This window comes from Nonomuraea sp. NPDC049158, assembly GCF_040648335.1.
Taxonomy (GTDB): domain Bacteria; phylum Actinomycetota; class Actinomycetes; order Streptosporangiales; family Streptosporangiaceae; genus Nonomuraea.
Window position 1 is genome coordinate 1 of record NZ_JBEZDM010000053.1, and the last position, 55,486, is coordinate 55,486.

The window sequence follows — 55,486 nt, forward strand, 5'->3', positions numbered from 1 at the left end:
TCCCCTCCACCCACCCTCCCCCCGCCGCGCCGCGGGTTTTTCCCCCCGGGTCCGGCGTGCGCCCCCCGGCGCAACCCCAGGCCCCCCGACTCCCCTCGAACATGGCGCCGTAAGTCAGAAGAGCTCGTTCTATCTCGCGCGAAAGGCGGAGGGTTTCATCAGTGGCGGAGCATGACAATGAGACCTGCGAATCGGCGCCGAACAAGCTCCTTCGCTACCTGGATTCGCGGCTGGACAAGGGAGACCTGCCCGACGTGGCGGTGCTCGGTCTACGCGACGCGACTCACCCGCGCCTACCGGAAGCGGAAAAAAGTCGAGGCCTCGTTCCGATCTCTTTCACCGCGGGGTCGGCCATCCTCGGACCGGTGGTCGCCGAACAGAGCCGCTCGGCCCCGTGCGTGCGATGTCTGTCCCTGCGGTGGCAACGCCTGCGCGCCGCACCGGAACGTGATGCGATCGAACGTGGACGGCAGCTACGGTCGACGGCTTCCTCGCCGTACTTGACGCCATTCGCACTTGACGCGATCTGGCGATTGTGGAACCTGCTGCGGACCCACGCCATGGAAGGCCGAAGTCATCGCCCGGGGATCGCCCCTGTTTACGAACTGAATCTGCGGACCCTGCGGGTGTCCCGGTTCGACTTGCTGATGGACGCCGCATGTCCGTTATGTATGCCGCGTGAACCGGATACCGCGGCCGGCGCCGTACTCAACCTGCGTTCGATATCGAAACCGGCTCCGAACCGCTACCGGCAGTTTCACCTGGGTGACTACGACCTGCCGGTCTCGGCACTGACAAATCCGATCTGCGGCGTGGTCGGCCGCTACGCGCACCGCGACGACCTATCTCCTACCACGTCGCCGAGTTACGGCATGTTTCAATTTCACGACGGTATCCGTCTGCAGGAGATCCAATGGAGCGGCCAGACCAATTCATTCGAAACCAGCGAGATCAGCGGGCTGTTCGAAGCGCTTGAACGTTATGCCGGACTTGAGCAACGGCGGTGGACCACAGTCACGGTGGACAGCTTTCACGAATTGTCCGCGGCGGCGCTCGACCCCCGAGAATGCGGGGTCTACGCGGACAAGGTTTACGAATCGGGTGCGTACTCGAGATTCGACCCTGATCAGCCGATTCCCTGGGTCTGGGGTTACTCACTACGTGACCGGCGCGCAGTTCTGGTGCCGCAGCGCACCGTCTACTACGGCGGGGCGGAGCGCGACCACAACTTCGTCATGGAGTGCTCCAGCGGCTGTGCGAGCGGTGCAAGCCTCGAAGAGGCGACTCTGCATGGAATGCTCGAACTGATCGAGCGTGATTCTTTCATGCTCGCGTGGTACGGCAAAGTATCGCTGCCCGAGATCGATCCGGCCACGTGTCGCGACGAGTCCCTCTTCATGATCGACCGGCTGCGGCTCTGCGGCTACGACGTGCGCCTGTTCGACATGAGAATCGACCTGTCGGTGCCCGCTGTGCTCGCGGTGGCGGTCCGCCGAGATGGCGGTCCCGGTACGCTGACCTTCGCGTCCGGCGCGTCTCTGGACCCGGAGGAGGCTGTCGCATCCGCGCTGTCAGAGGTCGCCTCCTTCGCACCGACCATGCCCGATCAGTTCACCAGACGTGCTGATGAGGTCCAGGCGATGACCGAGGACTTCGGCAAGGTCCGCACGCTGATCGACCATCCGGCACTGTTCGCGTCGCCGAGAATGAAGCACCATGCCGACTTCCTTTTGTCGAACAGACATCTGACCCCCATGGCCGAGCTGTACAAGGAGTGGCAACAGACTCGGCCCAGGAGCACAGACCTGCTGACGGACTTGTCGTACTGCCGCGATCTGTTGACCGATGCCGGTCTGGACGTACTTGTCGTCGACCAGACGGCTCCGGAACAGGAGCTGTTGGGCTTGCGCACAGTGCGCGTGATCGCACCGGGACTACTTCCCATGGATTTCGGCTGGTCGCGGCAGCGCGCCCTGCACATGCCCCGAACCCGTAACGCGTTCCGGCGCGCCGGATGGCGAACCACCGACCTGGATGATTCAGAACTGCATCAGGTGCCGCACCCATTCGCCTAGTAGTCGGCCGCCCGCCTTCCTCTTGTCGTAAGATCAGGCGATTTCATGAGGGTGGTAGCGCTGTGGACATCCGTGTGCTGGGCTCGCTGGAGGTCGTCGGTGACGACGGGCGGTCGTGTCAGATCACCTCGCTGAAATTGCGGGCGCTGGTGAGCGTGCTGGTGCTGGCGGAGGGCCGGCCGGTGGCCCCGGCCGCGCTGATCGACCGGTTGTGGGGCGAGGAGGCGCCGGCCGAGGCGATGGCGTCGCTGCACTCGTACGTGTCCAATCTGCGCCGCTTACTGGAGCCCGGACGCCGGGCCAGGGCGCAGAGCCGGTTGCTGATGTTCGGGCCGGTGGGCTACACGCTGGCGATCGAGCCGGAGCAGGTGGATTCGACGCGGTTCCTGCGTCTGGTCGGGCAGGCCGAGCAGGCGGCCGAGCCGGCCGAGGCGGAGCGGTTGGCGGACGAGGCGCTGGCGCTGTGGCGCGGTGAGCCGTACCAGGACCTGGACGGTCAGGCGTATGTGACCGCGGTCAGAGCGCGGCTCACCGAGGCCCGGGAGCGGGCCCGCGAGCTGCGGGTGAGCGCGGCCATCCAGCAGGACCGCCACGGCGAGTTGCTGGGTGAGCTGGAGGCCCTGACCTGCGAGCACCCCCTGCGCGAACGGCTGTGGGCGTTGCGCGCGCTGGCGCTCTACCGGAGCGGCCGCCAGGGCGAGGCTCTGGAGACGCTGCGCACGGCCCGCCGGATCCTGGCCGAGGAACTCGGCATCGACCCGGGCGAGGAGTTGCGCGCGTTGGAACGCGACATCCTCGACCAATCCCCCGCGCTGTTCCCCCATCGGCCGTCGCGGCCGCCCGAGCCGCGGGTGGCCGAGCGGGGGATCACGGGCCGGGAGGAGGAGCTGGCCGCGCTGGACGGGCTGCTGGAAGCGGTGGCGGCGGGCCGCACCGCGTTCTCGCTGATCACCGGGGAGCCGGGGGTCGGCAAGACGCGGCTGGCCGAGGCGTTGGTGAGCCGGGCCCGGGCCCGGGGTTTCACGGTCGCGGTGGGGCGGTGCGCGGCGACGGAGGGCGCGCCGGCGTTCTGGCCGTGGGTGACGGTGCTGGAGCGGTTGGCCGACACGCTGCCGCCGCTGCCCGCCGACGTGCGCGCGAACCTGCCCGGAGTCGGCTCCGCGACCGGGACCGACCCCGAGGGCGCGAGGTTTCGCACCTATGAGGCGGCGGCACGGGCGCTGACCGCGGGCCCGCGGCCGGTGCTGGTGGTGCTGGACGACCTGCACTGGGCGGACCGGTCCTCGCTGCGGCTGCTGAGCTACCTGGCCGGGTATGTGCTGGACGGCAGGCTGGCCGTGGTCGGCACGGCACGCGACTGGCCGCCGCCGGAGGGCGCGCTGGCCGAGGCGTTCGAGGCGCTTTCGCGCCGCCAGGCGGTGCGGCTGCCGCTGTCCGGCCTTTCGGCCTCCGAACTGGCCGAACTGACCCCGGCGGGCACGGACGTCCGGGCGCTCAGGGACCGCACGAACGGCAATCCCTTCTTCGTCACGGAGCTGCTGCGTTACCTGGAAGCCGGCTCGCCGGGCCGCGGCACGCTGCCGTTGGGCGTGCGGGACGTCGTGCTCGGCCGGGTGAACCGGCTGCCCGAGTCGTCCGCCGAGTTGTTGCGGGTGGCGGCGGTGGCCGGGCGGGAGTTCGACGTGACGATCGTGGCCGAGGCCGCCGGGCTCGACCTGGACAGCGCGCTGGACCGGCTGGAGCCGGCCATGGCCGCCGCCCTGGTCGCGGAGGGGCGGCCCGGCCGGTTCCGGTTCGTGCACGCGCTGGTGCAGGAGGCGCTCACCGAGGTGGTGCCGGTGCTGCGACGGGCCCGGCTGCACGCCGCCGTGGCCGCCGCGATCGAGTCACGTACCGGCGGCTCGGCCTCCGACCGGTTGGCTGCCGCCGCGCACCACTGGTTCCAGGCGATTCCGGCCGGCCACACCGCGCGGGCCTGGCGGGCGGCGTGGCGGGCGGCCGAGGAGGCCAAACGGCTGCGCGCGTACGACGTGGCCGTCGAGCTGCTGGAGCGGGCCGACCGCGTGGCCGAGGACGACCCCGAGCTGGGCCCGGCCGAGCGGATGGACCTGCTGTTCGCGCTGGCCGAGGCGAGGTTCGGGGCGGGCGACTCGGCGGGGCAGGAGGCCGAGCTGACGCGGCTGCGCCGCCTGGCCAAGCAGGCGGGCGATCGGCGCCGCTGGATCGAGGCCGCGACCGGGTACGGCGGCCGCATCCTGCAGCCCTGGAAGGTCTACGGCGATTACGACGCCGATCTGCTGGCGGATCTGACGGAGCTGGCCGCCGACGAAGGGCTGGAGCCGCCGGCCCGGGCCCGGGTGCTGGCCTGCCTGGCGCTCCAGGCGTACTACCAGCCGGGGCGGGACCCCGCGGAGCGGGACCAGTGGAGCGCGGAGGCGGTGCGGCTGGCCCGCCAGGAGAACGACGCGACGCTGCTCGGCCGGGTGCTGTTCGCCCGCTACTACGCGCTGCTCGACCCGGACTCGGTGCGCCAGCGGCTGGCGGCGGGCGAGGAGATGGCCCGCGCCGGGCTGGAGGCGGGCGACGACGAGCTGCGCACGATCGGGCTCACCTGCCAGGGCGGCACGCTGCTGGAGCTGTGTCGGGTGCGGGCGGCTCTGGACGTGCTGGCCGAGGCGGAGCGGCTGATCGGCCGTACGCACATGCCGTACCTGCGCATCATCCTGGACTGGCTGCGGCTCGGCGTCATCATCCAACGCGGCGACCTGGAGGCGGCCGAGTCGCTGCTCGCGGCCACCGACGCCGAGCAGCGAGCGACCTCGATGTGGGGTGCGGAGTCGACCACGGCCGGCGCCACGTACCAGATCGCGCTCATGCGCCTGCGCCGTGGGACAGCGGATACTCCGCAGCCGCCGCTGGAGATCTCGCACGAGCAGCTCGACCAGTTCAACCTGGACGGGTACGCCCACTACCTGGTGGTCAGCGGCCGGTTGGAGGAGGCGCGCAAGGCGCTTGGGCCGTGGGAGCGGCAATCGCCGATCCCACGCACCTTCGTCTACCTGTTCTGGCTGGTCGTCCGCTGCGAGATCTGGGCGGCGCTGGGCGACCGGCAGGCCTGCGCCGATCTGTACGAGGAGGCGTCCCCGTACGCCGACCGCATGGGGATCTCCGGGCTGAGCATGCTGATGTGGCCGGTCAGCCGGTCGCTGGCGCAGCTGGCCGAGGCCCTGGGTGACGCCGAGGCGGCGCGGCGGCATGCCGAGCACGCCGAAAGCGTGGAGCGGGAGCTGGCTCACCCCCACAGGTAGGACATGCGCCGCCGGTATCGGCCTCCGGCAAGGGTGCTGAGCAGCAGTAACGGCCTGGGCGAGGTCTTGCGCAGGTGGGCCTCGACGTCGGCCGGCAGCTCGGAGGTGATCCAGCCGAGCAGCATGATCAGTTTGTGGAGCCCGTACTGCTTCGTGAGCGTCTTGTGCATTTCCGCGTCCTCCTCCGGCGTGATGTGGGCCATCATCAGCGGGATCCCATCGGTCTCCTCGTGCGCCAAGTGCGCGCCGAGGGTTTCGCCCAGCGCGCGCAGGGCGACCATGAGCCGTTCGCGCCCCTGCTCCGACGGGCCGGCGTCGAACGCCTGGAAGGCCTCCGTGCTCTCGCGGAGCCAGTGGTCGCAGGCCTCGTGCTCGGCCTCCAGCGCGTCGATCGTGCCGATCGCCTCCGGCGCCCGCTCCCGCAGCCGCGGCCAGACCGTCTCGTCCTCGGCGGTGTGATGGTGGTGCAGCACGAACAGCACCCACGCGTGGTGCTCGCGCAGGGCGGTGACGCGCGGGCGGTCGCCGAGGCGGACCCGGCCGATCGCGGTGATCAGGTGGCCGAGGTCGCGGCGGAAGCCGTAGTGCGCCAGGTACATGTTGCTCATGTCGAGCGGCCCCGGCGCGGCGGCGGCCTGGCCGGGCAGGGTGATCTGCGGCAGGTTCGGGTGTGCGGCGGTGCGCATGGTCGTACTCCTTCGCATTCTGGAGGGATGCCGACATCGTGGCTTTTCGCTCTTGAGGGAGCCTGGAAGATCGGCTTCAAGTGGGGCCCAAGACCTCCTCATTAGCGTGTGCGGCCATGACCATCACGCTTCCCGCCACGACGTTCCGGAGTTCTGTGGTGTGCGCCTACACCTCGCTCACCCGCGACGAACGGCCCATCACCTGGCCCGTCACTCCGTACACCGGGCCCGGCGGCACGATCGACGTCAGCACCGGCCTGACCTATCCCGACAAAGCCGAGCGGGCGCGCCGCGATCCGCGCGTCGCCCTGCTGTTCGAGGGCGATCCGGTGGTGCTGGTGCAGGGCCGCGCCACGGTCCGCGACGCTGACCTGCAGGCCAACACCGACCGGTACCTCCGCGACTCCCAGGTCAAGATCCCGGACGCCTTCGCGGGGCTGCCGCGGTTCCTCCTCAAGCGCTTGACCTGGTATTTCGCGCGGATCTACATCGAGGTGACCCCCGAGCGGATCACCTGGTGGCCCGGCGGCGACCTGACCCACGACCCGCTGACCTGGACCTGCCCGCCCGGCACCACGGCCCCCGCCTCTGATCCGGCCCCCTCGGGTCCCCGCCTGCCCGGCCGCTCCGCGCCGCCCGCCGACTGGCGCCCGTACGCCCGCCGGGCCCGCGACCTGGGCCGGCCGATCGTGTCGGCGGTGGCGGACGGCCGGCCCGTGTCCGTGCCCGCGCGTGCCTTCTCGCCCACCTCGATCGGGTACGAGCTGGACCTGCCGGCTGGTGTGGCCGCCGTACCGGGGCCGGTCTGCCTGACCTTCCACCGGCACGATCCCGGCATGCGGTGGCAGGAGAACGTCGTACTGCTCGGCACCGCCACCGCCCAAGGCGACGATCGGCTCAGCGTCGCGATCGAGCGCGCGCTGCCCGACTGGAGCCTGCCCGAGGACCGCCGCCTGCGGACCCGTTCCTTTCTCCGCCACGGCAAACAGCTGAGGCGCCGGCTCCGGGCCGAGGCCGCCCGCCGCGCCCAGCCGGTGCCGAAGGTCCGCTGACGCGCGGGGTCAGTCCACCGGTTCGTAGCGGGCCCGGCGGGCGATCACCTCGAATCCGAGGCCGCGGAAGAGAGCGGCCGAGGCCGGGTTGTTGACGTTGACGTCCAGGAAGACCTCCGTCGCGCCGCGTGTACGCATGCGGCCGAGCGCGGCGACCGCCAGTGCCCGCGCGAGCCCGCGCCGCCGCCACCCGGGCACGGCGCCGATCTGGATCAAGAACCCTTCCGCGCACGCCACGAAGCCGGCGGTCCCGCCCGCTCCGCGTGCCACCAGCGAGCACTCGGGCAGGAACTCGTCGTCGACCAGCCAGTCCACCCACTCCTCCCGCGACCAGCCGGGGAAACCGGGACGGTCGGCGAAGGACGCGGAGTAGGCCTCGTAGAAGACCCCTTCGGTGTCCCGCGACCATTCCAGGACCTCCAGCTCCAGCTCCAGCTCCAGTTCCGGCTCTGGCTCTGGCTCTGGCGGCAGCGGTCGGCTCAGGTCACGCCGGTAGATGTCCTCGGCGAACGTCTGCCGGAGCCCGCGCGAGAGAAACAGCGCGTGGGCCTCCGGGGTCACCGACTCCGTCTCCAGCCGGACCGGCCGCGCCTCCCCGATCAGCCGGACCGGCCGCGCCTCCCCGATCAGCCGGACCGGCCGCGCCTCCCCGATCAGCCGGTCCAGCAGGCCCGACCCCAGCCCTTTTCCCCGATGCCCCGGGTCGACCAGACCGGTCGCCGTCGACGCGTCGCCCACGGGGCGCACGGCCCCGCAGGCCACCAGGCGGCCGTCGGCGAACGCGCCCACGGCCATCCCCGCTGCATACCTGCGTTCCAGGAAGGACGGGGACGCGGTCGCCTGGAGCCCGCCGTCGTGCGCCACGCACCGCCGTGCGAGATCGGCGATCGCCGGCATGTCAGCGGGGGACAGCGCGGTCCACTCAAGGGCCACCGTCGGCTCCTCTCAGGTGCAGGTGACGGAGTATGTCATCTTGTCGGAGGACATGACGTGGGGCACTAGCTGACTCTGGCGAGCGGCATCAGGTGCCAGCGGCGCTCGATGATCGCGGGTACGGCCATCGTGGCGACGCACTCCCACCGCAGGCGCATCGGCGGCCCCGGCCGGTACGAGGCGCGGAAACAATCCTGGCTTTCTGCCAACCTTTTTCCGGCACCTCCGCGTTGAGGCCATGTGAGTGATCCAACGGAAGACGCCGCGTACGCCGCCTTCGCCGAGGCGGCCTGGAACAGGCACATGGCCGTCGCCATCCTGCTCACCGGCGACCGCCACCGGGCCGAGGAGTTGCTCCAGGACTGCCTGGTGCGGCTGTACGTGCGGTGGCGACGCGTAGGTCCCACCGACCCGCATGCCTATCTGCGCCGCATGTTGGTCAATGGGAACGTCAGCTGGTGGCGGCGAGGTCAACGGGAACTGCCCACTGCCGACCCGCCTGATCACGCCGATCCTCGGTCCGGGCCGTACGAGCCGCACGAGGATTTACGCCGCGCGCTGCTCTCCCTGCCGCGCAGGCAGCGCGCCATCGTCGTGCTCCGGCACTACGAGGACTTGACGGAGAAAGCGGTCGCGGCGGCCCTGGGCTGCACGGTCGGCACAGTCAAGAGTCAGCACTCCAGAGCGATGGCGCGGCTGCGCACGGCTCTGCGGGACAACCAGGAGGCGACGCGATGAACGACGATCATGAAGAGTTCGCACAGGCCTTGCGGACTCTCGCTCAGCGTGAACCGGTCACGCCCGCGCCGGTGTCGGCTCTGGTACGCCGGGGACGCCGGGCCAGGCGGACCCGTGCCGTGGTGGGGGCCATCGCCGGAACGGCCCTTGCCTCGGCGGCCGTCGTCGTGGTTCTGGGCAGCGGCGGAGTCGTCCCGGCCGGCCCGCCATCGATTGCCAGTGCGCCGCCCTCCAGGGACGGTTCACGGTCCTCGCATTCCCCCCGTACACAATCCCTGGACGCCCGGTCCGTCCTGCTGGCCGCAGCCGAGACCGCCGCCCGCGAGCCGGCCACGTCAGGCCCCTACTGGTACACGCGTCAACGCACCTCCCAGCCGGCGCATTACTTCGGGAAGAAACGCAAAAAGCCGCAACGGCAGAAGATCCCCTTCTCGGCGACCGTGGCGAGTACCCAGGACAGCTGGTACGCGAGCGAAAAGGGCGCGCCCAGCCGAACCGTGACGGGTCAGGACCCGAAGATCGCCTTCGCTTCCTCGGCGGACGAGGCGAAGTGGAAGCAACTGGGCTCGCCCGCCCTGGCCGAGGAGAAGCCGTCGACCAACGACTACGACATGGAACTCCACTTTCAGATCGGCAACCACAACTTCACAGTCCGGCACCTGCTCAAGCTGCCGACCAGCAAGGACAGGCTGGAGAGCCAGTTGCGGCGGCTGTTCGACGAGGAGTCCGCAAGCGACTGGTGGCCCGCCAAGCCGGAGTTCACCGAATACGTGTGGTCGGCGGCGCAGGACTTGCTGGCTGGTCCGATCAGCCCTGGGACTCGCTCCGCCCTCTACCGGCTGCTTGCCGAACAGCCCGCGATCAAGTCGCTGGGCGAGGTCACCGATTCGCTGGGGCGCACCGGGGTCGCCCTGGCGCGGCCCACGGCAGGGAATGGGGACGCTGCGGGCGAGGCTCGACTGATCGTGGACGACGAGACGGCGGAGTTGCTCTCCTACGAGTTCCGCGAACAAGGGCAATCGACGCCGACGCTGCAGGTCACCTATGAGGACATGGGCTGGGCCGAGGCCTTGGGCGCGCGCCCGCAAGGCTGACTTCCGGCTGAGGCCAGGCCGAGCGAGGACTTTGCCACGGCGGGACCTTGGGGCGGCGGGAGCTTGCCGTCACGACGGCGGGGCCTTGGGGCGGCGGGGCCTTGTCGTCACGACGGCGGGGCCTTGGGGCTTGTTGTCACGATGGTGGGGCCTTCGGCGCCCCATCTGGTGAGTGCCGGCTGGTGCCCGATCTGGGCACCCGTGCGGGGATCCACCTTGAAGGCGCCGAACATGGTGGTTGTCTCCAGTGCCACGGCGGTATCCCACAGCGCCTCACGTGTGGTGCCGGCCGCCTGCCGGGCGCAGTGTGTCGCGATCGCGGCAGCGGCCGCGGCCTGGGCTGCTGGATAGTCGGGGAGTGACCCGGAGCGTTTCCGGTAGGCGCTCAGGAAGTCGTCCTCGCTCATGGACAACTCGACATGACCGCCGCTCCCTGGGAACCACTGCCCGACACCGTAGATGCCCAGGGGTTCCTCGACGGCCTGGCCGAACTCGCGAACGCCCGCGGCCACGGCGCAGACGTTCTGTGGAGGCGTCGGCAGTGATCTGGCCGACGTGACCGTTTCCACGTCTTCCTCGAACGAGCCGGCGCAGAAGAGATCCCAGCCCTCCTCGCAGGAGTCGGCGCGGAAGAGGTCCCAGTCCTCTTCGAGTGAGCCGGTGTAGCCCTCCGGTGTGCTCGGGCGGCGGCGGATGGTGTGTATCCCGAGGGCGCGCGCCAGGCGCTCGGCGCCGTCGGCGACCTGACGGCCGAAACGGCCCTTGCCGGCGACGATCAGGAGCGGGTGGGGATCTTCGCGGGCGGCGAGGTGCCGGACGAAGGGCTCCGCGTAGCGGCTCGCCGGTGTCAGCACGGACACGACATGGCCGGGGTGGGCGGTCTCCACGTCGTCGCCTGATCCGCCGTGGTTCCAGATCAGGCGATCCAGGGCCGCGGCGATGGCTCCCGCTCTTCGCATGAGGAGGGTGGAGTAGGGGCCCAGCAGGAGGTCGCACTCCGCCGACAACCTGGGGAGGAGGGCGGCCAGCCGTTCGGGATCGCTGCCGTCGTCCTCGATGAGGAGGTCTGCCGCGCCGGTCGTGGACCGCCAGATGTCCAGGGCGAGTCCGGCCTGCCTGCCGAATCTGGCGTACTCGCCCGACAGGGACAGGCAGGCGCCGAGCCGAAGGCGGCTGCCGGACATCGTCCCTCCTACTCGTCGTAGGCCCAGCCGCTCCACCGCGCGACGGTGATCGCGACCACCGGGCCGGCGGGGCGTCGCTCCACGTATTGGTCGTAGCGTGCGGCCAGCCGGTCGAGCCACTGGCCGCGTGTGGTGTCGTCGTCGACGAGCGCGGCCGTGCCGTCGGCTCGTGCCCACCACAGTTGCCGCCAGTCGTCGGCGTAGTGGTCGACCAGGACACACACCTGGTTGTTGCTCGCGATGTTCCGAAGCCTGCGGAGGTCTGTCGTCCGCTTCGGTTTGTCGTCCACGGCGAAGGCGATCATGTCGTCCACCACGGCGAAGACGATGGGCACCAGGTGCGGCGCCCCTTGCTCGTCCACGGTGGCCAGCCTGGCGCTGCGTGCTGCCAGGAACTTCGCTCGCGCCACGGCCTCGTCCATCGCACCAACTCTCCGCCGACCTCTGAGCCGGACGGCCCCTCAGATGACCCTCTGAGACGACCCCCTCAGACGACGTCGAACTCGTTGCCCTCCGGGTCCGCCATCGCCACCGCGTAGTGGTCCACCCCGGGCTCGGCGAGCACGCGTACGACGGAGGCGCCCGCGCGGACCAGCCGCGTCACCTCGGCGTCCACGCGCTCTCTGCGGATCGCCAGCGGGACCTCCTCCCGCTTGCCGCCCACCTTGATGTCGAGGTGGAAGCGGTTTTTCACCACCTTGCCCTCAGGCACCTGCTGGAACCAGATCCGCGGGCCCCCACCCTCCGGATCGACGATGCTGTCGGAGCAGTCTCCGTCGTCGAGCTCCTCTTCCGGCACGCCGATGCTCTGCCAGTAGGCTCGCCAGGTGTCGAAGTGGCCTGGCGGCTCCTCCAGCTCATAACGCAAGCCGTCAGCCCAGAAGCGCGCCATCCGTCCGGGGGCGGCGCAGTCGATCACCAGTTGAAAAGAGACCATGGAGGCATCCTGCCGGAGGGGTCCGACAATTCTTTTTCAGCGGGGCACCATCTCCAGGACCCGGGCGTGCAGGATCGAGCGCTGGTGCAGGGCCGCCCGGAGCGCCCGGTGCAACCCGTCCTCCAGGTAGAGCTCGCCCTCCCACTGCACCACATGCGGGAAGAGGTCGCCGTAGAACGTGGAGTCGGCGGCGAGCAGGGAATGCAGGTCCAGCATGGCCTTCGTGGTGATCAACGAGTCGAGCCGGACCTGCCGTGGGGGGATCTGCGCCCACTCTCTGGGCGTCAGACCATGGTCGGGATAAGGACGTCCGTCACCGACAAGCTTAAAGATCACCCCAACGATTTTAGGAGAGAATCCGATTACTCGTGTTCTACGCCGCCCTTATACAAGATCGGCCTGCGCGCATTTGGCCGGGTCGCCGATCTTGTAACCGCGATTCAGGGCGTTGACGCGTTGCTCGGAGCTGCCGTGCGTGAACGACTCCGGGTCGATCCTGCCCTGCGTACGCTGCTGGATCCGGTCGTCGCCGACGGCCGCCGCCGCGTCGAGCGCCTCGGCCATCTCCGCGGTGGTGAACGGCTTTTCGTAGAAGCCGGTCTCGACGGCGTGCTTGGCCCACACACCCGCGTAGCAGTCGGCCTGCAACTCCGTGGCCACCGAGTTGCCCTGGGAGAGCTCGCCTAGGAGGTCCTGGGCGTGATGGCCGTACTCGTGGGCGATTACATAGGCCTGTGCGAATGGGCCGCCTTTTGCGCCAAATTGGCTTTGCAACTGGTCGAAGAAGCTCAGGTCCAGGTACACGCGCTGGTCGCCGGGGCAGTAGAAGGGGCCGACCGCCGAACTGGCCGCGCCGCAGGCGGTGCGCAGGCTGCCGGAGTACAGGACGGTCTTCGCCGGGCGATAGTCGGAAATCTGGGTCTTCCAGTAGTTCTGGATGCTGTTGACCACGCCGACAACCCGGCATTTCTCCGACTGGTCGGCGTCCTTGCCGGTCCGGCACTGCTGCGACAGGTTCGAGGAGGGCTGCCGCTGCTGTGCCGGCTGTTCGGTTCCACCGCCCAGGTTGTTCAGGACGAAGACTATGACGAGCACGATCAGGCTGACGATGCCGCCGCCGCCGATGACCATGCCGCCCGGGAACCCACCGCCGCCGCCCCCACCCCCTCCACTACCGCCAACGTCCTCCACCTGTGAGGAATCGAGGTTGGCATCGTCCCTGAAATCCATCGCTGAGGTCCCTTCTCGGGTGCTGCTCGGATGACAGCTTCCCGAAAGGGGCGTATAGATGCCACCGGTGAACCTCTCATACCCGTGCGCTTACGCAGAGTATTCACAGGTGGCCGGGCGCAATGTCCGCTAATCTGCCCATATGACGGGTGGGCTGCTGGGAATCGCGTTGGTGTCGCTGGGCATGGTGCTCACCCCCGGGCCGAACATGATCTATCTGGTGTCGCGCTCCATCACCCAGGGCCGCCGGGCCGGCCTGATCTCCCTCATCGGGGTGGCGCTCGGGTTCACCGTCTATCTGACGGCCACCTGCCTGGGCCTGACGGCGATCTTCGCGTACGTACCCGCCGCATACACCGTGCTCAAGCTGGCCGGCGCCGCCTACCTGCTCTGGCTGGCCTGGAACGCCGTCAAGCCCGGCGGCACCTCCGCCTTCGAGCCGCGCGAGCTGGCGATCGAGCCGCCGCGCAAGCTGTTCGCCATGGGCCTGCTCACCTGCCTGCTGAACCCGAAGATCGCGATCCTGTACCTCTCGCTGCTGCCGCAGTTCATCGACCCGGCCATGGGGCACGTGCTGCTGCAGAGCCTCGCGCTCGGCTCGGTCCAGATCCTCATCGGCACCCTGGTCAACGCCCTGATCGCGGTGTCGGCAGGCACGCTGGCCGCCTTCCTGGCCGGCCGCCCGCTCTGGCTGCGGATCCAGCGGTACCTCATGGGCACCGTGCTCGCCGGCATCGCCGTCCACCTCATCGCCGACCGCTCCAAGGCCCTGGCACCGGCATAGGCGTACGCCGACGGTCAGACGCCCTCATCAGGTGAGCGCGACGCGGACGGCCGACGGGTCGGCTCCGGCAAGGGGGATGGAGAAGACGGCCGTCCGCTCGCGCGCCCCGTACACCACGAACCGCAGGCCGTCCTCGTCCCACACGTCCTGGACGTCCGAGGTGAGCTGCGCGGACGCCGAGCAGTACGCCGGGCTGAGGTAGAGCAGGTGCAGCGAGACCTCCAGCGGGATCTCCGCCGGCGAGCGCACGGCCAGCGGCTGACGGAGACGTACGAGGAGCTGGCGCAGTGGGCTCAGCCAGAAGCGGTCCAGCTCGGCCGAGAGGCCCAGCAGGGCGACGACCTCCACCAGGCCCAGCGTGACGAGCGGGGGATCCAGCGGGTACGGCCCTGCCCAGACCGCCGCGACGCCCGCGGCGCACAGCAGTCCGGCGCGGGCGAAGGCACGCACGTCCACGGGATGGGAGTGCGCGCCCAGGCAGCCGCACGACGACGTGGGCGCGGCCGCGTACGCGTAGGCGAGATAGGCGAGGAACCCCGCCGAGAGCACGGCGGCGGCCGCGCCCTCCTCAGGGGTGGCGGGCGGCAGCAGCAGTGCGGCCGCCACCGCTAGCTCCACCACCCCGACGAGGCGGAGCGTGGGGATCGCGCGCGCCGAGCCGACCAGCCGGGCCAGTGCGGTCCGTCCGGCTTGCGCCCGCATTCGACGGCTGAACAATTTCATCAGGGCCGCCCAGACGAGGAAGAGGGCGATCACGTACGGCTGAAGCGCGGCGATCCCTTGCATGTGTCGCTCCTAGTGGGGGGAGAAGACGGTGGCGATGTCGACCTCGTTGGTGTCCGGTCGCCACGCGCCCAGGATCTGTACGTGCTGGCTCACCCGCAGCATCGACAGGTCCGCGGTCGGCGGTGACTCGGAGTGGACGGCGACCGACTTGCCCGACACGACGTGGCAGAGGACCTCTTGGCCGTTGTGGTCGAGGTGGATCTTGTCGCTGGTGATGTTCTTGATGTGGCCCTTGATGTTGACGATGTTGAGCCACACCGACTCGGCGGCGAGCACCCCGTCGGGCATCCGCACACCTCGGGCGTACAGGCCGTCACCCGGCTTGGCCTGGTCGAAGGGGACGGGTCCCAGCTTCCAGAGGCTGGTGCCGTCCACGACCCGGATGTTGTGGAAGACCATGTTCGAGCCCAGGACGAGGAGCGTGTTGTCCTTGATGGAACGGATTCGGCCCTCGGCGAAGTTGGGGTCCACGGTGCCGGGCTCCACCTCGGGCGCCCTGGCCGTGGCGAACGCCGCCTCGGGGCCGAGCGAGCCCAGCGCGGTCGCGGCGACCACGCCGGCCCCGCCCCCGAGCAGGGCGGACTTGAGCATTTGCCGTCTGCTGGTCATCGTCAGCTCCCTAGGGGGTCGAGATCTCGCAGGGCCTCAGGCCGGCGGAGAGGCTGGCGATCTTGCTGTAGGCGGCCGGGGTGAGGTCGATCAGGCGGTTGCTGGCGCAGGTCGCGCCGCAGCAGCTCTTCTCACCACAGAACAGGTCCGTCTGCGGGCCGCAGTCGGCGATGGCGGTGACGACGCTGGTACCGCTGCACAGCGCCGTGATCTTGTGCTGGAATCCGCAGGTCCGCCGGGAGAGGCTGACGCCGCAGGTGTCGGGGTGGGTGATGGCCAGGCAGGCGTCGGAGGTGTTGGGCCAGGCGTGCTGGAGGCTGCCCGAGTTGCAGGTGCCGCAGGCTCCCTTGCCGGTGGTGCTGCACGGTCCCCAGGCTGTGCCGCAGCAGAACCAGGAGACCTCTCCTTGGACGGAGGCGTATAAGTCGATGGGTGGGGGGTCAGTGGGCTGGCGGCGCACCATGCGCTTCCTCCTTGGGGTGGGCTCTGCAGGGTCCCCCGATGAGGTGGTGAAACTTTCCGACTTGATCCATCAAAACATGTAAGAATTTTTCGTCAATGCCCAATTTGTCCCGACGCGCCCAGCCCGCCTCGTTCCACCGCGCTTGCGACTCGCCCGGATCTACGGCGCTTGCCGGGATCTACGGTGCTTGCTGGGATCTACGGTGCTCGCCACTCGCTTGGACGCGAGATCAGTTCTTCTCCGGCAGTCGCGCCACGTCAGATACCGGTCCGAGATGGCCGAGCTTGTCGGGATTGGCCACCGAATGGATCGCCTGGACCACGCCGTCGGCGATGTCGAGTTCGACCACGCTGGCCACGCGCCCCTCGGCGTCGTACATCACCGCGCCCGGCCGGTCGTTGACCCAGGCCGGCCGGAAGGAGACGCCGAGCATCCGGACCCGGCGGAACCCGCCGACGAGCAACTGCGCGACGCGCCGGGGCTCGGTCGCGGGCTTGCCGATCGCCTGCGCCTTGCCGCCACCGTCCCCGATGAACACGACGTCGGGCGCGAGCATGCCGAGCAGCGCGTCCATGTCGCCGCCCGCGGCGGCCTCGAAGAACCTGCGGGCGAGCTTCTCGCCTTCCGCCCGCCGTGCCGGGGGCGGCTGGCTGTCGCGCGACGCCGGGGACGGCTCGCTGTCGCGCCCCCGCCTCCCGGCGGCGATGCGTTGCCTGGCGCGGGTGAAGATCTGCCGGCAGTTCACCTCGGTCTTGCCGGTGATCCTGGCCACGTCCGGGTAGCCGTACCCGAACACCTCGCGCAGCATGAACACCGCCCGCTCCACCGGCGAAAGGGACTCCAGCAGTACGAGGAACGCCATCGACAGCGAGTCGGCCAGTTCGGCGTGCTCGACCGGCCCCGGCCCATCGGCGGTCACGACGACCGGTTCGGGCAGCCACTCGCCCACGTACGTCTCCCGCCGCACCCGCGCCGACCTCAGGTAGTCGATGCCCAGCCGTGTCACCGTCGTCGTCAGGTACGCCTTCAGGTCGGTGATCGTGGTTCCCGCCTGGCGCGCCCGGGTCAGGCCGAGGAACGCGTCCTGCACGATGTCCTCGGCGTCGCCCACCGACCCCGTCATGCCGTAGGCGATGGAGAACAGCAGCGGCCGGTACGCGACCGCGCCCGTCTCATCCGCTGGTCCAGGCACTCGGCTCATTTCCTTGGCCTTCTCCTACGTGGACACCTCCGCACGACGTCCAGCAGGTTATCCGAGGGCCGTCGATCACGGGTGCGCGGCGGTCACCAGGCGACGGGGCCGAGGCGATCGACGAAGATCCCGCTCGGTCCGTCGGCGCCGATCGTCGCGAGCCTCACGATCGAGTCGGTGCCCTCGGTGACCGTCAGCTGCCCGGTGTGATGGTTCATGTCGGTGGCGGCGAACTTGCGATTGACGACCTCTCCGGGGGTGGCGATGTTGAATTTGATCTCCGGGAGCGCCTTGGCGTACCGGACGGTGATCATGTTCAGCGCCGCTTTCGACGAGCTGTAGGCGAGCTCGTGCATTTTCGAGACGGGCTGCTCCGGATCGGTCACGACCGCGAAGGAACCTGCGGCGCTGGACACCATCACCACCCGCGGATGATCGGCCGCCCGCAGCAAGGGCAGGAACGCCTGCGTGACCCTGATCGGTCCGTACACGTTGGTGTCGTAGACGGAGTGAATCTCGTCGACCGTCGCGTCGGCCGGCGCGATGGCCTTTCCTGGCGCGCCGGCGTTGTTGATCAGCACATCCAGCCGGTCGGTGTGCTCCCGGACGATTCGTACGGCAGCGGTGACCGACTCGTCGGAGGTCACGTCCAGGGGGACCATGACCACGTTCGCGCCACCGTCGGCCAGTTTGTCGGCGGCTGCCTGTCCCCGGCACTCATCGCGCGAGCCGAGAAAGATCGTCCAACCCTGTTCGCCGAGCCGCCGGGCCGCCTCGAGGCCGAGTCCCTTGTTGGCACCGGTGATCAATACCGAGGTCTGTTCCGAGTTTGTCATGGCCTCTAAGACGACATGCCCTACTCGGCTGTGACAGGTTGTGAGCGAGCTCACAACGGGCGCGGCCGGCGTCTTCGGCTTCGCCAGAACGGAAACGGCGGGGCCGCCGGTGTGCGACCCCGCCTGTATGCCTCATGCCTTCGCTCAGCCGCAGGGGCTCTTGCTCCACTCGCTGTAGCGGGTGATGCTGCCCCAGCTCGAGACCTCACCGTCGCAGAATTCCGTCTTGGCTCCGACCAAGTTGGTGTACGCGGAGTCGGAGTAGTACGCCGTGTTGCACTGGTAGCCGGCCGGGCAGCGGAAACCCAGCGTGCCGGCCTGCGCGGTGGTCGGTATGACAGCGAGCGCGGCGGCGGCCAAGGTCGCAATGCCGAGTACGCGACGGATCATGAATCGTCCTTCCTGATTGCGGGAAAGCAGATGGGACCCGGCAGATTCGCCGGGAAACGGCTCATAGGTCCGCGACGCCCTGGCCTGCACGGGACCGGTCGGGAGGGCGACGAGGGCGGTGGTGGCCAGGCTAGGGCGATGAGGCGCGACGGATCATGAAAGGTCCTTCGTCAGCACGAAGGCGGAGTCTCGGCGGGATCGCTGGAAACGAACTGCCCGGCGTTTTCCGTACCGCTCAGCAGGGGCCTCGGTAGTAGTCCGAGTAGTTGCTGCGCACACCCCAGACGTACAGGGTGCCGTCGCAGAGTTCCTCTCTCAGTCCGATCTCGGTGGTGTGGGTGGCGTCGGAGTAGTAGGTGGTGATGCAGAGGTAGTTTTCCGGGCAGGCTGAGGCCTGCGCGGGGCCGGTGGGGAGGGCGACGAGGGCAGTGGTGGCCAGGGCTGCGGCGACCAGTGCGCGACGGATCATGAATCGTCCTTCCTGAGCACGAAACGGTGTGGGACTCACCCCCCTGGGCGGCGACACAACCCATGATCGAAATGATCCGTCCCGTCCGAAGGAAACGCAACACTTACAGACATGGATGACGATCTGTAGAACGACAGGTGCATTCGCGTCCCGTGCCATGACGTGTTGTTATTATCGGACGCATTGATGGCGCGTATCGACGTGCTCACCTGGCGTCATGTCCGCTGTTCATGCCGCCGCATCTGCGCTGACCAGATAATTCGGACGCAGGTTTTTTGATTTACGGATGGAGTAAGGTCGCCGGCTGTGGTCTGGCCTGCTCTGCGAGGCTGGAGAGCAGGCTGACGTGGAGGACGGACGCGTCAGGCGTTCGAGTCGGCCGAACCGACGTCGATCAGCGAGGCGCCGGACTATCTCGAACCGCAGATGCTCTTAACGAATTCCTGGTACCACTGATCCTCCTCGCCCGCGATGGAGGGATCGGGATAAATGGTTTCTTCGCCCTTCGGCCGGAGTACGCGGAGTGGTATCGGCCACGTCCCACGGGGGACGATCTTGCAATTTGTCACGCGATATTTGAGTTGGAGAGCAATGCTCTCGCCAGGGAGAATCACATACGGCCCTCGTCGTTGGGGGTTGAGCAGCTGCATTCCTGGCCCGCTGCGCCCAATCCCGACGATGGTCACGGACTCCTTTCCGGCGTTGCCGAACTGTATGGAGATTTCGAAGCCGCCTTTGCCACTGCCTCCGCCGATCCCGCCCGTCAGTGAGATGTGAGGTTCTTTGACTGCGACGGGGACCGGGACGGTCGTGGTCTTCGCTGGGGGAGATGTCGCTTCAGACGTGTCCGCGTTGACCGCTGATCCGTTGAGGAAAAGGGCCACGGATAAGAGCGCGACGGCGCCGGCGGAAGAACGGGATGGGATGATCACCCGACATATCCTTCACCACTCGGACCTGATCGTAAAGTGGTGATTGGATCACAGCGTAGGGGATTACCGCCCTCGTCCGTCGCTTCTCAAGATGGAAGGGAAGCGCATCCGACGATGTTTCTCGCTCTCATCTACATCTTTCCTGGCGGTGTATTACGCCGACAGCTTCGTGGGCGCCGAGAGACCGGCGCCGGCTTCGCCGTGACTTGGGCCCGGGCGGCGGGGGAGCAGCAGCGGGCTGGCGAGGATGAGCACCCCCGCGATCGCGATGGCCGTGCGTGGGCTGGTGGCGTCGGCGAGCAGGCCGCCGAGCGCGCTCAAGAGGGCGATGGCGGCGCTGCTGCTGATCGACCAGGCCGACAGGGTGCGGGCGGTGCGGTCTGGGGGAGTGTGTTCGAGCCGGTAGGTGGCGAGTACCGGGTTGTACAGGCTCATACTGATGATGATCGCGAACTCGACGGCCATCACCGTCGCGAGGCCGGCGACACCGGGGCGGACGAAGGCGAGGCCGATCAGCCAGACCGCGCGCAGCGTGCCGACCGTACGGAGGATCTGGTGCTGGCCGTACCGCGCCACGACGCGGCGGGCGAGACGTGAGCCGATGAGTCCGCCGAGGCAGGGGACGGCGAAGGCGAGGCCGTACTCCCAGGGGGAGAACCCGAGCTCGCGGAGCAGGAGCACGGCCAGCAGCGGTTCGGTGGCCATGATCAGTCCGCTGACGAGCAGGTTGTTGAAATAGAGCGCCCGCAGGCCGGGATGGGTCAGGATGTGCCGCCAGCCGTCGAGCAGCTCACCGGCCCGGGCTCGGCTCTGGCCGGTTCGCCGCGGGGGTTCTTCTTGGCCGCGTACGGCGCTGATCCCCAGTGCGGAGAGCAGGTAGCTGAGCGCGTCGGCCACCACGGTGGTCACCGGTCCGAACAGGCCGATCGCCGCCCCGCCCAGTGGCGGCCCGACCGCGATCGAACTCCACGTCGTGGACTCGAATCGCGCGTTGGCCACGAGCAGATCATCCGGCCGGACGAGGGCTCTGAGGTAGGCGCCGCCGGCCGCGTTGAAGGCGATCTTGGCCGCGGCTATCACCACCGAGACAACCAGCAACTGGACGAAACTGAGCCTGTTGACGGCGTAGGCGACCGGGATCGTCATCATCGCCGCGAACCGCGCCAGGTCCATCGCGATCATGACTGGTCGCTTGCGGCGAAACTCCACCCACGGCCCGAGGGGCAACGCGATCAGCGCGCCCACTGCCGGCCCTACAGCGGACAGCACGGACACCTGGGCCGGACTGGCATCCAGCACCAGCACGGCTATCAGCGGCAATGCCCCGAATCCCAGGCCAGAGCCGTAGGCGCTGACCGCGTACGCCGCCCACAGCCATCCGAACCGCCGGCCCAAGGATCGTCTAGCCACGAAGCTCCGCATCTCGAACAACTCACCGTTGACCGCTCTGATCAAAGCAAGGCCGAGAAGGCGGATCAAACAACCGATATGGCCGGGAGCCACAACCTTGTGTTGTGCGAGTAGCGTTTGGCGGGTGGATCTCAACGCCGTACGCACATTCGTCGCCGTCGCGGACGCCGGCCAGTTCCAGGAAGCCGCCGCGGAGCTGTCGATCACCCAGCAGGCCGTCTCCAAGCGCATCGCCACGCTGGAGAAGGACCTCGGCGTGCGGCTGTTCACCCGTACGGCGCGCGGAGCCCAGCTCACCATCGACGGCCAGGCATTCCTGCCCCACGCCCGCGAACTCCTCCGGGTAGCGGAGCGGGCCGACGCGTCCGTACGTCCTGGTCGGCGTGCTCTACGCGTCGACGTCGTCAACCGGCGGGTCGCGGCCGGGGTGCTGCTGCAGGACTTCTACCGTACGCATCCCGAGATCGAGCTTGATGTCGTGACTCTGAAGGGCGACGTCGATGCCGCGATCGCCGCTGTCGAGGCTGGGACGATCGACGCCACGTTCCACGCTGTCACGGTTCCCGCGCGGCATCTGCCGGACCCGATCAAGACTGCCCGAGTGATCGACGAGCCACACCAACTACTCGTCGGACCCCGCCACGCGCTCGCCAAAGCCCACGCGGTCACGCCCGCGCAACTTGCCGAGCACCGGATCTGGATGCCCGGCATGGCCCCTGAGACCGAATGGGCCGGCTACTACGGCGAACTGGCCGCCGCGTTCGGTCTCACGATCGACATGGTCGGGCCCAGCTTCGGAATCGAGGCTCTGCTGGCCGAGATCGCCGACTCCTCCGAGCTGGCGACCCTTGTCGGCGAAGGCTCGCGGTATCTGTGGCCGGACAGCTACGACCTGCGGCGCATACCGGTACGCGACCCGGCGCCGGTCTACCCGATGTCACTGATCTGGCGCGATGACAACCCGCATCCCGCGCTCGTCGAACTCCGCGACTACCTCGACTCGAAACGAGTGGACGTACCTGACACGGACGTCTGGCTGCCGACATGGGGACAGTGATCAGCTCGCCCGCGCGCTGAAGGCCAGGAGGAGTGCGGCCGTCCGCGTCGGATCCTCGAGCATGGGCGAGTGCCCGAGACCGGGCAGCAGCTCGACTGTCGCGCCCGGAACGGCGCGGTAGTCGGCGGCGGATGAGGATCGCCATCTCCGGTCGTCCGCGCCGAAGATCACCAGCAGCGGCCTGCCGAGGGGCGCCAGCCGGTCCGGGAGCGCCTGCTGCTCCAGATACTCGCGAATGCCCTGCATCGTCGCGGTGAGCGTGTGGTAGGTCATCGCGCGTACTTCGTTCAGGAGCTCTTGGGGGATCTGGTAGCCCGCGCGGCTGAAACCGGTGCTCGCGAACTGGCGGAGCTGCTTGTCGGTCGGCGGCCATTGCGAGGGTGCGATCGCGGCGGACTCCGAGGCGATGAAGGCGTACAGGCTGGGCCCGGTGTTGATGAGCGCGAGCGCGGTCACCAGGTCGGGTCGCTGTTCGGCGAGGGCGGTGGCGACCGCGCCGCCGCTGGAGTGGCCGACGACGATGGCGCGCCTGACGCCGAGCCGGTCCAGCGCCGCGCCCACCCGGCGTCCCTGCTCCGGGGTCGCGTAGCTGCGATCGGCCGGTTTGGCTGACCGACCGTGCCCGAGCAGATCGATCCGGATGACGCGATGGGACTTGGTCAGCATCGGCACCAGCGTGTCCCACGAGCGGGTCGAGGATGCGGACCCGTGGATGAGCAGGAGTACGGGGGCGTCGTCGGGGCCGTCCTGGCACACGTAGATGTCGTCGCCGTCCAGGGACAGGGTCGTCTCGGCCTCGTCGTTCACGCCGTCAGAAATGGTCATGAGGCCACTGTCGCCGCCGGTACGCGCCGGCGGATTGGACGAATGTTCCCCCTCGGGCGGCGCACGTAGCATGGGACGGTGCGGACATTCGTCCACGGTGCGGCTGTGTGGGAGGTCGCATCCCCCCAGCGGCCCAGCCGGGTGGCCGGCATCACCATGGCCGGGTTCCGTGTCCGTGACCTGGACGCGCTCCGGATGGTCCCGCACCCGGCCGTGACGCTGCTGCTGGACTTCGGCGCCGGCTCGCCCGTCCTGGACGACGCCGCCGGGCGGCAGCAGCTGGGAAGCGTAGTCGCCGGGCCTGGGATCGGGTCCGGCGGCGCGGTCTGGGCGCGGGGGCAGAACGTCGAGTGCGTACAGGTACGCCTGTCCCCGGTGATCGCACGCGCGGTCCTGGGCACTTCCCCCGCCGAACTCGACGGCGCCATGGTGGCCCTCGACGACCTGTGGGGCCGGGAGGCGTCACGGATCCGCGAGCGACTCGGCGATGCCTCATCGTGGGAGGAACGCTTCGCGTTGACGGACGCGCTGCTCGCCCGCCGGTACGAGGCGGGGTCGTCGCCTGCGGACCCGGAGGTGGTCTGGGCCTGGGACCGGATCGTCGCCGGACGTGGCCTGGTCCGGGTCGACGGACTGGCGGCCGAGGTCGGATGGAGCCGTAAGCGCTTGTGGTCCAGGTTCCGCTCGCAGCTCGGCCTGCCGCCCAAGCGCGCCGTGAAGCTGGTCCGCTTCGACCACGCCGCCCACCGCCTGGTCGCGGGTGAGGGCGCCGCCCGAGTCGCGGCCGACGCCGGCTACGCTGACCAGTCCCACCTGCATCGTGACGTCGTGGCGTTCACCGGGGTAACCCCCGCGACCGTGGCCGCCGAGCCGTTTCTGGCGGTCGACGACATCGCCTGGCCCAGCCGCTCACCCGCCAACCCACAGACCACGGCGAGATCGATCGCGCTCAGCAGCAGTTCTCCGACGGGTTGACCGGTTCGTCGCCCGATGCGGTGGCTGGGGTGCAGCAGGCTGAGTCGGTTTCCTTGGCCAGGGTGTCGGCGTCGGCCTTGACCACGTACACCTCCCATGGCTCGGCTCCCGGGCCGTGCACCCACACCTTGTCCTGGAGGGCGTAGCAGCAGGAGGTGTCGTTCTCCTCGAAGGTGGCCAGGCCGGCGTCCTTGAGCCGCTGGGTGGCGGCTTCGACCTGGGCGGTGTCTTCGACCTCGACGCCGAGGTGGTCCATGCGGGTCTCTTCGCCCTTGTCGCCCTCGATCAGTACGAGCTTGAGCGGAGGCTCGGCGATGGCGAAGTTGGCGTAGCCGGGGCGCAGTTTGGCCGGTTCGGTGCCGAACAGCTTGGAGTAGAAGGTGATCGAGCTCTCCAGGTCGGCGACGCGGAGGGCGAGCTGGACGCGTGACATGAGGATCTCCCATCTCGGTGTTTCGATGGATGTCTAAGCAGTCCCGAGTTTGCGCTCTTGCTTAGAAGTCTGTCAAATTAGAGATATGTCGAATCAGGAGCTGCCGGTGGTCGCCTCCGGATGCTGCACGCCGCTGATCGCGGAGCCGATCCCCGAAGACGAGGCCGCCGAGATGGCGCGCGTGTTCAAGGCACTGGGCGACCCGATCCGGTTGCGGCTGCTGTCCCTGATCGGTGCCCACGAAAATGGCCGCCAGGTCGGCGAGGGGGTGTGCGTGTGCGAGCTGACCGAGGCCTTCACGGTCACCGCGCCGACGATCTCGCACCATCTCAAAGTGCTGCGCGAGGCCGGTCTGATCGACAGCGAGCGGCGCGGCACCTGGGTCTACTACTGGATCGTCCCGGCCACGCTCAAGCGCCTGACCGGCGTACTGGCCTTGCCCGATTCGCTTGTCGCGGACGTGCGGTGAATCTGGCGCGCCGGGCGCTGGCCGAGTTCGCCGGCACCGCCGCCCTGGTGGCGGTGGTGGTCGGCTCCGGCATCATGGCGGCCGATCTGTCGCGTGATGTCGGCGTACAACTGCTGGCCAACAGTCTGGCCTCGGCAGCTGGCCTGGCGGTGCTGATCGTGATCCTCGGACCCGTGTCCGGCGCGCACTTCAATCCGGTCGTCTCCGTCGCGGCCTGGATACTCACCCGCCGCGACGCTGCCCCAGCGGTACGCGGCCGAGAGGTGGCGGCCTACGTGCCCGCCCAAGTCGCCGGAGCCATCGCCGGGGCCGTCCTGGCGAACGCCATGTTCGCGCTCCCGGCCGTTCAGATCTCGGCCCGTGACCGGTCGGCGCCGCACCTGCTGCTGGGTGAGGTAGTGGCCACCGCCGGGCTCATCGTGGTCATCTTCGCCCTGACCCGGCAAGGCCGCGCCGCGCTGGCCCCGGTCGCGGTCGGCGGCTACATCGGCGCCGCCTACTGGTTCACCAGCAGTACGAGCTTCGCCAACCCCGCCGTCACCCTGGGGCGAGCGTTCACCGACACCTTCGCCGGGATCGCCCCCGCTTCCGTGCCCGCTTTCACGGCCGCCCAGCTGGCCGGTGCCGCACTGGGCGGCCTGATGCTGGTCCTGCTCTACCCGACCAGCCCGCAGGCCGTCTCCGGTTCCACCTACCAGGCCGCCGCCGATCAGCCTCGATAGGAGAAACCCGTGCCCGACGTGCTGCCGCAGGTGTTGTTCGTGTGCGTGCACAACGCCGGCCGCTCCCAGATGGCCGCCGCCTTCCTGACCCACCTGGCCGGCGACCGGGTACGCGTGCGTTCGGCCGGATCCGCGCCCGCCGATGAGGTGAACCCGGCCGTGGTGGAGGCGATGGCAGAGCGTGGCATCGACATCTCCGCCGAGATCCCCAAGGTGCTCACGGTCGATGCCGTCCAGGCCAGCGACGTCGTGATCACCATGGGTTGCGGCGACGCGTGCCCCATCTTTCCCGGCAAGCGCTACGAGGACTGGGCGCTGGACGACCCGGCAGGCCAAGGCGTCGAAGCCGTGCGTCCGATCCGGGACGCGATCGAGGCCCGCGTACGCGCGCTGATCGCCGACCTCGCCTCCGCTCCCGCGGACACGGCGACCAAGTGAGCGTCACCACGAACTGGACGGGACGGTTCGGGCGCGTCGTAGCCGTGGCTGTCGCGGCCGGCTTGCCCTTTACCCGCTTTCCAAGCCTGCGCATTTTGTTCACCGCTGGTCACAGAGGTCCTTGGCTGGGGGGTCCTGCCAATGACGCCCCGCCACCCATCGCCTTGCGGCTATCCACGTGGAGCTTCTGGGCGGCGTCAGCCGAGGGCGGTACGCCGAACCGGACCGGAAGAAAAACGGAAGAAGTGCCTTGTAACGTCCTTCGACGTGGGCCACGACCAGGTTGTACAAGCGATGACCGGGTCCCCGCGCTCATGATGGCGTCGCGCCCGATTCACGCCGCTGTCTACCAGGATCATTCGGCACTCATTTCGATCGACGTGGTCGAAAGATCCATAGTCAATTGAGGGAGGTACGCGGCATGAAGATCCGTTCGGGGTGTGAGGCCAAGGGAGTGGCTGTCATGCCGTCGACGGCAGCCGCGGCCATCGCTTTCGCATCGGGGCAGGCCCACGCATGGCCGAAGATCGTCGCGACCTATGCTTTAGCGCCGATGGCGCCAGGAAGTGCTCGGTCCACCTCAAGGCTCATGACCTACTAGAGAAGTACAGAGCTGCTTCGGGGGTCGGCGACACGGACCCGAGTAGGAGCCCCGCCTTTTCTCGGTGTGCATGCCCGCCTGGTCATTCGCCTCGCCGTCCGTCCCCACCGAGCCCATCGCCAGGCGGCATGTGAGTGATCCCGAACCATCGCGGGATCGTCCTTGAGGATCAGCCCAGCAGCGCAGCCGGGGAACACGTTTCCCTTGAAGCAAAGGAAGAACGCATGTCACAGGAGGACCTCTGGTCGGACACGCGGACAGTGTTCGCCCGGCAATTGGAGGACGATCTGGCCGTATGGTCATTGCGAACCGGGATCTCCGTAGAGGTGTGGGCGCTGCCCAAGACGGAGATCTCCAGCCGCGTCAGCACGGTGGTCCAAAATGTGATCCGTGATGTGCTCGACCAGGTGGGATGGGAGACGCGGGCCCGTACGGTCTCCCTCGCACTCACGGCGACGCCCCACGGGCTGCGCCTGACGATCAGCAATGACGACGGGGGTTTGACGAGCGAGGCGTTCGAGCATCGGCTACGTGCCCAGCGGGCGGAGCTCGCGGAGTTCGGTGGCCGCCTCACCATCAATGGTGTGGCGGGCGAGGGCACCACGGTGGGCGTCGTCGTTCCTCAGCAGGCGATCGCCGGATAGCGCAGCCTGATCCTGGGGTTCCCGGGCGAATCGTGATGGCGATCATGGGATGGTCCATAAGACGCATGGCGTGTCGGTACACGATGGCATCCGGAACGCGGTGGCCGGGCAGGTTGACGGCGTGCTCTGGGAGCCGGGCCAGGAGGGTGACAAGCCCTCCGAAGAGGCCGACTGAGACTGGAATGCCAGAAGGGGCGTGCCGTGATCACGGCACGCCCCTCCTGAGCTGGCGGAGGATGGGGGATTTGAACCCCCGAAAGGTTGCCCTTTACACGCTTTCCAAGCGTGCGCCCTCGGCCACTAGGCGAATCCTCCGCCGAGTAGCTTACCGGACTCCTGAAGGTCGCGAGACCATGATTTACGTCCGGCGAGACCACGATTTGGCTGCAGCGAGCACTGCTGGATGTGGCTAGACTGTCCAAGGACCCCTCGCGCGGCGTCATCCTGTGAACCTCCCCAGGGCCGGAAGGCAGCAAGGATAAGCGGGCTCTGGCGGGTGTGCGGGGGGTCTCTTCGTTGAGAGCCCCCTCGCAGGCGGGATGGTCGCATGAGCCTTGCGCTTTATCGCAGGTACCGACCTGGGACCTTCGCCGAGGTCAAGGGTCAGGAGCACGTCACAGATCCGCTCCGACAGGCGCTGCGCACGGGCCGTATCAACCACGCCTACCTCTTCAGCGGGCCGCGCGGCTGCGGCAAGACCTCCAGCGCCCGCATCCTGGCGCGTTCGCTCAACTGTGAGAAGGGCCCCACTCCCGACCCGTGCGGCGTCTGCGAGTCGTGTGTCGCGCTCGCCCCCACCGGGCCGGGCCACCTCGACGTCATCGAGATCGACGCCGCCTCCCACGGTGGCGTGGACGACGCGCGTGACCTGCGTGAGCGGGCCTTCTTCGCGCCCGTCTCCGCGCGCTTCAAGATCTACATCATCGACGAGGCGCACATGGTGACCCGCGAGGGTTTCAACGCGCTGCTCAAGCTCGTCGAAGAGCCTCCGCCGCACCTGAAGTTCATTTTCGCGACCACCGAGCCGGAAAAGGTCATCGGGACCATCAAGTCGCGGACCCACCACTATCCCTTCCGGCTGATGCCGCCGGCGACGCTGCGCGCCCTGCTCGAAGAGATTCTGGTCGCGGAGAACGTGCCGTTCGAGCCGACCGCCCTGCCGCTCGTCGTCCGCGCTGGAGCCGGATCCGCGCGTGACTCGCTGTCCATCCTCGACCAACTGCTCGCCGGGGCCGAGGACGACGGCATCACCTATACCAAGGCCGTCTCGCTGCTCGGCTACACCGACGGCGACCTGCTCGACGAGGTCGTCCAGGCGTTCGCCTCCCGTGACGGGGCGCAGGTCTTCCACACCGTCAACCGGGTGATCGAGGGTGGCCACGATCCTCGGCGGTTCGCCTCCGACCTGCTCGAACGCTTCCGCGACCTGGTGATCCTGGCGAACGTACCCGAGGCCGCCAGCAGTGGTCTGCTCGATCGTCCGGCCGACGAGCTGGAGCGCCTCGTCCAGCAGGCCGGCTCCATGGGGCCGGCCGAGCTTACGCGGGCCGCCGAGATCTTCAACGCCGGCCTCACCGAGATGCGCGGTGCGACCTCGCCGCGGCTCCTGCTCGAGTTGATGTGCGCTCGCGTTCTGCTGCCCGGCGCTTCGCAGGGCGAGGACGCCCTGCTCGCTCGCCTCGAACGCCTCGAACGCGGTGGCGCCGTCGCCCAGATGGCCGCCCGGGCCACCTCTGCCCAGCCCACACCTCCTGTCGGTGGTGCTGCGCCTGTCGGTGGTGCTGTGCATGGTGGTGGTCCGGCGCATGCTGGTGGTGGTGCGTACGCGAGTGGTCCCGCGCAGAGCGGTGGACCCGCGTACGCGAGTGGTGTTCCGCAGGCTGGGGACGGCGCTCATGCTGGTGGGGGCGCGCAGGCCGGCAGCCCGGCGGTGGGCGGGGTGTCCGCGAGCTCGGGATCTCAGGTGGGCAGTACCGACGACTGGCCGGAGCCGGCTCGTCCCGGTCGGCCCGCGCCGTCAGCCGCCGGATCCCAGGCGGCGTCGTCGCCCGGCGCCGGGGCCCAGGGGTCGTCGTCGCATGTGGCCGCGCCTCAGGGGCCGTCGTCGCAGGGCCAGGCGTCGTCCCAGCAGGGTGCGGCTCCTGGCGGGGGTGGTGTTGGGGGACTCCAGCAGCAGTGGCCCGCCGTGCTGGCCGCGCTCAAGCAGCGCAGCATCGTCGTCTGGGCCAATGTGAGCACCAACGCCCAGGTGGTGGGCATCGAGGGCAATCTGGTCACGCTCGGCTTCGGTCAGGTCGGCGCGATGAAGAACTTCACGGGTGGCGGCAAGGACGCCGTGGTGGCCAGCGCGCTGGGCGACGTGTTCGGCGGCACCTGGCGGGTTGAGGCGGTCGTAGGCGGCTCTCCGGTTCCCCAGGGCTCCGGGGGCTCACGGCCAGGGCCTCAGCCCGGTCCGCAGTCGGGCTCCCATGGGGGTGCGCAGTCGGGCTCACACACGGGTCCTCAGTCGGGCTCGCACACGGGTCCTCAGTCGGCCTCGCACACAGGACCGCACCAAGGCTCGCACGCGAGTCCGCAAACGGATCCGTCGCAGTCGGGCGTTTCCCGGTACAACCAGCCGGGGGCCACGACGGCTCCGCAGAGCGGTGCCCAGTCGGGGCACGGTCGTGCTCATTCGCATGGCTCGTCAGGCGACGACTCCGGCTCCCAGGAGGCGGGCCAACCACCCGGACCGGCCGATCACGCGTCCCAGAGCGGTGGCCGTCCGACGACGGACGAGTCCTGGCCGGACGCACCTGACGATCCGAGTCCTGGGTCTCCGCCCACCCCGGACCCCACCGACTCGACCACCGGTGTCCGGCCCCAGGGCGCGGGACGACCCGTAAGCGTGGGCGCTGGTACGGGCTCGCCCGGGACGGGGCTGGCCGCCGCGAGGTCGGCGGCGAAGGCAGCCGCGCAAGCGGGTCCCAGGGCCCCCGGCTCCAGGCAGCAGACAGGCTCTGCCGCCTGGCCCGAGGCTGTCCCCAGCCGCCGTAAGGGCCCGGAGGCCGACGAGGTCGACCCGCTGAACGACGCCGACGCGGACGTGGACGCGCGCTCCGGGATGGCCCTTCTGCAGAGCGAACTCGGCGCCCAGGTGATCGGCGAAATCTGAGACTCCTCTGCCAGGCGCCAGCGACCACACCTGCGACTGCACCTTCCGGGTGTTGGTGACGATCGACCACACCCGCTGGGCGTTGGCGACGATCGATCGCGCCTGAGATCACACGTGCTCGAGGGCTGGCGGCCTCCGGCCACATCGCACGCCACACGTGCCCAGGAGCTGGCGACGATCGACCATGCCTGACCATGGCCGACGACGATCGATCGCATCTCAGGCGACGCCTGCCCAAGGGCTGGCGACCCTGGAGGAAGCGCGGGCGGTCGTAGGTCGAATGGGGGTAATGCGGTGGCGGAGAAGTGTCACCCGTGGTCGGGCATGCGGTGAACCGGCGGTCTCAGGTGCGCAGGCGGGCTTGGGCGGCGGCGGCGCGGTGGTCGGTGGCGGGGAGGGAGGTCGCGAGACGCTGCAGGACCTCGAAGTCCTCCCGTCCGCCGGACGTTTGCGCGTACGCCCACAGGTCGTCGGGTGAGCCGCGCAGCAGTAGGCACGTACGTACCTGGACCTCGAATTCGTCCCGTTCGCGGCGGATCTCGGGTGACTCCGAGCGCGGCAGCAGGGGGCCGGCGTAGACGCGGGCCAGTGAGGCGGGGTCCGAGTTCGCCAGCAGGCCGCGGAGCTCCAGGAAGTCGGCCTCGATGGGCGCGGTCAGGCGGTACGGCCGGGCGCCGATCGTGTCGCCGAGTTCGGCGCGGAGGCGGTGGATCTCGACCCGGATCGTCACCGGATTGCCGTCGTCGCCGTACAGATGGAAAGAGAGCTGTTCAGCGTTGAGGCCGCTGGGGTGCAGGGCCAGGAGGGCGAGGATCTCGGCGTGCCGGAGGGAGAGTGGCAGGCGGTGCTCGCCCACCAGGGCGGTCGGCGTTCCTTCGCCGAGGAAGCCGTGCAGGCGGAGGCGGGTGGGGGCGGGTCCTGAGGCGGACGTGGGGGGTGCGGCGCGCAGGAGGTAGCCGTCGGAGAAGGGTTCGAGGAGGACGAAACGGCCGTCCCGGAGGATCATGCGCTCGCCGGGAGCGGGCAGCGGAAGCCGTTCGCCGAGCGTGCCCAGCGGGTCTCCGGAGAGTACGCGTCCGGTCGGGGAGAGCAGGATGCCGGGGTGGCCGCCCAGGGCCTCGTAGCGGCGTCTTAGGCGCTCGTCGCGTTCGTGCATGCGCAGGGCGAGTTGGGTCTCGGCGAGCTTGGCCGTGGCGCAGACCAGTGCGACCGTGGCCGGGTGCGGGGAGCGCGCGGTGCCGCTGATGTCGACAGCGCTGATGTCGACGCAGCCGAGTACCCGGTCGGTGTCGGGGTCGATGATCGGGGCGGCGCTGCGTGACTGGACGTGCAGCACGCGCATGAGGCTTTCTTCCGAGTAGGCGTGCACCTCCCGGCGGATGGCCGTCTCCTGACGGCCCTCCCGGCGGATGGCCGTCTCCTGACGGCCCTCCTGACGGATGGCCGTCTCCTGACGGCCGGCCCTGCCGCTGGCGTCGGTGCGGTACCCGGTTCGGTCGTGTTCGTCGGTTCGAGACCCGGTTCGTTCAGGTCTGTCCGTGTGCGACCCAGCTTGGTCGGGTCCGTTAGTGCGGGACCCGATCCGGTCGTGTCCATCGGTACGGGGCTCGGTCCGGTTGGGTTCGTCCGTGCGGAGCTCGGTTCGGTTGGGTTCGTCCGTGCGGGGCTCGGTCCGGTCGGGTTCGTCCGTACGGGACTCGGTTCGGTCGTGTTTGGTGGCGGCGCGCAGGATGTCAGGGTTGCCGTCGCGCCACAGGACCCTGCCGTCGGCGTCCGTCACGACCATCATGTGGGCTGATTCGTCGGCTATGTGGGCGAGCGACTGGACGAGTAAAGGGAGCAGCGGCTGCAACGGGTGCACTTCGCGGAGGTCGTGGACGTTCCCGATCTCGTTCGTGCGCTCCCGGTCGACGCTCATGTCCTGCGCGCTGATGCGCAGCCCTGTCGTGGCCATCCCGTACGGTCCCTCCGACGCCGCCTCTCCCGTAACCGCCGCCGCTGCGCGCGCCCCGCGAGAGTAGCGGGCGTGCGCGTCCGGATGTGTGTGACACATGGGCCACTCCAAGTAGTCAACCCCTTACGGTGAGCATCCGCTTCGCGGTTGGTGGCCGCAACCGGTTCGGGGGGATTGCAAGGGGTGATTGAACGATCGCAACGTGTGTGCAACGTTGCCGGGGCTAGCGTGCGGCAACACGTCGGCGTGGTGCGGCCGCTCCGGCCGACGTGTTGGCCGGGTCTCGGACACTGGAGGGGGGCCGGGATCCGGCCAAGGCGAAACGCGGGGGATGCCGCAGTACATGACGACGCCCAAACACCGTAGGCTCGTGGCAGTCAAGAACGCGGAGCCACGAGGAGCGCACGACGGTGAACCCAGGGGATGTCAACCTGCAGCAGCTGCTGGAGCAGGCACAGCTCATGCAGCAGCAGCTTGTGAGCGCCCAGCAGGAGCTCAACGACGCGCAGATCGAGGGCTCGGCCGGCGGCGGCATGGTCACAGCCGTGGTCAACGGTTCGGGAGAGCTGCTCGAGCTGAAGATCAACCCGAGCGTCATAGACGCCGACGACCCGCAGGACACGGCCGACACGATCGCCGACCTGGTGATCGCCGCCGTACGCGACGCCGTTCGCGCGGCGGCCGACCTGCAGCAGGAGAAACTGGGCCCGCTGGCCCAGGGACTCGGCGGCGGCGGTCTCGGACAGTTGCCAGGGTTCTAGGCCATGTACGAAGGGGTCGTCCAGAACCTGATCGACGAGCTCGGCATGCTGCCCGGCGTCGGTCCCAAGAGCGCGCAGCGGATCGCGTTCCACCTGCTGGCGGCCGATCCGGCCGACGTGAAGCGGCTGGCCCACGCCCTGCTGGAGGTCAAGGAGAAGGTCAGGTTCTGCCGGGTCTGCGGCAACGTGGCCGCCGAGGAGGAGTGCCGCATCTGCCGTGACCAGCGGCGCGACACTCATGTGATCTGCGTGGTCGAGGAGTCCAAGGACGTCGTCGCGATCGAGAAGACGCGCGAGTTCCGCGGGACCTATCACGTGCTCGGCGGTGCGATCAGCCCGATCGACGGCGTCGGCCCTGACGATCTGCGCATCCGGGAGCTCATGACGCGCCTGGCCGATGGCCGGGTCACGGAGCTCATTCTCGCCACGGACCCCAACCTCGAGGGGGAGGCGACGGCTACCTACCTTGCCCGTCTGGTCAAGCCGATGGGTCTGAAAGTGACACGACTGGCCAGCGGTCTGCCTGTGGGCGGTGACCTCGAGTACGCCGACGAGGTGACCTTGGGCCGCGCGTTCGAAGGACGGAGGCTGCTGGATGTCTGACCAGTGGAGCGCGCTGGCGGAGGAGATAGCCAATCACGCGCAGAACTATGTGGACGGCCTGACCAGGGTCGCCAGCGGCGAGGGCGGCGACGCCATCTGGTCGCTACTGCTGGTCGAAGTGGCGCAGGTAAGTCTCGCGGGCGCCAAACTCGGCGCCAACGAGGATGTGATCCTCTCGGGCAACTATGAGCCGCCGCTGAGCGAGGATCCCGACATCGACGGCGTACGCACCGCGCTGTCGGAGCTGCTGGAGGCGGTCGACGACTATGCCGAGGTGTTCGACCCGTACAAGGACACGGGTGTCACCCCATACCGGCTCTCCGACGACCTGACGGCGGTCGCCGCCGACCTCATCCACGGGCTGCGGCATTTTCAGGCCGGGCGGCCGCACGAGGCGCTGTGGTGGTGGCAATACTCCTATTTCAATACGTGGGGCAACCACGCGGGCGCGGCCATGCGGGCACTTCAGGCACTCGCCGCCCACTCGCGGCTTGACGTGGCGGAGGAAACCACGACGGTGTGATCATCCACATAGTGGTATGAACCATCAGGCCCATAAGAAGCCCCCAGTAGACTGGCAGCTCACAGTCCGAACCGGGAGACTCTCGTGGCGCTCGTTGTGCAAAAGTACGGTGGTTCGTCCGTCGCCGACGCGTCCTGCATCAAGCGGGTCGCGCAGCGGATCGTTGCGACGAAAAAAGCCGGCAACGACGTGGTCGTGATCGTCTCCGCGATGGGCGACACGACGGACGAACTGCTCGACCTGGCCGAACAGGTGTCGCCGTTGCCTCCGGGCCGCGAGCTCGACATGCTGCTGACCTCCGGCGAGCGCATCTCGATGGCCCTGCTGGCGATGGCGATCGCCAACCTGGGGCACGAGGCCCGTTCGTTCACCGGCTCGCAGGCGGGTGTGATCACCGACTCCACGCACGGCAAGGCGCGCATCATCGACGTGACGCCGAGCCGCATCCGTGAGGCGCTCGACCGGGGCCACATCGCGATCGTGGCCGGGTTCCAGGGCGTCTCGCAGGACACCAAGGACATCACCACGCTGGGCCGTGGCGGCTCCGACACGACCGCCGTGGCGCTGGCCGCCGCGCTGAGCGCGGATGTCTGCGAGATCTACACCGACGTCGACGGCATCTTCACCGCCGACCCCCGCATCGTGGGCGCGGCACAGCAGATCCCCAAGATCTCCTATGACGAGATGATGGAGATGGCTGCCTGCGGTGCGAAGATCCTGCACCTGCGCTGCGTCGAGTACGCTCGGCGCTTCCATGTGCCGATCCACGTACGCAGTTCGTTCAGCACCAAAGAAGGCACCTGGGTCGTTTCTGATCCTTATACCGAAGGAACCGAGATGGAGCAGCCGATCATCTCCGGCGTCGCGCACGACCGGAGCGAGGCCAAGATCACCGTTGTCGGGGTTCCCGACAAGGTCGGCGAGGCTGCCGCGATCTTCAAAACTCTGGCGGACGCCGGGATCAACATTGACATGATCGTGCAGAACGTCTCGGCCGCGGCCACGGGCCGCACCGACATCTCCTTCACGCTGCCCACGACCGACAGCTCGACGGCGCTGACGGCGCTGAAGAAGATCCAGGGTGACATCGCCTACGAGTCGCTGCTCTTCGACGACCAGATCGGGAAGGTGTCGCTGATCGGGGCGGGCATGCGCTCGCATCCGGGCGTCACGGCGACGTTCTTCGCGGCTCTCGCCGACGCGGGGGTCAACATCGAGATGATCTCCACCTCGGAGATCCGCATCTCGGTGATCGTCGGGCAGGACGGTGTGGACACGGCCGTGGCGGCCGCGCACCGGGCCTTCGATCTCGACGCGGACCAGGTCTCAGCAGTGGTGTACGGAGGTTCAGGACGATGAGCAGGCCCAATCTGGCGTTGATCGGCGCGACCGGGGCCGTGGGCACCGTCATGCGCGACCTCGTCTCCACCCGCGCCGACATCTGGGGCGAGGTACGCCTGGTCGCCTCGGCGCGTTCGGCCGGCAAGCTGCTCAGGGTGCGCGGCGAGGACGTCGTCGTGCAGGCCCTGGCGCCCGAGGTGTTCGACGGCATCGACATCGCCATCTTCGACGTACCCGACGAGGTGTCGGCCGTGTGGGTGCCGATCGCGGCCGAGCGTGGCGCCATCGCGATCGACAAGTCGGGCACGTTCCGCATGGAGCCCGACGTCCCGCTGGTCGTGCCGGAGGTCAACCCGCTCGACGCCCGCCGGCGGCCGCGCAACATCATCTCGACCCCCAACTGCACCACGCTGTCGATGATGGCGGCCATGGGCGCGCTGCACGCCGAATACGTGCTCAAGGAGCTCGTCGTCGCCTCCTACCAGGCGGTTTCGGGCGCGGGCGTGGCCGGTTCCGCGCGGCTGTACGACGAGGTCGAGGCGCTGGCCGGTGACCGGTCGATCGGCCAGGTGGCGGGCGACGTACGCAAGGTGCTGGGCAACAAGCTGCCCGAGGAGTCGCCGTTCCCGGCGCCGATCGCGTTCAACGTGGTGCCGTGGGCGGGCTCGTACAAGGAGGGTGGCTGGGCCTCCGAGGAGCTCAAGCTGCGCAACGAGTCGCGCAAGATCCTCGGCATCCCCGACCTGAAGGTCTCCGCGACCTGTGTCCGGGTGCCGGTGATCACCACGCATTCGCTGGCGGTGCACGCGCGGTTCGAGCGTGACATCACGGTGGCGGACGCGCACCGGGTGCTCGAGGCGGCGCCGACGGTGGTGCTGATGGACGACCCGGCCAACGGGGTCTACCCGACGCCGATCGACGTCGTGGGCACCGACCCGACCTATGTCGGGCGGATCCGGCAGGCGGTGGACTTCCCCAACACGCTGGATCTGTTCGTGTGCGGTGACAACCTGCGCAAGGGAGCGGCGCTCAACGCCGCCGAGATCGCCGAGCTGGTGGCGGGCGAGCTGTAGCTCCCCAGTCGCTCCTCCGTATTTTCCGGTAGGCGGCGCGTCGTGCGTGTTCGCACGGCGCGCCGCTTGCCGTTTCAGCCGGCCGTGTCACGAAGCCGTGTCACCGGAACAGGATGTCCCAGTGGTCCACCTCGTCGGCGAAGACCGTGCCCGAGGGTGATCGGTAGAGGGCGGCCCCGTCACCCCGGGTGCCGGATTTCTCGTGCTTTTGGGTGATGTATCGGTCGATACATGGGTTGTGGGTGATGTCGAGCTTGTAGCCCTTGCCGTGGCTGTACTGGCCCGGGGCGTGGCCGGCTTCGGTGCCGCCGGTGACCAGGACGGGGCAGCCGCTCTCGCGCTTGATGCCGATCACCCGCGAGATGGTCGAGGTGCGGACGTCTTCGAGAGACGTGCAGTGGTATACGTGCTTGTTCGTGCAGTGCCCCGAGGAATGCGTACGCAGGCCCTCGTCATGGAGCCAGTCGGCGGCCAGCGCGTGGGACATGTGCACGGTCGCGTACCTGGGCTTGACGCGGGTGAGGTCCACATCGGCCTTCTGGAGTTTGCCGTTCCGTGTGCCGGCGGAGCCCGGTTTCCGCGGAGTGGCGGTGTCGGGTTTTCGCATGGTGCCGGCCTCGAGCTTCCGCATGGTCACGGTGGCCGGGTGAGGCACGGACGACACGGGGCGCGCCGCGGTGGCGGCCACCCCGGCCACCCCGGCCACCCCGGCCACCCCGGCCACCCCGGCCACCCCGGCCGGCGAGGCCGGTGAAGCCGGTGCGTCGGGTCGCAGAGCGACGAGCACGCGGTCCTGCGACATCGTGGGCGCGTTGGCCGTGCCCCGGCCGCGTACGGCCCTCTCCGGGCCGTTCACGGCCGTCTCCGGGTCCCGCGCCGTCGTCTCCGGGCCGCTCTCGTTCGCGAGCGGGCCGAAGGTGATCGGTTCTGGGACCGACGACTCCGGCGCGCCCGCGAGCGTGTCAGGGTCGCGCCCGATCGACTTCTGGCCATGGGCGGAGGGGCCCCTGCGGTTCAGGGCGGGCTCCGGGCCGAAGTCGGCCGGATCCACCGAAGGGTGCCAGCGGCGCGCCTCGATCGTCCCCCCGATGTGGTAGGACCGAGTGATCGGTGATGGTGTCTGCCGCGGCGCCCTGCCGGGTGCTTGGGAAGCGGCGGAAGCGGCCGACGCCAGCGCGATTATGGAGATCTCAATGTTGAGGAATACGACCGCTACCAGCCGTACTGTTCCACGTATCCACATGTCGATGCCTTTTCGCGGAATAGCCCTTCCGCCAGAAACATCAATCCCATCCTTCGCAGGAGCTAACCCCTATCTCACCGGGATTTTTGCCCTGTGGTGGCGATCATCGTGATCCTTCCTGACCTAACGCACGACTACCACGTAAAGTGACGAACGTGTCCGAAGCCCGAAACCGAGGACCGGAGAGCACCCGGGAAGTCATTGTCGAGACGGCTTTGCGGCTGTTCCGGGAGCGCGGCTTCGATGCGACGACGATGCGGGCCATCGCGGCCGAGGCCGGTGTGTCCGTCGGTAACGCCTACTACTACTTCGAGAGCAAGGAGGCGTTGATCCAGGCGTACTACGACCGCGCCCAGGCCGAGCACGAGGCGGCCTGCCGTGACCTGCTGGCCACGGAGTCGTCGTTCGCCGCCCGGTTGAGCGGGGTGCTGCGCGAGTGGGTACGCGTCTCGGAGCCCTACCACGAGTTCGCGGTGAAGTTCTTCAAGCATGCCGCCGAGCCCACGAACCCGCTGAGCCCGTTCAGCGCCCAATCCTCCCCGGCCCGTGAGGCGTCGATCGACATCTACCGGCAGGTGGTCGAGGGAGCGCGCGACCGCATGAACTCCGAGCTGCGCGAAGAGCTGCCGGAGCTGCTGTGGCTGCTGTCGATGGGCATGGTGCTGTTCTGGGTGCACGACACCTCGCCCGGCTGCGACCGTACGCATCGCCTGATCGACGTGACGGTCCCGCTGGTGGACCGGCTGGTCGGCCTGTCGCATCTGCCGGGACTGCGCGGGATCACGAAGGACTTCATCGCGGCGGTCCACGAGCTGCGCGCCTGACCCGGCAGGCCCGGAGCGGTCAGAGTGGCGACGACATACCGCCCGGTTGGTATGGTCGCCCTACCTGAGATTGACGCCCAACCCCCTGCGAGGGGCAAGCTGGAGGCCGCGATGACTCAGAACTGGGGCATGACGATCCCGTTCACCGACCGTTCACTGGCGGACTCCCAGGAGCTGATCGCGGAGCTGCCCGCCCTCGGCTACACCGACGCGTGGTCGGCTGAGGTCAACGGCGTCGACGGGTTCGTGCCGCTGGCCATGGCCGCGCAGTGGGCGCCGGGGGTCCGGCTCGGCAGCGCCATCGTGCCGGTGTTCACGCGCGGCCCGGCGCTGCTCGCGATGCAGGCCGCCACGCTGGCCGACCTGGCGCCCGGCCGGTTCCTGCTCGGCATCGGCTCCTCCTCCCCGGCGATCGTGGAGCGCTGGAACGCGCTCGAGTTCGCCAAGCCGTACGCGCGTACCCGCGACACCCTGCGCTTCCTCAAGGAGGCGCTGACGGGGGAGAAGGTGTCGCAGCGGTATGAGACGTTCGAGATCAAGGGGTTCAAGCTGGACCGGGCGCCGAAGATCCCGCCGAAGGTGGTGCTGGCGGCGCTGCGGCCCCGGATGCTGCGGCTGGCCGCCGAGGAGGCGGACGGCGCGATCACCAACTGGCTCTCGCCCGAGGACGTGCGGAAGGTGCGGGCCGAGATCGGTGACACCGAGCTCATCGCCCGCCTGTTCGTCTGTGTGAGCGAGGACACCGACAAGGTGCGCGCGCTGGCCCGCTGGATGCTGGCCGCCTACCTCACCGTGCCGGCCTACGCCGCCTTCCACGACTGGCTCGGCCGGGGCGAGGTGCTGCGGCCCATGCACGAGGCGTGGGCGGCCGGCGACCGGCAGGCCGCGCTCAAGGCGATCCCGGACGAGGTGGTCGACGCGCTGGTCGTGCACGGCGACGCCGCGACCTGCCGGGCCAGGATCCAGGAGTATGTCGACAACGGCCTCGACACCCCCGTCCTCGCGCCCATCCCGGGTGGCGAGGTGACCATCACGCAGGCCGTCCGCGACCTGGCCCCCACGGCCTGACCGGGAGGAAGCGATGGACGACGTGACGGAGCAGGCCGGGAGGAAGCGATGGACGACGTGACGGAGCAGGCCGGGAGGAAGCGATGGACGAGGCGACCGAGCAGGCCGGGAGGATGCGATGGACGACGTACTGAGCTCTGACGCCACCGAGCAGGCCAGTGCCGTCCGCGACGGGCGGGTGTCGCCGCGCGAGCTGGTCGAGGCGGCGATCGCCCGGATCGAGGCGCACGACGGCGAGCTGAACGCGGTGATCCACCGGCGGTTCGAGCGGGCGCTGGCCGAGCTCGACGCCATCCCCGCCGACGCCCCCTTCCGTGGTGTGCCGATCCTGCTGAAGGACCTGGGCTGGCCGCAGGCGGGTGAGCCGTACGGCGCGGGTTCGCGGACGCTCGACGGCGTCGTGGTCAAGGAGGACGGATACGGTACGGCCCGGCTGCGGGCCGCTGGGTTCGTCGTGCTGGGCCGTACGAACACTCCCGAGTTCGGCAGCACGATCACCACCGAGCCCGTGGCGTACGGACCCACGCGCAACCCCTACGACCCGAGCTACTCGGCGGGCGGGTCGAGCGGCGGGTCGGCGGCCGCGGTCGCGGCCGGGATGGCGGCGCTGGCCACGGCCAGCGACGGCGGCGGCTCGATCCGCATCCCGGCGGCCCTGTGCGGGCTGGTGGGGCTCAAACCGACCCGTGGACGCTCCAGCGCGGGACCGTCGGCCGGCGAGGGCTGGAGCGGCTTCTCGTGCCCGGGATTCGTCAGCAGGAGCGTGCGGGACACCGCCGCGGCGCTCGATCTCGTGTCCGGCTACGTACAGGGCGACCCTTACGACGCCCCTCGCCTGCCGCGACCGCTCGCCGAGGAGGTCGGCGCGGACCCTGGACGGCTGCGCGTCGGCTTCGTCGCCACGCACCCGAGAGACGACGTGCCGGCGGTCGCCGAGCTGACCGAGGCGGTCGACGTGACCGCCGCCCTGCTGTCGGAGCTCGGCCACGACGTGGCCCCAGGCTGCCCCGAGGCGCTCGGCGACCCGGACTTCCCTCTCCATTTCGGTGCCATCGTGGCGAACAACCTGGCCGCCGAGATCGAGAGCATCGGCGTCTGGCGCGGCAAGCCGGTCGAGCTGGAGGAGCTGGAGCCGCGCAACGCCGCCATGGTCGGCGCCGGGCGCGGGCACAGCGCCGCCGCCCACATCCTGGCCACCCAGTGGATCGACGGGTTCCGCAGGCGGATGGCGGCGTGGTGGGCGTCGGGGTACGACCTGCTGCTGATGCCCTCTCTCGGCGTCGCGCCGTTCCCGCTCGGGTGGATCCCGCCGGACGACCTGAGCACCGCGTTCGGCAGGACCGCGCACGCCGTGTCCTTCACCGCGCCGGTCAACGCGACGGGCCAGCCCTCGATCTCGCTGCCGCTGCACAGGACCGCGGCGGGCCTGCCCGTGGGCGTCCAGCTGGTGGCCGCGGCCGGGCGGGAGGATCTGCTGGTCAGGGTCGCGGCGCAGATCGAGGCCGCCCGGCCGTTCGAGCACGCCGCGCTGCGCTGACCATCGGGGGGCCGAGCCTCGGGAACTCGGCTCTGGGCGTGACGCGTTATGTCGTGAGAGGCCCGGGTATGAGGAGCGACATGATGGCGAAGGCAGGACGGGCTGCGGCGGCCTGGCGTACATACCGCGAAGTGAGCAAGCCCGGCACGCCGGGCTTGACGGCCAGGTTACGAGCGATCCCGCGCATGATCGGCGCCGTGATGCGCGGCGAGTACGACGGCATGGGCAAGAGCAAGCTGGCGCTGATGGGGTTCGGCGTGATCTACATGATCTCGCCGATCGACCTGGTGCCGGACTTCCTCGTGCTCATCGGTGTCGTGGACGACTTCGGGGTCTTCCTCTGGCTGATCGCCTCGCTGCTCGGCGAGAGCGGACGCTACGTGGACTGGGAGCGCACGACCATCCAGGGAAGTGTCCAGGGCAAGCTCGACGGCCCTGGACCCAAGCGACCTCGACGGCGCTAGAACTCCTCCATCCGGAGCCAGGCTCGTGACGGCAGCGGGTGGCCGAACAACCGGGCGGCGTTGCCGTAGGCGACCCTGGCGATGTCGGCCGGCGGAAGCGTGCCAAGGTTCTGTGACACCGCCTGCTGGGTGTCGGGCCAGGTCGAGTCGGAGTGCGGGTAGCCGCTCTCCTGAAGCACGTGGTCGAGGCCGACCGCCAGCCGCACCCCCGACAGGGAGTGGTCGTCGAGGGTGCCGAAGTAGAAGTTGCGGCGCAGCACCTCGCTGGGCTTGAGACCGCCGTCCCACTGCGCCTCGCCCGCCACGGGGTGATCCAGCGCGTAGTCGGCCCGCGCGGCCAGCATCGGCAGCCAGCCCACGCCGCCCTCCACGATGAGGATGCGCAGGTTGGGGTAGCGCAGCGGGAGTCCCGACCAGAGCCAGTCGGCGCAGGCGAACATCGCGCTGGTCGGCATCAGCGTGGTGATCGCCTCGATGGGCGTGTCGGGCGAGGGCACCGGCGACCAGCTGGAGCCTCCGGTGTGCAGGCAGACGACGGTGCCCGTCTCCTCGCAGGCGGCGAAGAACGGGTCCCAGTGGCCGCTGTGGATCGACGGCAGCCGCAGCCGGGTCGGGAACTCGGGGAAGACCACGGCCTTGAAGCCGCGGGCCGCGTTGGCCCTGATCTCCTTGGCGGCGAGGTCGGGATCGGGCAGCCAGGGCAGCTGCAGGCCGATGATGCGCTCGGGGTAGGTGCCCGCCCAGACGTCGATGTGCCAGTCGTTCCACGCCTTGACCAGGGCGAGGCCGAGCTCCTGGTCGCGGGTCCTGGCGAACGGCATGCCCGACTGGCCGGCCAGCATGCCGGGGAAGCAGAGCGCCGCCCAGATGCCGGCCAGGTCCATGTCCTCGATGCGGGCCTCGATGTCGTGGCAGCCGGGGCGCATGTGCTCGAACCTGACCGGGTCGAGCGTCCACTGCTCGCGGGGCAGACCGGCGCCCACGTCGAGCCCGGCACACGGGTATGTGGCGCCGCCGTAGCGCCAGACTTGGTGACCGCCCTCCGTCTCCACGACCTTTGGCGCGACCTCGGCGTATTTCTCCGCGAGCCGGCCTTCGAAAAGGTCTGGCGGCTCGATCAGGTGATCGTCGGCGGAGATGATCACATAGTCGCGCCGCCTCGGATCCGGATCGGGGAGCAGCGGCGTAGTCACGCAGGTAACCGTACGACGGCCGCATAACGTCGAACAAGCTGCGACGTCTCCGTTGGGTATCCACTATGCCCGAGGACCCGGGATCGCCGGGAGGGGGATGTGGCGACCCCGGGCCAGGAGGTCCGCTTTGCGAGGTTGCTGCTCTGCGAACCCCGATGCCGCCTACCCACCGGAGATCGGTTCAGTCCGGGACAGAAGACTATTCTGCAGCTCTTCGATGGTCCCCGCGTCGACCTGCAGGACGTCCGTACAGTAGTTCGCGACCGAGCCGTGCCGGGCGGTCAGATCGGCGAGGAACAACCGCATCGCGTCGGCCGGCGCCACCCCGAAACCGGGCCATCGGGTGGCGTTCGGATGCCTGCGTTGCCAGCTCGCGATGAAGCGCTCGGTGGCCAGGCCCGTTAACGCGTAGTCGTCGATGATGTCCTCGTCCGCCACGCCGACGAGGCTCAGGATGAGCGCGGTGAGCAGCCCGGTGCGGTCCTTGCCCGCCGCGCAGTGCACGACCACGGGCGCGCTGCCGGACTGGGAGATCGTCTCGATGGCCGACCGGAGATTGTCGATCCCGTCCTCGGTCACCTCGAGGTAGCGGTCGGCCAGGTATCTCTCGACGCCCAGCCGGTCGTCGTAGGTGTTGATGTCCCAGCGGCGGCCCTCGATGGGCAGGTTGCGGTAGTCGAGCCCGTCGGAGTCGGGCACCCGGCCGGTCCGCTCCACCTCGAAGGGATGGCGCAGGTCGATGACGGTCCGCACCTTGAGGGCCTGGAACGTGATGAGATCGTCTCCCGCCAGCCAGCCGAGTGAGTCGGCACGATAGAGCCGTTGCCACCGGACGGTTTGCCCGTCCTTTGCGGCATATCCACCTACGTCACGAAAGTTGTAGATACTTGCGAACTCTATGTGGCGGATCACCCTATCCACCTTAATTGCTGGACGCCCCGACTTCCTGGGCCGGCGCGTTCTCCGCGGCCTTCCTGTCGGCCACCTCGCGCCGGATGAGCAGGATCCAGCCGCCGATGGCCACGCCGATGAACAGCCACCACTGCACCCCGTAGGCGAGGTTGAGGCCGCCCCCGGCGCCCACGTCGGGCGCGGGCACCGGCGCGGGCGCGGGCGCGGGCGCGGGCGCCGCCGCCGGCCGCTGCTCGGTCAGCTCCACGTAACCGCCCATGAGCTGGTACGGCAGCGCCTTGCCGATCTTCCCGGTGTCGATGAGCAGCACCTGACCGGGCGGCAGACCGGCGCGCTCCTTGACTCCGGCCGTCGCCTCGGTCTCGCTGAGACGTAGCCTCCCGGTGACAGTTACCTGACCCGTCGGCGGCGGCGGCACCTCAGGAGGCGCGTCGGCGGTCGCCCCGGCCTTCACCCATCCCCGGTTGACGAGCACGGCCTGACCCGGACCGGTGACCAGCGGGGTCAGCACGTAGAAGCCCAGCTGCCCCTCCTGCGGCCGCCTGCGCACCACCAGCGCGTGGCTGGTGTCGTAGCTTCCGGACGCCGTGACCGTCCTGAACCGGTCGGCCTCCCGCGCCCCCTTGCCCACCAGGCTCTCCACGGGCACGGGGCCGGCCGCCAGGTTCGCGGTGACCTGCGTGCTGTTGGCCGATCGCTCCTCGAAGCGCCCGAACTGCCATCGGCCCAGGAATACGAAGGCCGGGATCACCAGCAGCACCACGATGTGGAGCGAGATCCAGCGGGGCGTGAGAAGGAACCGGTACACCCCTTAAGCGTAGGCACCGGGGTCGATGCTCCTTCACCTGGCTCGGTCTGCCGGAGCGTGACCTAATCGCAATCTGGTCGAAACACTTACCGAACGCCGCTTCATCGCGTACGGTCGGGATTCGTCCGATCAGCTCCCCCTCCAGAGAGCGCCTCCAAAGCCATATGACCGTGCTTGCCGCGCCGTCCGAGGCGCCCGCGTTCGAGCTGCCCCGGTTCGGCCGTCTGGTGCGCCACGCCGTGCCCCGCGTGTTCGAGGGCATGATCCTGCCCGTCGCCGTCTTCTATGTCGGGATGATCCTTTCCGGGATCACCGGCGGGATCGTGGTGGCCGTGGCCTGGGTGTACGGGGGTGTGGTCTGGCGGCTGGCCAGGCGCAGGGCGGTGCCGGGGGCGGTTCTTCTGGCCGCGGGCACGGTCACCGTCCGGGCGGTGCTGGCGCTGCTGTCGGGTAGCGCGGTGATCTTCTTCCTGCAGCCGACCCTGGGTGTCTTCTGCGCGAGCGCCGGGTTCCTGGCGACCGCCCGGCTGCGCCGGCCGCTGGCGCAGCGGGTGGCGGAGGATCTGGTGCCGCTGCCGGAGCACGTGATCGAGCGGCCGGTGATGCGGCGCTTCTTCGCCAGGCAGTCGCTGGTGTGGGGATGCGCGCAGTTCGGCAACGCCTCGCTGAGCCTGTGGCTGCTGCTCAGCCAGACGATCCAGACGTACCTGATCGTGCGCACCGCGGCCGTCGCGGTGCTGCTGTCGGGGGCGGCGCTGCTGACGCTGGTCGACTTCCGCTGGTGCCTGCGCGCTCTCCAGCGCGACACTTCCGCTGGGATTTAGGCGGACTTCAGCTCCGCGCCTGAACCGGGGAGCGCCGTCACCTCGCGGGGGCCCGCGACCTCGTGGCCCTCGGCGCAGCGGAAGTGCTGCTCGATGGGCGCCCCGCAGTCGCGGTGGGTCAGCAGCACGGGTGGTCCCTCGTCACCGGCGAGGTATTTGTCGCCCCAGTGCATGAGCGCCACGAGCAGGGGATAGAGGTCTCGTCCTTTCTCGGTCAGGCGGTATTCGTCACGCTGGCGCTGGCCGGGCTCGCGATAGGGCTCCTTGCGCAGCAGGCCCTCGTCGACCAGTCGCGCCAGTCGCGCGCTGAGCACCTGCCGGGGCGCGCCGGTGATCGCCTGCATGTCGGCGAACCTGCGGACGCCGCGGAACGCCTCGCGCAGCACCAGGAAGGTCCACTTCTCCCCGACGATGTCCAACGTGCGCTCGATGGAGCAGTTGTTCACCTGGAATGCCACGTTCATGCGCCATATCATACCTGAGTTCAATTGACAGACCCAGGAAAAGGAGAGGAAGCTGGGTTCATGCTCGGAACTCAGATCCGGCCCGCCCGGCCCGACGACACCGAACGGCTCCGGCGCTTCCTCACCCGGCTGTCCCTGCACACGCAGACCCTGCGCTTCTTCACCGGCATCGGCACCCCGGCCGCCAGCCTGGTGCGGGTGCTCATCGCGTTGGACGACCACAGGGACGCCCTGGTCGTCACCCTGGACGGCGAGATCATCGGCCACGCCATGAGCTACCGGGGCGAGGCGGCCGACGTCGAGATCGCCGTCGTGGTCGCCGACGAGTGGCAGGGCAAGGGGCTCGGGCCGCACCTGATCGACGTGCTGCTGTTCAGGGCCGCGGTGCGGGGCGCGAAGACCGTCGGCATGGACGTCATGGGAGAGAACAGGCGGGTGCTCAGGATGATCCGCAGACTCTGGCCGGACGCTCAGATGAAGGTGGCTTCCGGGACGGTCGAGGTGACCGCTAGGATCCAACGGGCGGAGGTATTTGCGGAATAAGGTTCTGTTGCTCCACCATTGACAGTGTGAAGAGTGCCAAGAACGGACGCGACGGACGCACCCGCATCATTGACGGTGCCCTGCGCCGATTCAGCCAGGACGGGGTGTCGGCCACCACGCTGGCCAGCCTCCGGGAGGAGAGCGGCGTAAGCGTCGGCAGCTTCTACCACCACTTCGCCAGCAAGGAACACGTCTTCGGCGTCCTCTACGCGGAGATCCTCACCGCCTATCAGGCGGCCTTCCTCGCCGAGCTGGTCAGCCACGAGGAGGCCCGCGACGGCATCGAGGCCGTCGTGGCGCTGCACATGCGGTGGGCCGGCGAGCACCCGGAGCGCGCGAGGCTCCTGGTCAGCGAGCGCCCGCCGCGCAAGAACGAGCCGGGCGGCGCCGAGGTGGCGGAGGCCAGGCGCGCCTTCTTCCGCCAGGTGTCCGACTGGTGGCGGCCGCACATGAAGAACGGCCGACTCCAGGTCGTCCACCCGACCATGTGTTACGTGCTGTGGCTCGGACCGGCGCAGGAGATGTGCCGCCTGTGGTTCGCCGGCGCCCACACGCCGACGGAGGAGGAGATCAAAGGGCTCGGTGAGGCCGCCTGGCAGAGCCTGCGGCAGCGCTAGTGGCCGGCCTGATCCGGGACGGCACCCGCCAGCAGGCCGTGTCGAGCGAGATGTCCAGCCGCAGATCACCACGCTGCCTGCGCAATCCCGGCACGCGTACCCGCGCGTGCACGTCGAAGCGGCCCCGGCAGGGGTAGCCGAATCCCAGCTCGCCCGGCAGCACCCGCAGGTCGTCGCGGTTGCCGCAGCTGGGGCAGGTCCATGAGACCAGGTCCAGCCCGCGGTTGTAGTCGGAGCAGGCGCGGAAGTAGTCGTCGGGCCAGAAACGGGACTCGCAGGCCAGGCAAGGGATCTGCATTGATCCGCTCCTCTTCTAACGCCGAGCGTGGGTCTTCATAGAGATATCGTGGCCCACTTGCAAAACGCTTGGACGTTTCGGTAACAGTATGATTACTGCGGGTATCGGATCATGCGCGGGATTCTGCGGTGAAAGGATGGTGTCGTGGAACGACTGCGCGATCACCTCCTCGAGACCGGCTACTCGATTGACGGCGTCCGCGACCGGCTGGGCGCCATGGCGGCCTCGGCCCTGTCCCGCGAGGAGCTGGTCCCGGCTCTGCGCGCCACGGCCGACGGCGACCCGCTGGCCGCGCTGATCCGGCTCTGGTGGCTCGGCGCCGCCGTCCCGGCCGCGCGGTTCCCTGCCGGAGTTCTCGACGAGGCCCGCGCGTCGGGCCTGGTCGCCGCCGAGGGCGAGCACGTACGCGCCACCGTGCACCTCCAGCCCTGGGAGACCGGCGGATACGTCGTCTCCGATCGCAAGGTACGGCCCGGCGACCCGGCGCTCCGCCCCGACCACGTCGTGGGCGCGGGCGGCGCCTCGGCCAACCTGGCCCAGCTCGTCACCCGCCGCCCCGTCCACCGGGCCCTCGACCTCGGCACGGGCTGTGGCGTACAGGTGCTGCACCTGGCGGACCGCGCCGACGAGATCGTGGCCACCGACCTCAACCCCCGCGCGCTGGAGCTGGCCCGGCTCAGCTGGCGGCTGTCCGGGATCGAGGGCGTGGACGCCCGCGCCGGCTCCCTGTTCGAGCCGGTCGAGGGGGAGCTGTTCGACCTCGTCGTCTCCAACCCGCCGTTCGTCATCTCGCCAGGCGGCCGGTTGACCTATCGCGAAACGGGCGCCGACGGCGACGCGTTCTGCCGCGATCTCGTACGACAGACCCCCCGCTTCCTCAATCCGGGCGGCCAGGCCCACTTCCTGGCCAATTGGCTGCACGTGGCGGACGAGGACTGGCGCGATCGGGTCGGCGGTTGGCTCGGGGAGACCGGATGCGACGCCTGGGTGGTCCAGCGGGACGTCCAGGACCCGGCCGAGTACGTCGAGCTGTGGCTGCGCGACGCCGCCGTGCAGGGCACCCCCGGCTACACCGAGCACTACGACCGCTGGCTGGGCTGGTTCGACGAGCACAAGGTGCGGGGCATCGGCTTCGGCTGGATCACCATGCGCAACGCGGGCACGCTCGACCCGGTGGTCCGCGTGGAGCAGCTCACCCACCAGGTCACGCTGCCCGTCGGCGACTACGTCGACGGCGTGCTCGACTCGATCGCGACCGCCCACCGGGTGCGATTCCTCGACTCGGCCCACCTGCGGACCGTGGCGGGCCTGCTGGACGAGCGCATCGGCCTGCCGGGCGCGGAAGACCCCATGCGCATCGTGCTGCGCCAGACGGAGGGCCTGCGCCGCAGCAGGGAGGTCGGCACCGTCGAGGCGGCCCTGGCCGGCGTCTGCGACGGCGACCTCGCCCTCGGCCCGCTGCTCAACGTCATCGCCGAGCTGGTCGGCGACGGGGAGATCCTGCACACCGACGCCATCCGGCCGCTCATCGCCGAGGGTTATTTCCTGCTTTGATCGACCGTTGATCCGATGTTGACCCCCCGGGTGGAGGCTTCTCACCAAGACACGAGCCCGGGGGGTTCGAGGCTCGTGTCGGGTCCGGCCGGTCGTCGATGTGAGGCGGCTAGCCGTTACGCGGAGCATCCGGATAACCGGGCCCCCTAGCGACGCGTGACGGTCAGATGACCGGCCGGGCTAGCAATCGCGCCACCTGCACGCATCACGGGGGATCCGTGACTCCCAAAGGGACAGCCTTGATCAACCATGTGTGGATGACACGTCTGGACGACGAGCTGTACTCAGGGCTCGACGGGACTGGCGACCGAATCGACGACGGGACTGACGACCGGCTCGACGACAGGACTGACGACAGGACCGACGACAGGACTGACGACCGGACCGACGACAGGACTGACGACCGGACCGACGACAGGACTGACGACCGGCTCGACGTCGGAGCCGGCGACGGGCTTGATGATCAAAGCCTTGTCGAGGCGGACCTTGAGGTCGTCCGCCTCGGGAGCGCCGAGCAGCGAGAAGATGTCGAAGGCCTGCCGTAGGCAGTCGAGGCTCCTCGTGGCGCTGCCCAGACCTTCGAGCGCCTCGCCGAGCACCATCAGCGACAGCGCCTCACCATAGGGATGACCGATCTCCCTCGACACCACCAGCGCCTCCTCTGCGTGCCGTACGGCATCGGGGTAGCGCTTGGCGGCGATGAACGTCTCGGCGAGCCGGGAGCAGACCCGCTGCTCCCACACGCGCTGCTTGCTGGCGCGGAAGAAGGCCAGGCACTCGGCGTGGTGATGGACGGCCTCGGCGATGCGGCCGACCCGCGACAGGACGATGCCCAGGTGGTAGCGGGCGCGGGCGGTGCCGGCGCCGCTGCCGATCTCGGTGAAGATGGCCAGGCCCTTCTCCGCCGCGGCGATCGCGTCCTCGGGGCGGCCGAGGCCCAGATGGTCGCGGGCCGAGTAGCTGAGCACGAGGGCCTCGCCGGCCGGTACGCCGTTCTCGCGATACCAGCGCATCGCCGACTCGAACCAGGTCAGCGCCTCGGCGTGGCGGCGCTGCCGGCCCACGACGACGGCCAGCGCGTTCATCACCTCGCCGGTGACGACCTTCTCCGCGCGCGCGACCGAGAGCTCGTGCACGATCCTGAACTGCTCCTCGGCCTGCGTGAGCTTGTTGCTCGCGAACAGCACCCGGCCGAGCACGTAGCGGGCTCGCAGCTCGCTCCCGGCGTCGCCGATTCGCGTGGCGGTGCCCAGCACGGCCCGCGTGCCCTGGTCGAACTCACGGGTGTGGGTGCCCGACTCCAGCAGCGGCTCCATGGCCACCAGCAGGTCACCGGCGGGCAGCAGCGGCTCGGGGGCGCGGGCGGTGGCGGCGGCCTGGTTGATCGCGGCGAACAGCGAGTCGCCCTCGGCCACCAGCCAGGCGACGGCCTCGTTGACGCTGTTGAAGGAGAGCCCGCTGCCGTCCACCTGGAGGTTGTCGGCGATCATGCTGCCCTCGTAGGCCAGCCGGTGCGCCGACTGGGCGGAGGCCAGGTAGAACCCGAGCAGCCGCCGCAGCGCCATCGTGCGGGCCTGCGGCCGTTCGGACTTCTCCAGCGTCCGGCGGGCGAACAGCTTGAGCAGGTCGTGGAAGCGGTAGCGGCCCGGCGCGGGCGCCTCCAGCAGGCTGGCGTCGACCAGCGACTCCAGCAGGTCCTCGCTGGCGAACGCGCTCATCGACAGGACGGCGGCCGCCGCTCCGACCGAGAAGTCGGGCCCGTTGGGCAGCGACAGCAGCCGGAACGCGCGGGCCTGGGCGGTGTCCAGCTGCCCGTAGCCGAGCGCGAACGTCGCCTCGACCGCCAGGTTGCCCACCCGCATCTCGTCGAGACGGCGCTGCTCGTCGGTCAGCCGGGGCACCAGCGAGGCGACCGTCCACGAGAGCCGCGCGGCCAGCCGGGCGGCCACGATCCGTACGGCCAGCGGCAGGAACCCGCAGGCGGCGACCACGTCCATGGCGGCGCCGTGCTCGGCCGCCACTCGCTCGGTCCCGGCCACCGAGGCGAACAGCGTCAGCGCCTCGTCCGGGTCCATCACGTCCAGGTCGAACAGCCGGGCAGAGGGCAGGTCGGCCAGCTTGTGGCGGCTGGTGACGATGGCCGCGCAGCCCGAGGAGCCGGGCAGCAGCGGGACCACCTGCTCGGCGTTGTGGGCGTTGTCGAGCAGCACGAGGATGCGCCGTTCGGCGAGCAGCGACCGATAGAGCGCGGAGCGCTCGGCCAGCCGCTCCGGGATGACGTCGGACGGCACGCCCAGCGCGCGCAGGAACGCGCCCAGCGCCGACTCGGGACCGGTCGCCTCGTCGGTGTAGCCGCGCAGGTCGGCGTACAGCTGGCCGTCGGGGAACAGGTCGTCGGCCGCGTGCGCCACGTGCACGGCCAGGGTGGTCTTGCCCACCCCGCCGATCCCGCAGATCGCGGCCACCGGCACGCCCTCGGCCGGCTTCGACGACAGCAGCGCGCGCAGCCGCCCGGCGATGTCCATGCGCCCGGTGAAGTCGCTCACGGCGGCGGGCAGCTGGGCGGGGCGGGGCAGCTCGAGCGTCGGCGCGCGTTCCTCCGGCGCCTCCTCCTCGGCCACCTCGGCCACGGCCAGCGTGGGGTCGGCGGACAGGATGCGCTGGTGCAGCGCGGTCAGCTCGTGGCCGGGCTCGATGCCCAGCTCCTCGATCAGCGCGTCGCGCGTCTCGGTGAAGACGGCCAGCGCGTCGCCCTGCCGGCCGCACCGGTAGTAGGCCAGCATCAGCTGGGCGCGCAGCCGCTCACGCAGCGGATGCTCGGCGGTCAGCGCGATCAGCTCGGACACGACCGCGGCGTGCTCGCCCAGCTCCAGGTCCAGGTCCATGAGCGTCTCGACCACACTGATCCGCCGCTCGACGAGCCGGTCACGCTGATGCTCGGTGTACGGCCCGACGGCCCCGGCCAGCGGCTCGCCCTCGAACAGCGACAACGCGGCCCGCAGACCCTCGGCGGCCTCCCGCGGCCTACCGGCCCGGCGCGCGGCCTCGGCCTCATGGATGCCGCGCTCGAACCGGGTCAGGTCCAGCGAGTCGTCGGGCAGCCGCAGCGCGTACCCCCGGCCGACGGAGGTCAGCAGCTCGGGCCGGGAACGGGCGGCCCTGCCGGGTTCCAGGACCGTGCGCAACCTGGAGACGTACGTGCGCAGCGCACCGAGGGCTCGCGGCGGCGCGTCCTCGCCCCACACCGCGTCGATCATCTCGGTCGGCGTAACCGCACGGCCTTCCCGCAGGAGCAGCATGGCGAGAATGGAGCGCTGCAGCGGGGTGCCCAGGTCGAGTTCCTGGCCATCGCGCCACGCGCGGACGGGGCCGAGCACGGCGAACCTCAGCCCGCCTTCGCCGCTCTGACCAGTCATGTCGCCTGTCTCCAACGCAATGGAAAGATTTGTTACCAAATGATAGGTCCATCCTTGCGCAACAGATAGGCATCCGCCCATTCGTTAACCGAAGCGTTGATCGGCCTTTAATCGGGTGTTGAGCCACGCGGCGGATGCTGAGGGTCAACAGCGGCATGGCCCCGATAACGCGGGGGCGGCCATGACACTGGCATATATGGGGCAATCAAGACACAGGCCCCGCCGTATGGCGGGGCCTTCACGGATGCTTCCTTATGCTGCCTCGGCCGCGAGGACAAGCCTCTGGGCCAGGCGTTCTCGAATCCCGGGCCATTCCGAGTTCAGGATCGAGTAGTACGCCGTATCTCGGACGGTGTCATCCGCGCCCCTGCATTCCGCCCGGCGTATCCCGTCGAAATGCGCGCCCAAGGCGGCTATCGCGGCCAGGGACCTGTTGTTGCGTACGTCTGACTTGAGCGTGATGCGGTGGACGTTCCACGTCTCGAAGGCGTGCGAGAGCATCAGGTACTTGCTCTCCCGGTTCGCACCCGTGCCCTGGGCGGAGGCGCCCAGCCAGGTGTAACCGATGTCGGCCACGGACGGGACCTCGCCCACCGCGCCCCGCGTACCCGGCGGCCAGGGCATGGGGCCCTGCCAGTACTCCAGGTGCATGAGACGGGTGGCACCGACCACACGGTCGGTGTTCAGCCACCGGACGGCGAAGGGCAGCGTGCGGCCCTCCGCCTGCTCAGCCAGTGCGGCCTCCACATAGGAGACCATCTCGTCCCGGCCGGCCGGGACACGGGTGAAGGCATACGTGGAGCGGTCTTCACTCGCCGCGGCGACGAGGTCGTCGATCACCGCGAGGCTGAGAGGTTCCAGGCGCACGAGGCGCCCGGACAAGGTGACAAGAGCGGGCATGAGCACATGATGGAGGCTGCTCGGTATGGGAGAGAACAGCACTCGCCCACCATTCTTTGCAGCTTGTTGCAACCTGGGTATTCATGCAGGTCAACGGGCCGATTGCGGGGTCTCCGCACCGGCCCGTGGACAAAGTTTCGCCTAACTGTGACATGGCGTCGGCACGAGCGCCGGGTGCCGTTCACGCACCGGGCTCCGCCGCGCCAGCGAGAGCTCCGTCAAGCCCATCGACAGCTGGTCCAGATTGGCCGCGATCCACGGCAGCTGGAGCGGATCGGGGCTGGTCAGCGCGGCCAGTCGCTCCTCCGTGGTGTCCCCGTAGAGCAGGCTCACCGCGACCCGTACCCGCGCGGCGGTGGGATCGTCGCCGAACGCGTGGCCGGGCAGCACGCCGATGCCGTGCTCCTCCAGCAGGAGCCGGGTGATCTCGGCCGAGCCGCCGAGCCGCAGGTGGCTCAGGTCCGGGTAGAGGTAGAACCCGCCCTGGGGAGTGGGCACCGACGCGCCGATCTCCGTGAACCTGTCGCGCACCGCGCGGGCGAGCGTGCCGTGCAGCCGCTGGCTGCGCAGGATGCGCTCGACCAGCTCGGGCGGGTCGGTGAAGGCGTAGGCGGCGGCCTCCTGCACGGGAGCGGCCGGGGCGGACCAGATCTCGCTCGCCACCGCGAGCAGTCTGGCGCGCAGGTCGTACGCCTCGTCGGGCAGCCTGGCCACGCCGATCCGCCAGCCGCCCAGCGCCAGGCTCTTGCTGAGCCCGGTGGTGACGACCGTGCGCTCGGGCGCCAGGTCCGCGGGCGAGGTGAAGGGAAGCAGGGGGTCGTGCAGCAGGTCCCGGTAGATCTCGTCCGAGATGATGTACAGATCGAGCTCGCGGGCGACCTCCACCAGGCGCTGGATGGTCTGCGGCGGCGCGAGGCGTCCGGTGGGGTTGTCGGGCAGCGTCACGAGCACCGAGCGGACGGTTCTGCCCTGGGCGCGAGCGTGCAGCACGGCCGAGGTCACCCGCTCCGGATCCGGTACGCCGCCCTGGCCCTGCGGGGGCGCGACCATGATCGGACGGGCGCCGACCAGGTCGGCCTGCGCCGCGTAGCTGACCCAGCTGGGCATGGGCAGGACGATGTCGCCGCCGATGGCCAGCAGCACGCCGTACAGCAGTGACTTGCTGCCGGGGCCGCAGACGACCAGTTCGGGGTCGGTGGGCAGGCCCCGTCGTGTCCAGTAGCCCGCCGCCGCCTCCCGCAGGTCGGCCGCCCCCGCGACCGGCCCGTAGCCGTTGCGCTCGGATGCGGCGACCAGCTTGTCGCGCAGCGCCGGGTGGACGGGCAGGCCGGCCTCGCCGAAGGCGAGGTGCAGCACCCGTTCCCCGGCGCGCCGTCTTCGCTCGATGTCTTCGTTGGTCGCCAGAGTGGCGGAGAGGGTAACCGTCATGTTTGTCACGTTCCCAGCGTGATTGGATGAAGGCATCACCACAAGCGAGGCTTTTTGTGGGTGGGCGGAAGGAAGTCCGATGCTCGAATTGCGGCGCTTGGTGCTGATCTGCGAATTTGCCCGTCGGGGCAGCATCTCAGCGACCGCCGAGTCGTTGGGGTACAGTCCCTCCGCCGTGTCCCAGCAGCTGGCCGCCCTCGAACGCGAGACCGGAACCGCGCTGATCGACCGGACCGCGCGCAGCGCCGAGCTGACCGACGCGGGCCGCCGCCTGGTGATCCACGGCGAACGCATTCTGTCCATGGTCGAAGAGGCCGAATCCGACCTTTCGGCCCACGCGGGCACGCCGTCCGGCCGGGTGGTGGTGACCGCCTTCCCCACGGCGGCGGTCGCGTTCGCGCCCGCGCTGGCCCGCTCGCTGCGCCGCTACACCGAGCTGACGCTCAGGCTCGGGCAGAGCCGGTCGGGGCGGGGCATGCGCGAGGTGCAGGCGGGCGAGGTGGACATCGCGCTCGTCGACGACTGGTACGGGCGGGTCGGCGACAGCGACAGCCTGCGGACGTTCCCGCTGCTGAACGACCCGCTGGTGCTGGTGGTGCCGCGCAAGCACCGGCTGGCCGACCCCGAGGTGCCCCTGGACCTGCGCGAGCTGCGTGACGAGCCGTGGATGGCCACGCCGGACGGGGAGCCGTCGCGCCTCGCGGTCGACCGG

56 protein-coding genes, 1 tRNA gene and 1 other RNA gene (1 of these 58 cut by a window edge) are annotated in these 55,486 nt (G+C 69.4%); 28 read left to right on the top strand and 30 right to left on the bottom strand.

Features of this window, described 5'->3' with window-relative positions:
- The first annotated feature begins 161 nt into the window (after positions 1-161).
- Together AB0B61_RS52780 and AB0B61_RS52785 are read left to right on the top strand one after the other, a co-directional pair.
- Positions 162-2,075: a TOMM precursor leader peptide-binding protein gene (locus tag AB0B61_RS52780; protein WP_358449071.1), complete on the top strand. Its 1,914-nt coding sequence runs from the start codon at positions 162-164 to the stop codon at positions 2,073-2,075.
- Positions 2,076-2,137: 62 nt separating this feature from the next.
- Positions 2,138-5,383: a BREX system ATP-binding domain-containing protein gene (locus AB0B61_RS52785; protein ID WP_358449073.1), complete on the top strand. Its 3,246-nt coding sequence runs from the start codon at positions 2,138-2,140 to the stop codon at positions 5,381-5,383.
- Here the strand turns inward: AB0B61_RS52785 and AB0B61_RS52790 are convergent.
- Positions 5,368-6,069 carry a hemerythrin domain-containing protein gene (locus AB0B61_RS52790; protein ID WP_358449075.1) on the bottom strand — a complete coding sequence of 234 codons (702 nt, stop codon included), beginning with the start codon at positions 6,067-6,069 and terminating at the stop codon, positions 5,368-5,370. The genes AB0B61_RS52785 and AB0B61_RS52790 overlap by 16 nt on opposite strands.
- 116 nt (positions 6,070-6,185) lie before the next feature.
- Here AB0B61_RS52790 and AB0B61_RS52795 point away from each other — a divergent pair, with 116 nt between their 5' ends.
- Complete coding sequence (locus AB0B61_RS52795) at positions 6,186-7,121, top strand: hypothetical protein (RefSeq protein ID WP_358449077.1); 936 nt, start codon at positions 6,186-6,188, stop codon at positions 7,119-7,121.
- Between the two features lie 9 nt (positions 7,122-7,130).
- Here AB0B61_RS52795 and AB0B61_RS52800 read toward each other — a convergent pair whose 3' ends face one another.
- Together AB0B61_RS52800 and AB0B61_RS52805 are read right to left on the bottom strand one after the other, a co-directional pair.
- Positions 7,131-8,054, bottom strand: coding sequence for a GNAT family N-acetyltransferase (locus AB0B61_RS52800; protein ID WP_358449079.1), 924 nt, complete (start codon positions 8,052-8,054; stop codon positions 7,131-7,133).
- A gap of 65 nt (positions 8,055-8,119) precedes the next feature.
- Complete coding sequence (locus AB0B61_RS52805) at positions 8,120-8,263, bottom strand: hypothetical protein (RefSeq protein ID WP_358449081.1); 144 nt, start codon at positions 8,261-8,263, stop codon at positions 8,120-8,122.
- Between the two features lie 31 nt (positions 8,264-8,294).
- Here AB0B61_RS52805 and AB0B61_RS52810 point away from each other — a divergent pair, with 31 nt between their 5' ends.
- Together AB0B61_RS52810 and AB0B61_RS52815 are read left to right on the top strand one after the other, a co-directional pair.
- A complete protein-coding gene (locus AB0B61_RS52810; RefSeq protein WP_358449083.1) occupies positions 8,295-8,792 on the top strand; it encodes a SigE family RNA polymerase sigma factor in 498 nt (165 codons plus the stop codon).
- Entirely contained in the window at positions 8,789-9,886 is a 1,098-nt protein-coding gene (locus tag AB0B61_RS52815) for a CU044_5270 family protein (RefSeq protein ID WP_358449085.1), read from the top strand. The genes AB0B61_RS52810 and AB0B61_RS52815 overlap by 4 nt, the downstream gene beginning before the upstream one ends.
- 107 nt (positions 9,887-9,993) lie before the next feature.
- Here the strand turns inward: AB0B61_RS52815 and AB0B61_RS52820 are convergent, their stop codons facing one another.
- The 5 genes from AB0B61_RS52820 to AB0B61_RS52840 form a co-directional block, all read right to left on the bottom strand.
- Positions 9,994-11,070, bottom strand: coding sequence for an ABC transporter substrate-binding protein (locus AB0B61_RS52820; RefSeq protein WP_358449087.1), 1,077 nt, complete (start codon positions 11,068-11,070; stop codon positions 9,994-9,996).
- Positions 11,071-11,078: 8 nt separating this feature from the next.
- Complete coding sequence (locus AB0B61_RS52825) at positions 11,079-11,492, bottom strand: TIGR03668 family PPOX class F420-dependent oxidoreductase (RefSeq protein ID WP_358449089.1); 414 nt, start codon at positions 11,490-11,492, stop codon at positions 11,079-11,081.
- 65 nt (positions 11,493-11,557) lie between these two features.
- Positions 11,558-12,007 (bottom strand): VOC family protein, encoded by a 450-nt coding sequence (locus AB0B61_RS52830; protein WP_358449091.1) that lies wholly within the window; start codon positions 12,005-12,007, stop codon positions 11,558-11,560.
- Between the two features lie 36 nt (positions 12,008-12,043).
- Positions 12,044-12,343: a type II toxin-antitoxin system VapB family antitoxin gene (locus tag AB0B61_RS52835; protein WP_358449093.1), complete on the bottom strand. Its 300-nt coding sequence runs from the start codon at positions 12,341-12,343 to the stop codon at positions 12,044-12,046.
- A 48-nt stretch (positions 12,344-12,391) separates the two neighbouring features.
- Entirely contained in the window at positions 12,392-13,237 is an 846-nt protein-coding gene (locus tag AB0B61_RS52840) for a neutral zinc metallopeptidase (protein ID WP_358449095.1), read from the bottom strand.
- Positions 13,238-13,379: 142 nt separating this feature from the next.
- Between AB0B61_RS52840 and AB0B61_RS52845 the strand changes: the two genes are divergently transcribed.
- Positions 13,380-14,021, top strand: coding sequence for a LysE family translocator (locus tag AB0B61_RS52845; RefSeq protein ID WP_358449097.1), 642 nt, complete (start codon positions 13,380-13,382; stop codon positions 14,019-14,021).
- Positions 14,022-14,048: 27 nt separating this feature from the next.
- On the opposite strand, the gene AB0B61_RS52850 is transcribed toward AB0B61_RS52845, so the two are convergent.
- From AB0B61_RS52850 to AB0B61_RS52890, 9 genes are all read right to left on the bottom strand, one after another.
- A complete protein-coding gene (locus AB0B61_RS52850; RefSeq protein WP_358449099.1) occupies positions 14,049-14,807 on the bottom strand; it encodes a MauE/DoxX family redox-associated membrane protein in 759 nt (252 codons plus the stop codon).
- 9 nt (positions 14,808-14,816) lie between these two features.
- Positions 14,817-15,416, bottom strand: coding sequence for a cell wall protein (locus AB0B61_RS52855; RefSeq protein ID WP_358449101.1), 600 nt, complete (start codon positions 15,414-15,416; stop codon positions 14,817-14,819).
- A gap of 10 nt (positions 15,417-15,426) precedes the next feature.
- Positions 15,427-15,879 (bottom strand): hypothetical protein, encoded by a 453-nt coding sequence (locus tag AB0B61_RS52860; protein ID WP_357937936.1) that lies wholly within the window; start codon positions 15,877-15,879, stop codon positions 15,427-15,429.
- 229 nt (positions 15,880-16,108) lie between these two features.
- The gene (gene sigJ, locus AB0B61_RS52865; RefSeq protein ID WP_358449103.1) at positions 16,109-17,071 is read right to left on the bottom strand and encodes an RNA polymerase sigma factor SigJ; all 963 of its coding nucleotides are present in this window, start codon (positions 17,069-17,071) and stop codon (positions 16,109-16,111) included.
- A 92-nt stretch (positions 17,072-17,163) separates the two neighbouring features.
- On the bottom strand, positions 17,164-17,907 hold the full coding sequence (locus AB0B61_RS52870) for an SDR family oxidoreductase (RefSeq protein WP_358449105.1): 744 nt from the start codon (positions 17,905-17,907) through the stop codon (positions 17,164-17,166).
- Between the two features lie 144 nt (positions 17,908-18,051).
- A complete protein-coding gene (locus tag AB0B61_RS52875) occupies positions 18,052-18,297 on the bottom strand; it encodes a DUF6289 family protein (protein WP_358449107.1) in 246 nt (81 codons plus the stop codon).
- A gap of 235 nt (positions 18,298-18,532) precedes the next feature.
- Entirely contained in the window at positions 18,533-18,766 is a 234-nt protein-coding gene (locus tag AB0B61_RS52880) for a DUF6289 family protein (RefSeq protein ID WP_358449109.1), read from the bottom strand.
- Between the two features lie 410 nt (positions 18,767-19,176).
- Positions 19,177-19,698, bottom strand: a complete 522-nt coding sequence (locus AB0B61_RS52885; RefSeq protein WP_358449111.1) for a hypothetical protein — start codon at positions 19,696-19,698, stop codon at positions 19,177-19,179.
- 153 nt (positions 19,699-19,851) lie between these two features.
- Complete coding sequence (locus tag AB0B61_RS52890; RefSeq protein ID WP_358449113.1) at positions 19,852-21,108, bottom strand: MFS transporter; 1,257 nt, start codon at positions 21,106-21,108, stop codon at positions 19,852-19,854.
- A gap of 124 nt (positions 21,109-21,232) precedes the next feature.
- On the opposite strand from AB0B61_RS52890, the gene AB0B61_RS52895 reads away from it, so the two are divergent.
- The gene (locus AB0B61_RS52895) at positions 21,233-22,165 is read left to right on the top strand and encodes a LysR family transcriptional regulator (RefSeq protein WP_358449115.1); all 933 of its coding nucleotides are present in this window, start codon (positions 21,233-21,235) and stop codon (positions 22,163-22,165) included.
- On the opposite strand, the gene AB0B61_RS52900 is transcribed toward AB0B61_RS52895, so the two are convergent.
- A complete protein-coding gene (locus AB0B61_RS52900) occupies positions 22,166-22,990 on the bottom strand; it encodes an alpha/beta hydrolase (protein ID WP_358449117.1) in 825 nt (274 codons plus the stop codon). It abuts the gene before it with no gap.
- 78 nt (positions 22,991-23,068) lie between these two features.
- On the opposite strand from AB0B61_RS52900, the gene AB0B61_RS52905 reads away from it, so the two are divergent.
- Positions 23,069-23,965 carry a helix-turn-helix domain-containing protein gene (locus tag AB0B61_RS52905; RefSeq protein WP_358449119.1) on the top strand — a complete coding sequence of 299 codons (897 nt, stop codon included), beginning with the start codon at positions 23,069-23,071 and terminating at the stop codon, positions 23,963-23,965.
- Here the strand turns inward: AB0B61_RS52905 and AB0B61_RS52910 are convergent.
- Positions 23,940-24,398, bottom strand: coding sequence for an ArsI/CadI family heavy metal resistance metalloenzyme (locus AB0B61_RS52910; protein WP_358449121.1), 459 nt, complete (start codon positions 24,396-24,398; stop codon positions 23,940-23,942). The genes AB0B61_RS52905 and AB0B61_RS52910 overlap by 26 nt on opposite strands.
- An 85-nt stretch (positions 24,399-24,483) precedes the next feature.
- Between AB0B61_RS52910 and AB0B61_RS52915 the strand changes: the two genes are divergently transcribed.
- The 4 genes from AB0B61_RS52915 (at position 24,484) to AB0B61_RS52930 (ending at position 27,272) form a co-directional block, all read left to right on the top strand.
- Complete coding sequence (locus tag AB0B61_RS52915) at positions 24,484-24,867, top strand: metalloregulator ArsR/SmtB family transcription factor (RefSeq protein WP_358449123.1); 384 nt, start codon at positions 24,484-24,486, stop codon at positions 24,865-24,867.
- Complete coding sequence (locus AB0B61_RS52920) at positions 24,864-25,589, top strand: MIP/aquaporin family protein (protein WP_358449125.1); 726 nt, start codon at positions 24,864-24,866, stop codon at positions 25,587-25,589. The genes AB0B61_RS52915 and AB0B61_RS52920 overlap by 4 nt, the downstream gene beginning before the upstream one ends.
- A gap of 9 nt (positions 25,590-25,598) precedes the next feature.
- Positions 25,599-26,027: an arsenate reductase ArsC gene (locus tag AB0B61_RS52925; protein WP_358449127.1), complete on the top strand. Its 429-nt coding sequence runs from the start codon at positions 25,599-25,601 to the stop codon at positions 26,025-26,027.
- An 825-nt stretch (positions 26,028-26,852) separates the two neighbouring features.
- The gene (locus AB0B61_RS52930) at positions 26,853-27,272 is read left to right on the top strand and encodes a hypothetical protein (protein ID WP_358449129.1); all 420 of its coding nucleotides are present in this window, start codon (positions 26,853-26,855) and stop codon (positions 27,270-27,272) included.
- Between the two features lie 227 nt (positions 27,273-27,499).
- Here the strand turns inward: AB0B61_RS52930 and AB0B61_RS52935 are convergent.
- Positions 27,500-27,587: transfer RNA gene (locus AB0B61_RS52935), tRNA-Ser, on the bottom strand.
- Between the two features lie 105 nt (positions 27,588-27,692).
- On the opposite strand from AB0B61_RS52935, the gene ffs reads away from it, so the two are divergent.
- Positions 27,693-27,788, top strand: an RNA gene (ffs, locus tag AB0B61_RS52940) — signal recognition particle sRNA small type.
- 31 nt (positions 27,789-27,819) lie between these two features.
- The gene (locus AB0B61_RS52945) at positions 27,820-30,426 is read left to right on the top strand and encodes a DNA polymerase III subunit gamma and tau (RefSeq protein ID WP_358449131.1); all 2,607 of its coding nucleotides are present in this window, start codon (positions 27,820-27,822) and stop codon (positions 30,424-30,426) included.
- Positions 30,427-30,769: 343 nt separating this feature from the next.
- Here the strand turns inward: AB0B61_RS52945 and AB0B61_RS52950 are convergent, their stop codons facing one another.
- Positions 30,770-32,380: a helix-turn-helix domain-containing protein gene (locus tag AB0B61_RS52950; RefSeq protein WP_358449133.1), complete on the bottom strand. Its 1,611-nt coding sequence runs from the start codon at positions 32,378-32,380 to the stop codon at positions 30,770-30,772.
- Positions 32,381-32,790: 410 nt separating this feature from the next.
- Between AB0B61_RS52950 and AB0B61_RS52955 the strand changes: the two genes are divergently transcribed.
- The 5 genes from AB0B61_RS52955 (at position 32,791) to AB0B61_RS52975 (ending at position 36,681) form a co-directional block, all read left to right on the top strand.
- Entirely contained in the window at positions 32,791-33,141 is a 351-nt protein-coding gene (locus tag AB0B61_RS52955; RefSeq protein ID WP_225302239.1) for a YbaB/EbfC family nucleoid-associated protein, read from the top strand.
- A gap of 3 nt (positions 33,142-33,144) precedes the next feature.
- Positions 33,145-33,744: a recombination mediator RecR gene (gene recR / locus AB0B61_RS52960; protein WP_225302238.1), complete on the top strand. Its 600-nt coding sequence runs from the start codon at positions 33,145-33,147 to the stop codon at positions 33,742-33,744.
- Positions 33,737-34,267 (top strand): DUF5063 domain-containing protein, encoded by a 531-nt coding sequence (locus AB0B61_RS52965; RefSeq protein WP_358449135.1) that lies wholly within the window; start codon positions 33,737-33,739, stop codon positions 34,265-34,267. The genes recR and AB0B61_RS52965 overlap by 8 nt, the downstream gene beginning before the upstream one ends.
- An 84-nt stretch (positions 34,268-34,351) precedes the next feature.
- Positions 34,352-35,626, top strand: coding sequence for an aspartate kinase (locus AB0B61_RS52970; protein WP_358449137.1), 1,275 nt, complete (start codon positions 34,352-34,354; stop codon positions 35,624-35,626).
- Positions 35,623-36,681, top strand: coding sequence for an aspartate-semialdehyde dehydrogenase (locus tag AB0B61_RS52975; protein WP_358449139.1), 1,059 nt, complete (start codon positions 35,623-35,625; stop codon positions 36,679-36,681). Before AB0B61_RS52970 ends, AB0B61_RS52975 begins: the two co-directional genes overlap by 4 nt.
- A gap of 100 nt (positions 36,682-36,781) precedes the next feature.
- Here the strand turns inward: AB0B61_RS52975 and AB0B61_RS52980 are convergent, their stop codons facing one another.
- Complete coding sequence (locus tag AB0B61_RS52980; RefSeq protein WP_358449141.1) at positions 36,782-37,732, bottom strand: hypothetical protein; 951 nt, start codon at positions 37,730-37,732, stop codon at positions 36,782-36,784.
- A gap of 347 nt (positions 37,733-38,079) precedes the next feature.
- Between AB0B61_RS52980 and AB0B61_RS52985 the strand changes: the two genes are divergently transcribed.
- The 4 genes from AB0B61_RS52985 (at position 38,080) to AB0B61_RS53000 (ending at position 41,817) form a co-directional block, all read left to right on the top strand.
- The gene (locus tag AB0B61_RS52985) at positions 38,080-38,748 is read left to right on the top strand and encodes a TetR family transcriptional regulator (protein WP_358449143.1); all 669 of its coding nucleotides are present in this window, start codon (positions 38,080-38,082) and stop codon (positions 38,746-38,748) included.
- Between the two features lie 111 nt (positions 38,749-38,859).
- Positions 38,860-39,816 (top strand): LLM class F420-dependent oxidoreductase, encoded by a 957-nt coding sequence (locus AB0B61_RS52990; RefSeq protein WP_358449145.1) that lies wholly within the window; start codon positions 38,860-38,862, stop codon positions 39,814-39,816.
- A 118-nt stretch (positions 39,817-39,934) separates the two neighbouring features.
- On the top strand, positions 39,935-41,353 hold the full coding sequence (locus tag AB0B61_RS52995) for an amidase (protein WP_358449147.1): 1,419 nt from the start codon (positions 39,935-39,937) through the stop codon (positions 41,351-41,353).
- Between the two features lie 83 nt (positions 41,354-41,436).
- Positions 41,437-41,817 (top strand): YkvA family protein, encoded by a 381-nt coding sequence (locus AB0B61_RS53000; protein WP_358449149.1) that lies wholly within the window; start codon positions 41,437-41,439, stop codon positions 41,815-41,817.
- On the opposite strand, the gene AB0B61_RS53005 is transcribed toward AB0B61_RS53000, so the two are convergent.
- The 3 genes from AB0B61_RS53005 to AB0B61_RS53015 all read right to left on the bottom strand — a co-directional run bounded on the left by AB0B61_RS53005 (position 41,814) and on the right by AB0B61_RS53015 (position 44,730).
- A complete protein-coding gene (locus tag AB0B61_RS53005; protein WP_358449151.1) occupies positions 41,814-43,010 on the bottom strand; it encodes an amidohydrolase family protein in 1,197 nt (398 codons plus the stop codon). The genes AB0B61_RS53000 and AB0B61_RS53005 overlap by 4 nt on opposite strands.
- 162 nt (positions 43,011-43,172) lie before the next feature.
- Complete coding sequence (locus tag AB0B61_RS53010) at positions 43,173-43,922, bottom strand: tyrosine-protein phosphatase (protein WP_358449153.1); 750 nt, start codon at positions 43,920-43,922, stop codon at positions 43,173-43,175.
- A 10-nt stretch (positions 43,923-43,932) separates the two neighbouring features.
- Complete coding sequence (locus tag AB0B61_RS53015) at positions 43,933-44,730, bottom strand: SURF1 family protein (protein WP_358449155.1); 798 nt, start codon at positions 44,728-44,730, stop codon at positions 43,933-43,935.
- Between the two features lie 164 nt (positions 44,731-44,894).
- Between AB0B61_RS53015 and AB0B61_RS53020 the strand changes: the two genes are divergently transcribed.
- Complete coding sequence (locus AB0B61_RS53020) at positions 44,895-45,554, top strand: VC0807 family protein (RefSeq protein ID WP_358449157.1); 660 nt, start codon at positions 44,895-44,897, stop codon at positions 45,552-45,554.
- Here the strand turns inward: AB0B61_RS53020 and AB0B61_RS53025 are convergent.
- Positions 45,551-46,018: a helix-turn-helix domain-containing protein gene (locus AB0B61_RS53025; protein WP_358449159.1), complete on the bottom strand. Its 468-nt coding sequence runs from the start codon at positions 46,016-46,018 to the stop codon at positions 45,551-45,553. The genes AB0B61_RS53020 and AB0B61_RS53025 overlap by 4 nt on opposite strands.
- 60 nt (positions 46,019-46,078) lie before the next feature.
- Here AB0B61_RS53025 and AB0B61_RS53030 point away from each other — a divergent pair, with 60 nt between their 5' ends.
- Both AB0B61_RS53030 and AB0B61_RS53035 read left to right on the top strand, forming a co-directional pair.
- Positions 46,079-46,561: a GNAT family N-acetyltransferase gene (locus AB0B61_RS53030; protein ID WP_358449161.1), complete on the top strand. Its 483-nt coding sequence runs from the start codon at positions 46,079-46,081 to the stop codon at positions 46,559-46,561.
- Between the two features lie 26 nt (positions 46,562-46,587).
- Positions 46,588-47,178 (top strand): TetR/AcrR family transcriptional regulator, encoded by a 591-nt coding sequence (locus tag AB0B61_RS53035; RefSeq protein ID WP_225302223.1) that lies wholly within the window; start codon positions 46,588-46,590, stop codon positions 47,176-47,178.
- Here AB0B61_RS53035 and AB0B61_RS53040 read toward each other — a convergent pair.
- Positions 47,132-47,476 carry a hypothetical protein gene (locus tag AB0B61_RS53040; protein ID WP_358449163.1) on the bottom strand — a complete coding sequence of 115 codons (345 nt, stop codon included), beginning with the start codon at positions 47,474-47,476 and terminating at the stop codon, positions 47,132-47,134. The two genes, AB0B61_RS53035 and AB0B61_RS53040, sit on opposite strands and share 47 nt — an antisense overlap.
- Before the next feature lie 144 nt (positions 47,477-47,620).
- On the opposite strand from AB0B61_RS53040, the gene AB0B61_RS53045 reads away from it, so the two are divergent.
- Entirely contained in the window at positions 47,621-49,030 is a 1,410-nt protein-coding gene (locus AB0B61_RS53045) for a methyltransferase (protein WP_358449165.1), read from the top strand.
- Positions 49,031-49,314: 284 nt separating this feature from the next.
- On the opposite strand, the gene AB0B61_RS53050 is transcribed toward AB0B61_RS53045, so the two are convergent.
- The 3 genes from AB0B61_RS53050 to AB0B61_RS53060 all read right to left on the bottom strand — a co-directional run bounded on the left by AB0B61_RS53050 (position 49,315) and on the right by AB0B61_RS53060 (position 54,774).
- A complete protein-coding gene (locus tag AB0B61_RS53050; protein ID WP_358449167.1) occupies positions 49,315-52,446 on the bottom strand; it encodes a BTAD domain-containing putative transcriptional regulator in 3,132 nt (1,043 codons plus the stop codon).
- 252 nt (positions 52,447-52,698) lie between these two features.
- The gene (locus AB0B61_RS53055; RefSeq protein WP_225302219.1) at positions 52,699-53,346 is read right to left on the bottom strand and encodes a GNAT family protein; all 648 of its coding nucleotides are present in this window, start codon (positions 53,344-53,346) and stop codon (positions 52,699-52,701) included.
- 141 nt (positions 53,347-53,487) lie between these two features.
- The gene (locus AB0B61_RS53060; protein WP_358449169.1) at positions 53,488-54,774 is read right to left on the bottom strand and encodes a pyridoxal phosphate-dependent aminotransferase; all 1,287 of its coding nucleotides are present in this window, start codon (positions 54,772-54,774) and stop codon (positions 53,488-53,490) included.
- Between the two features lie 79 nt (positions 54,775-54,853).
- Here AB0B61_RS53060 and AB0B61_RS53065 point away from each other — a divergent pair, with 79 nt between their 5' ends.
- A protein-coding gene (locus AB0B61_RS53065; RefSeq protein WP_358449171.1) for a LysR family transcriptional regulator crosses the window boundary here: on the top strand, positions 54,854-55,486 show its 5' portion. The gene runs 303 nt beyond the window's last position; the window shows 633 of its 936 coding nt (coding positions 1-633); the start codon lies at positions 54,854-54,856; its stop codon lies beyond the right edge, outside the window.

Bases quoted from the DNA above. Each gene is read 5' to 3' on its own strand.
- AB0B61_RS52790 (WP_358449075.1), bottom strand. From the start codon at position 6,069: ATGCGCACCGCCGCACACCCGAACCTGCCGCAGATCACCCTGCCCGGC.
- AB0B61_RS52795 (WP_358449077.1), top strand. From the start codon at position 6,186: ATGACCATCACGCTTCCCGCCACGACGTTCCGGAGTTCTGTGGTGTGC.
- AB0B61_RS52815 (WP_358449085.1), top strand. From the start codon at position 8,789: ATGAACGACGATCATGAAGAGTTCGCACAGGCCTTGCGGACTCTCGCT.
- AB0B61_RS52820 (WP_358449087.1), bottom strand. From the start codon at position 11,070: ATGTCCGGCAGCCGCCTTCGGCTCGGCGCCTGCCTGTCCCTGTCGGGC.
- AB0B61_RS52825 (WP_358449089.1), bottom strand. From the start codon at position 11,492: ATGGACGAGGCCGTGGCGCGAGCGAAGTTCCTGGCAGCACGCAGCGCC.
- AB0B61_RS52830 (WP_358449091.1), bottom strand. From the start codon at position 12,007: ATGGTCTCTTTTCAACTGGTGATCGACTGCGCCGCCCCCGGACGGATG.
- AB0B61_RS52840 (WP_358449095.1), bottom strand. From the start codon at position 13,237: ATGGATTTCAGGGACGATGCCAACCTCGATTCCTCACAGGTGGAGGAC.
- AB0B61_RS52845 (WP_358449097.1), top strand. From the start codon at position 13,380: ATGACGGGTGGGCTGCTGGGAATCGCGTTGGTGTCGCTGGGCATGGTG.
- AB0B61_RS52850 (WP_358449099.1), bottom strand. From the start codon at position 14,807: ATGCAAGGGATCGCCGCGCTTCAGCCGTACGTGATCGCCCTCTTCCTC.
- AB0B61_RS52855 (WP_358449101.1), bottom strand. From the start codon at position 15,416: ATGACCAGCAGACGGCAAATGCTCAAGTCCGCCCTGCTCGGGGGCGGG.
- AB0B61_RS52860 (WP_357937936.1), bottom strand. From the start codon at position 15,879: ATGGTGCGCCGCCAGCCCACTGACCCCCCACCCATCGACTTATACGCC.
- AB0B61_RS52870 (WP_358449105.1), bottom strand. From the start codon at position 17,907: ATGACAAACTCGGAACAGACCTCGGTATTGATCACCGGTGCCAACAAG.
- AB0B61_RS52875 (WP_358449107.1), bottom strand. From the start codon at position 18,297: ATGATCCGTCGCGTACTCGGCATTGCGACCTTGGCCGCCGCCGCGCTC.
- AB0B61_RS52880 (WP_358449109.1), bottom strand. From the start codon at position 18,766: ATGATCCGTCGCGCACTGGTCGCCGCAGCCCTGGCCACCACTGCCCTC.
- AB0B61_RS52900 (WP_358449117.1), bottom strand. From the start codon at position 22,990: ATGACCATTTCTGACGGCGTGAACGACGAGGCCGAGACGACCCTGTCC.
- AB0B61_RS52910 (WP_358449121.1), bottom strand. From the start codon at position 24,398: ATGTCACGCGTCCAGCTCGCCCTCCGCGTCGCCGACCTGGAGAGCTCG.
- AB0B61_RS52915 (WP_358449123.1), top strand. From the start codon at position 24,484: ATGTCGAATCAGGAGCTGCCGGTGGTCGCCTCCGGATGCTGCACGCCG.
- AB0B61_RS52930 (WP_358449129.1), top strand. From the start codon at position 26,853: ATGTCACAGGAGGACCTCTGGTCGGACACGCGGACAGTGTTCGCCCGG.
- AB0B61_RS52945 (WP_358449131.1), top strand. From the start codon at position 27,820: ATGAGCCTTGCGCTTTATCGCAGGTACCGACCTGGGACCTTCGCCGAG.
- AB0B61_RS52950 (WP_358449133.1), bottom strand. From the start codon at position 32,380: ATGGCCACGACAGGGCTGCGCATCAGCGCGCAGGACATGAGCGTCGAC.
- recR (WP_225302238.1), top strand. From the start codon at position 33,145: ATGTACGAAGGGGTCGTCCAGAACCTGATCGACGAGCTCGGCATGCTG.
- AB0B61_RS52965 (WP_358449135.1), top strand. From the start codon at position 33,737: ATGTCTGACCAGTGGAGCGCGCTGGCGGAGGAGATAGCCAATCACGCG.
- AB0B61_RS52975 (WP_358449139.1), top strand. From the start codon at position 35,623: ATGAGCAGGCCCAATCTGGCGTTGATCGGCGCGACCGGGGCCGTGGGC.
- AB0B61_RS52990 (WP_358449145.1), top strand. From the start codon at position 38,860: ATGACTCAGAACTGGGGCATGACGATCCCGTTCACCGACCGTTCACTG.
- AB0B61_RS52995 (WP_358449147.1), top strand. From the start codon at position 39,935: ATGGACGACGTACTGAGCTCTGACGCCACCGAGCAGGCCAGTGCCGTC.
- AB0B61_RS53000 (WP_358449149.1), top strand. From the start codon at position 41,437: ATGGCGAAGGCAGGACGGGCTGCGGCGGCCTGGCGTACATACCGCGAA.
- AB0B61_RS53020 (WP_358449157.1), top strand. From the start codon at position 44,895: ATGACCGTGCTTGCCGCGCCGTCCGAGGCGCCCGCGTTCGAGCTGCCC.
- AB0B61_RS53025 (WP_358449159.1), bottom strand. From the start codon at position 46,018: ATGAACGTGGCATTCCAGGTGAACAACTGCTCCATCGAGCGCACGTTG.
- AB0B61_RS53030 (WP_358449161.1), top strand. From the start codon at position 46,079: ATGCTCGGAACTCAGATCCGGCCCGCCCGGCCCGACGACACCGAACGG.
- AB0B61_RS53040 (WP_358449163.1), bottom strand. From the start codon at position 47,476: ATGCAGATCCCTTGCCTGGCCTGCGAGTCCCGTTTCTGGCCCGACGAC.
- AB0B61_RS53050 (WP_358449167.1), bottom strand. From the start codon at position 52,446: ATGACTGGTCAGAGCGGCGAAGGCGGGCTGAGGTTCGCCGTGCTCGGC.
- AB0B61_RS53055 (WP_225302219.1), bottom strand. From the start codon at position 53,346: ATGCCCGCTCTTGTCACCTTGTCCGGGCGCCTCGTGCGCCTGGAACCT.
- AB0B61_RS53060 (WP_358449169.1), bottom strand. From the start codon at position 54,774: ATGACGGTTACCCTCTCCGCCACTCTGGCGACCAACGAAGACATCGAG.